Annotated in this window: 51 protein-coding genes and 1 riboswitch (1 of these 52 running past the window's edge); of the genes, 32 read left to right on the top strand and 19 right to left on the bottom strand. The window is 61.4% G+C overall.

What is annotated here, in order from left to right; genetic code table 11:
* The 3 genes from VGI36_14315 to VGI36_14305 form a co-directional block, all read left to right on the top strand.
* A protein-coding gene (locus VGI36_14315) for an NAD(P)/FAD-dependent oxidoreductase (protein ID HEY2486322.1) crosses the window boundary here: on the top strand, positions 1–284 show its 3' portion. Its footprint begins 1342 nt before the window's first position; 284 of the gene's 1626 nt are visible here — the last part of the coding sequence; its start codon lies off the left edge, out of view; its stop codon occupies positions 282–284.
* A 23-nt stretch (positions 285–307) separates the two neighbouring features.
* Positions 308–1165: an LLM class F420-dependent oxidoreductase gene (locus VGI36_14310; GenBank protein HEY2486321.1), complete on the top strand. Its 858-nt coding sequence runs from the start codon at positions 308–310 to the stop codon at positions 1163–1165.
* 90 nt (positions 1166–1255) lie between these two features.
* Positions 1256–2368, top strand: coding sequence for a hypothetical protein (locus VGI36_14305; GenBank protein HEY2486320.1), 1113 nt, complete (start codon positions 1256–1258; stop codon positions 2366–2368).
* A gap of 101 nt (positions 2369–2469) precedes the next feature.
* Here the strand turns inward: VGI36_14305 and VGI36_14300 are convergent, their stop codons facing one another.
* Both VGI36_14300 and VGI36_14295 read right to left on the bottom strand, forming a co-directional pair.
* The gene (locus tag VGI36_14300) at positions 2470–5895 is read right to left on the bottom strand and encodes a carboxyl transferase domain-containing protein (protein HEY2486319.1); all 3426 of its coding nucleotides are present in this window, start codon (positions 5893–5895) and stop codon (positions 2470–2472) included.
* Between the two features lie 128 nt (positions 5896–6023).
* Entirely contained in the window at positions 6024–6668 is a 645-nt protein-coding gene (locus VGI36_14295; protein ID HEY2486318.1) for a helix-turn-helix domain-containing protein, read from the bottom strand.
* A gap of 81 nt (positions 6669–6749) precedes the next feature.
* On the opposite strand from VGI36_14295, the gene VGI36_14290 reads away from it, so the two are divergent.
* The 4 genes from VGI36_14290 (at position 6750) to VGI36_14275 (ending at position 9866) form a co-directional block, all read left to right on the top strand.
* Complete coding sequence (locus tag VGI36_14290; protein HEY2486317.1) at positions 6750–7394, top strand: GNAT family N-acetyltransferase; 645 nt, start codon at positions 6750–6752, stop codon at positions 7392–7394.
* Positions 7395–7408: 14 nt separating this feature from the next.
* Positions 7409–7888 carry a DUF2147 domain-containing protein gene (locus VGI36_14285; GenBank protein ID HEY2486316.1) on the top strand — a complete coding sequence of 160 codons (480 nt, stop codon included), beginning with the start codon at positions 7409–7411 and terminating at the stop codon, positions 7886–7888.
* A 318-nt stretch (positions 7889–8206) separates the two neighbouring features.
* On the top strand, positions 8207–8968 hold the full coding sequence (locus VGI36_14280) for a class I SAM-dependent methyltransferase (GenBank protein ID HEY2486315.1): 762 nt from the start codon (positions 8207–8209) through the stop codon (positions 8966–8968).
* 34 nt (positions 8969–9002) lie between these two features.
* Positions 9003–9866 (top strand): alpha/beta hydrolase, encoded by an 864-nt coding sequence (locus VGI36_14275; protein HEY2486314.1) that lies wholly within the window; start codon positions 9003–9005, stop codon positions 9864–9866.
* Positions 9867–9936: 70 nt separating this feature from the next.
* On the opposite strand, the gene VGI36_14270 is transcribed toward VGI36_14275, so the two are convergent.
* On the bottom strand, positions 9937–11316 hold the full coding sequence (locus tag VGI36_14270) for an LLM class flavin-dependent oxidoreductase (protein HEY2486313.1): 1380 nt from the start codon (positions 11314–11316) through the stop codon (positions 9937–9939).
* Between the two features lie 27 nt (positions 11317–11343).
* Positions 11344–12144, bottom strand: coding sequence for an alpha/beta hydrolase (locus VGI36_14265; GenBank protein HEY2486312.1), 801 nt, complete (start codon positions 12142–12144; stop codon positions 11344–11346).
* Positions 12145–12314: 170 nt separating this feature from the next.
* Here VGI36_14265 and VGI36_14260 point away from each other — a divergent pair, with 170 nt between their 5' ends.
* The 7 genes from VGI36_14260 (at position 12315) to VGI36_14230 (ending at position 17586) form a co-directional block, all read left to right on the top strand.
* Positions 12315–12956, top strand: a complete 642-nt coding sequence (locus tag VGI36_14260; GenBank protein ID HEY2486311.1) for a protein-L-isoaspartate(D-aspartate) O-methyltransferase — start codon at positions 12315–12317, stop codon at positions 12954–12956.
* 141 nt (positions 12957–13097) lie between these two features.
* On the top strand, positions 13098–13862 hold the full coding sequence (locus VGI36_14255; protein HEY2486310.1) for a M23 family metallopeptidase: 765 nt from the start codon (positions 13098–13100) through the stop codon (positions 13860–13862).
* 176 nt (positions 13863–14038) lie between these two features.
* Positions 14039–14392 carry a metalloregulator ArsR/SmtB family transcription factor gene (locus VGI36_14250; protein ID HEY2486309.1) on the top strand — a complete coding sequence of 118 codons (354 nt, stop codon included), beginning with the start codon at positions 14039–14041 and terminating at the stop codon, positions 14390–14392.
* 126 nt (positions 14393–14518) lie between these two features.
* Positions 14519–15040, top strand: a complete 522-nt coding sequence (locus VGI36_14245; GenBank protein ID HEY2486308.1) for an adenine phosphoribosyltransferase — start codon at positions 14519–14521, stop codon at positions 15038–15040.
* Positions 15041–15082: 42 nt separating this feature from the next.
* Positions 15083–15991, top strand: coding sequence for a cation diffusion facilitator family transporter (locus tag VGI36_14240; GenBank protein ID HEY2486307.1), 909 nt, complete (start codon positions 15083–15085; stop codon positions 15989–15991).
* Positions 15992–16054: 63 nt separating this feature from the next.
* Positions 16055–16690: an isochorismatase family cysteine hydrolase gene (locus VGI36_14235; protein ID HEY2486306.1), complete on the top strand. Its 636-nt coding sequence runs from the start codon at positions 16055–16057 to the stop codon at positions 16688–16690.
* Positions 16690–17586 (top strand): redoxin domain-containing protein, encoded by an 897-nt coding sequence (locus VGI36_14230; protein ID HEY2486305.1) that lies wholly within the window; start codon positions 16690–16692, stop codon positions 17584–17586. Before VGI36_14235 ends, VGI36_14230 begins: the two co-directional genes overlap by 1 nt.
* Here the strand turns inward: VGI36_14230 and VGI36_14225 are convergent.
* From VGI36_14225 to thiS, 3 genes are read right to left on the bottom strand one after another with little or no spacing between them, the layout of a single operon-like run.
* Positions 17564–18247, bottom strand: a complete 684-nt coding sequence (locus VGI36_14225; GenBank protein HEY2486304.1) for a thiamine phosphate synthase — start codon at positions 18245–18247, stop codon at positions 17564–17566. The genes VGI36_14230 and VGI36_14225 overlap by 23 nt on opposite strands.
* Positions 18248–18254: 7 nt before the next feature.
* Positions 18255–19034, bottom strand: a complete 780-nt coding sequence (locus VGI36_14220; protein ID HEY2486303.1) for a thiazole synthase — start codon at positions 19032–19034, stop codon at positions 18255–18257.
* Positions 19035–19086: 52 nt separating this feature from the next.
* Complete coding sequence (gene thiS / locus VGI36_14215; protein ID HEY2486302.1) at positions 19087–19314, bottom strand: sulfur carrier protein ThiS; 228 nt, start codon at positions 19312–19314, stop codon at positions 19087–19089.
* A gap of 55 nt (positions 19315–19369) precedes the next feature.
* A riboswitch (TPP riboswitch) is annotated at positions 19370–19474 on the bottom strand.
* A gap of 374 nt (positions 19475–19848) precedes the next feature.
* Between thiS and alr the strand changes: the two genes are divergently transcribed.
* From alr to VGI36_14190, 5 genes are all read left to right on the top strand, one after another.
* Complete coding sequence (gene alr / locus VGI36_14210) at positions 19849–20964, top strand: alanine racemase (GenBank protein ID HEY2486301.1); 1116 nt, start codon at positions 19849–19851, stop codon at positions 20962–20964.
* Between the two features lie 6 nt (positions 20965–20970).
* Entirely contained in the window at positions 20971–22539 is a 1569-nt protein-coding gene (gene purH / locus VGI36_14205) for a bifunctional phosphoribosylaminoimidazolecarboxamide formyltransferase/IMP cyclohydrolase (GenBank protein ID HEY2486300.1), read from the top strand.
* 197 nt (positions 22540–22736) lie between these two features.
* Complete coding sequence (purD, locus tag VGI36_14200) at positions 22737–24065, top strand: phosphoribosylamine--glycine ligase (protein ID HEY2486299.1); 1329 nt, start codon at positions 22737–22739, stop codon at positions 24063–24065.
* A 29-nt stretch (positions 24066–24094) separates the two neighbouring features.
* Positions 24095–24748 (top strand): L-threonylcarbamoyladenylate synthase, encoded by a 654-nt coding sequence (locus tag VGI36_14195; GenBank protein ID HEY2486298.1) that lies wholly within the window; start codon positions 24095–24097, stop codon positions 24746–24748.
* Entirely contained in the window at positions 24745–26034 is a 1290-nt protein-coding gene (locus VGI36_14190) for a DUF1015 domain-containing protein (protein HEY2486297.1), read from the top strand. The genes VGI36_14195 and VGI36_14190 overlap by 4 nt, the downstream gene beginning before the upstream one ends.
* A gap of 48 nt (positions 26035–26082) precedes the next feature.
* Here VGI36_14190 and VGI36_14185 read toward each other — a convergent pair whose 3' ends face one another.
* Entirely contained in the window at positions 26083–26241 is a 159-nt protein-coding gene (locus VGI36_14185; protein HEY2486296.1) for a hypothetical protein, read from the bottom strand.
* A 264-nt stretch (positions 26242–26505) separates the two neighbouring features.
* Between VGI36_14185 and VGI36_14180 the strand changes: the two genes are divergently transcribed.
* Positions 26506–27126 (top strand): histidine phosphatase family protein, encoded by a 621-nt coding sequence (locus VGI36_14180; GenBank protein ID HEY2486295.1) that lies wholly within the window; start codon positions 26506–26508, stop codon positions 27124–27126.
* Positions 27127–27998: 872 nt separating this feature from the next.
* Positions 27999–28433, top strand: coding sequence for an antitoxin Xre/MbcA/ParS toxin-binding domain-containing protein (locus VGI36_14175; protein HEY2486294.1), 435 nt, complete (start codon positions 27999–28001; stop codon positions 28431–28433).
* Between the two features lie 188 nt (positions 28434–28621).
* On the opposite strand, the gene VGI36_14170 is transcribed toward VGI36_14175, so the two are convergent.
* Together VGI36_14170 and VGI36_14165 are read right to left on the bottom strand one after the other, a co-directional pair.
* Complete coding sequence (locus VGI36_14170; GenBank protein HEY2486293.1) at positions 28622–28822, bottom strand: hypothetical protein; 201 nt, start codon at positions 28820–28822, stop codon at positions 28622–28624.
* 557 nt (positions 28823–29379) lie between these two features.
* Positions 29380–29574, bottom strand: coding sequence for a hypothetical protein (locus VGI36_14165; GenBank protein HEY2486292.1), 195 nt, complete (start codon positions 29572–29574; stop codon positions 29380–29382).
* 151 nt (positions 29575–29725) lie between these two features.
* On the opposite strand from VGI36_14165, the gene VGI36_14160 reads away from it, so the two are divergent.
* Positions 29726–31156, top strand: a complete 1431-nt coding sequence (locus VGI36_14160) for a choice-of-anchor Q domain-containing protein (protein ID HEY2486291.1) — start codon at positions 29726–29728, stop codon at positions 31154–31156.
* A gap of 311 nt (positions 31157–31467) precedes the next feature.
* Here VGI36_14160 and VGI36_14155 read toward each other — a convergent pair whose 3' ends face one another.
* Positions 31468–32247: a methyltransferase domain-containing protein gene (locus VGI36_14155; GenBank protein ID HEY2486290.1), complete on the bottom strand. Its 780-nt coding sequence runs from the start codon at positions 32245–32247 to the stop codon at positions 31468–31470.
* A gap of 124 nt (positions 32248–32371) precedes the next feature.
* Between VGI36_14155 and VGI36_14150 the strand changes: the two genes are divergently transcribed.
* The 5 genes from VGI36_14150 (at position 32372) to VGI36_14130 (ending at position 38118) form a co-directional block, all read left to right on the top strand.
* A complete protein-coding gene (locus VGI36_14150; GenBank protein HEY2486289.1) occupies positions 32372–33583 on the top strand; it encodes a CoA transferase in 1212 nt (403 codons plus the stop codon).
* Between the two features lie 275 nt (positions 33584–33858).
* Positions 33859–34566, top strand: a complete 708-nt coding sequence (locus tag VGI36_14145) for a peptidase E (protein HEY2486288.1) — start codon at positions 33859–33861, stop codon at positions 34564–34566.
* Between the two features lie 120 nt (positions 34567–34686).
* Positions 34687–35985, top strand: a complete 1299-nt coding sequence (gene eno / locus VGI36_14140; GenBank protein HEY2486287.1) for a phosphopyruvate hydratase — start codon at positions 34687–34689, stop codon at positions 35983–35985.
* The gene (gene gpmI / locus VGI36_14135; protein ID HEY2486286.1) at positions 35982–37514 is read left to right on the top strand and encodes a 2,3-bisphosphoglycerate-independent phosphoglycerate mutase; all 1533 of its coding nucleotides are present in this window, start codon (positions 35982–35984) and stop codon (positions 37512–37514) included. The genes eno and gpmI overlap by 4 nt, the downstream gene beginning before the upstream one ends.
* Positions 37501–38118 (top strand): nucleotidyltransferase family protein, encoded by a 618-nt coding sequence (locus VGI36_14130; protein HEY2486285.1) that lies wholly within the window; start codon positions 37501–37503, stop codon positions 38116–38118. The genes gpmI and VGI36_14130 overlap by 14 nt, the downstream gene beginning before the upstream one ends.
* An 89-nt stretch (positions 38119–38207) precedes the next feature.
* Here VGI36_14130 and VGI36_14125 read toward each other — a convergent pair whose 3' ends face one another.
* Positions 38208–40289, bottom strand: a complete 2082-nt coding sequence (locus tag VGI36_14125; protein HEY2486284.1) for a VWA domain-containing protein — start codon at positions 40287–40289, stop codon at positions 38208–38210.
* A gap of 130 nt (positions 40290–40419) precedes the next feature.
* On the opposite strand from VGI36_14125, the gene VGI36_14120 reads away from it, so the two are divergent.
* The 3 genes from VGI36_14120 to VGI36_14110 all read left to right on the top strand — a co-directional run bounded on the left by VGI36_14120 (position 40420) and on the right by VGI36_14110 (position 43917).
* Complete coding sequence (locus VGI36_14120) at positions 40420–41847, top strand: pitrilysin family protein (protein HEY2486283.1); 1428 nt, start codon at positions 40420–40422, stop codon at positions 41845–41847.
* Positions 41844–43232, top strand: coding sequence for a pitrilysin family protein (locus VGI36_14115; GenBank protein HEY2486282.1), 1389 nt, complete (start codon positions 41844–41846; stop codon positions 43230–43232). The genes VGI36_14120 and VGI36_14115 overlap by 4 nt, the downstream gene beginning before the upstream one ends.
* Positions 43233–43374: 142 nt before the next feature.
* Positions 43375–43917, top strand: a complete 543-nt coding sequence (locus tag VGI36_14110) for a DUF488 domain-containing protein (GenBank protein HEY2486281.1) — start codon at positions 43375–43377, stop codon at positions 43915–43917.
* Here VGI36_14110 and VGI36_14105 read toward each other — a convergent pair.
* The 7 genes from VGI36_14105 to VGI36_14075 form a co-directional block, all read right to left on the bottom strand.
* Complete coding sequence (locus VGI36_14105) at positions 43896–44579, bottom strand: tetratricopeptide repeat protein (protein HEY2486280.1); 684 nt, start codon at positions 44577–44579, stop codon at positions 43896–43898. The genes VGI36_14110 and VGI36_14105 overlap by 22 nt on opposite strands.
* A gap of 28 nt (positions 44580–44607) precedes the next feature.
* Positions 44608–47442 carry an excinuclease ABC subunit UvrA gene (uvrA, locus tag VGI36_14100; protein ID HEY2486279.1) on the bottom strand — a complete coding sequence of 945 codons (2835 nt, stop codon included), beginning with the start codon at positions 47440–47442 and terminating at the stop codon, positions 44608–44610.
* 6 nt (positions 47443–47448) lie between these two features.
* The gene (pdxA, locus tag VGI36_14095; protein HEY2486278.1) at positions 47449–48483 is read right to left on the bottom strand and encodes a 4-hydroxythreonine-4-phosphate dehydrogenase PdxA; all 1035 of its coding nucleotides are present in this window, start codon (positions 48481–48483) and stop codon (positions 47449–47451) included.
* A gap of 4 nt (positions 48484–48487) precedes the next feature.
* Positions 48488–49630 (bottom strand): peptidylprolyl isomerase, encoded by a 1143-nt coding sequence (locus VGI36_14090; protein HEY2486277.1) that lies wholly within the window; start codon positions 49628–49630, stop codon positions 48488–48490.
* Positions 49631–49797: 167 nt separating this feature from the next.
* Positions 49798–53370 (bottom strand): transcription-repair coupling factor, encoded by a 3573-nt coding sequence (mfd, locus tag VGI36_14085; protein ID HEY2486276.1) that lies wholly within the window; start codon positions 53368–53370, stop codon positions 49798–49800.
* A 302-nt stretch (positions 53371–53672) separates the two neighbouring features.
* Positions 53673–54536, bottom strand: a complete 864-nt coding sequence (locus tag VGI36_14080; protein ID HEY2486275.1) for a YihY/virulence factor BrkB family protein — start codon at positions 54534–54536, stop codon at positions 53673–53675.
* A 267-nt stretch (positions 54537–54803) separates the two neighbouring features.
* Entirely contained in the window at positions 54804–55583 is a 780-nt protein-coding gene (locus tag VGI36_14075; protein ID HEY2486274.1) for a PDZ domain-containing protein, read from the bottom strand.
* 121 nt (positions 55584–55704) lie between these two features.
* Between VGI36_14075 and VGI36_14070 the strand changes: the two genes are divergently transcribed.
* Together VGI36_14070 and VGI36_14065 are read left to right on the top strand one after the other, a co-directional pair.
* Entirely contained in the window at positions 55705–56712 is a 1008-nt protein-coding gene (locus tag VGI36_14070) for a D-2-hydroxyacid dehydrogenase (protein ID HEY2486273.1), read from the top strand.
* Between the two features lie 25 nt (positions 56713–56737).
* The gene (locus VGI36_14065) at positions 56738–57427 is read left to right on the top strand and encodes a YqgE/AlgH family protein (protein HEY2486272.1); all 690 of its coding nucleotides are present in this window, start codon (positions 56738–56740) and stop codon (positions 57425–57427) included.
* Positions 57428–57671 lie beyond the last annotated feature (244 nt).

The following is a 57671-nucleotide window of genomic DNA, read 5'->3' as shown; positions in this document are numbered from 1 at the left end:
GCGCCGAGAGTATCGTCGAATGGATCACCGACGCTATCCGCCACGTTCGCGCGAACGGCTACTCGCGCATCGCACCCACGGTGAAGGCGGAAGACGCCTGGGTCGAGCACGCCAACGAGGTGGGGAGCCACACGCTATTGAGCGGCGCTAACTCGTGGTTTATCGGCGCGAATATTCCCGGAAAGGCTCGCGCGATTCTCCTGTACGCTAGTCCGGCACCCGTATACCGGGCCAAGTGTACGGAGGCAGCGGCCAACGGCTACAAGGATTTTGTCCTGCAGTAGGCAGGTCGGAGGATGGAACGCTCATGAAATTCGGTATCGGCTTCGCCACTTCCGGAAAATTCAGCGATCCGGGGCTGCTGGCCCATCTGGCGACTACCGCCGAGCGCTGCGGTTTCGAATCGCTGTGGAGCGTGGAGCACGTCGCGGTTCCCGTAAAACACCTGCCCTATCCGGGCAGCAAGGATGGCAGCATGCCCGGTGGCGACGATGTCGCGATTCCGGACCCGCTCATCCCGCTCGCGTATGTGGCGGCAGTGACCAAAACCATCAAGCTCGCCACCGGAATATTGATCCTGCCGCAGCGGCATCCCATCTACACGGCAAAAGAAGTCGCGACCGTGGACGTGCTCTCGGGCGGACGAGTAATTCTCGGAATCGGCAGCGGATGGATGAAAGAGGAATTCGAGGCGCTCGGAATCGACTTCCATCACCGCGGCGCGATGACCGACGAGGCGATCCGCGCACTGCGCGCGCTGTGGAAAGATGGAGCCGCATCGTTTGAGGGCAAGCATTTCAGGTTCGGTCCGCTCCATTCGAATCCAAAGCCGGTCAGGAGAGACGTTCCGATTCACGTGGGAGGACACTCGACGGCGGCCGCTCGGCGCGCCGGGCGCTACGGAGATGGATTCTTCCCCACCGTGATGAATCCGGAGAAACTCAAGGAGCTGTTCGCAACCGTGCGATCCGAAGCGCAAAAGGCGGGGCGCAATCCGGATGCGATAGAATTCTCCTGCCTGACGAGGTCCTTCAAGCCGGATGACCTGAAGATGCTCGCGGACATGGGAGTTTCGCGGGTGGTGGTAAATCCTCCGGGCACCAAGCCGGAGGTAGTAACCCGCGGGCTTGAAAAATTCCGCGAGGAAGTCATCTCCCGCGTGTAGCCGACTATCTGGCGCGCGAACCTCTGGCGCTCGGGAGAATCCCGAAATTGCCTGTCACCGTCCCCGTCCAGCACTCGGCAGGAGGAAGCGATGCCAAACCAGGAAAACACTTACGCCGGCCAACTAACCGCGCTCCAGAATGAAGTCTTGGAGTTTCTGCGCACCTTCGAGTCGATCCAGGAACAGCTCCGACCCGGATCGCTCGCCGATCACCAGGCGCGAATGGTCAGCGCGGTGCGCGACATCTTTCGCCGCTTCGAGTCAAGCTTCGTGTCATCGACGCCGCCGCCCGGCCAGGAGGAATTGCATCAGCGGCTCTGCGCCGCGGTCCGGGAATTGGGCAAGGCTTACGAGCTGTTCATGACCCAGCCGAGCCCGCAATGGACGCTCATCTACTTGTATAGCCGCGCTGCATTCTGCCGGGCCTTGTATCAACTTTATGCGTTGCGCGACCAGTTACCCCTGATCGCTGGGCATTTTCTGCTCGATGGCGCGCCGGCGCCCACCCCGGCCCCGGCGCCCACCCCGGCCCCGGCGGCCAGCGCAGCGACCACCGGTTTCATCCAGCGCAAGCGCAACCAGGAACGTTCGGACTACACGCTCTACATTCCGGAAGATTATTCTCACGATAAACCCCTGCCGCTGATCGTCGCCTTACACGGCGGCCACGGTCACGGCTCGGAATACATATGGACGTGGGTGAGGCCGGCGCGCAGCCGCGGTTACGCCATCCTCTCACCCAAGTCATGGGGCGACACCTGGGACATGAGCCTACCCAGTCCGGACACTCGGTCGTTCCAGCGCATGTTCAACGAGGTCACCAACGAATACTCAATCGACCTCGCCCGGGTGTATCTGACCGGCCTCTCGGACGGGGGCATCTTCACTTACATTTTAGGCCTCGAGCACAGCCACTTGTTCCGCGGCCTCGCCCCGGTAGCCGGGGCGCTCCATCCGGTCGTCGATCCGATGCTGCGCCAGGAGCGCGGCAAGGACACCCCGATGCTGGTGATTCACGGGGTCCACGATTTCATCTTTCCGGTCGCGTTCGCCCGCCAGACCTGCGAGCTGCTCGAGAGCATCGGCTACCAGGTGACCTACCACGAGCTCCCGGAATGGGGCCATGCATATCCCTACTCGATCAATGAGCAGTTGGTGCTGCCATGGTTCGAGTCGCTGCCTGCCAAGGGGCCAGAGTCATAACGCGCACTCCGGTTTCGTTCGGCCACGTTCAAATCGCTTCGCTCGCCAAACTGGATGGTCGCGGCGCTAGTGGCGTTTCCACCGTCCTGCAGGAGTCGGAATTACGGCCTGAATTGGATTGCTCGGGGGACCAGCAAGGACGGTTGCGACACGATGCGATAGGCGTTTTCTCCCCACTCACACACCCATGGGCGAGTGTCGCGCGGGTCGATCATTTCTTCCATCTGAAAACGGTTTAGCGGACCTATGGGGCCGCGCGCACTTTCGATGCGCGCATTGATCTCCGCACGCAGGGCGGCGGGGTCGGCGGCCTCGGCGAGCTGGCGTTTGTACGCGGCTTCGATCCCGCCCTCGGGCGGGATGCCGCCGACGTCGGCGGCGGGCCACGCGACGCGTGCGCTGGCGCCGCTGCGGGGCGATGCGAAGTTGTTGCCGGCCACCCCAAAGCTCCGGCGCATGATGACGGTGAAGATCGGAACCTCGACCTGTGCGAACGCGATCATCCACTCTCCGCCCTTGCGGATCGTTCCGGTCAACTCATGCTCCAGTCCTACCGCGAAACCCGGATTGTCGATCAGGTTGAGGATGGGAAGGTGAAACATGTCGCAGAGGTCGAGGTGGCGCTTGAGTTTGTCGCACCCGTCGGCCGTGAGTGCGCCGCCATTGACGTGCCTGCAGTCGGATGCGAGCAAGCCCATCGGATAGCCGTTGAAGCGGACGAAACCCACGATCTGATCGGTCCCCCACAATGGCCCGATCTCGAAGAAGGAGTCGCGATCCGCTATCAGGCGGATCGCCCGGCGCATGTCGAACGTCATGGTGCGTTTGCGGGGGATGATGGTAAACAACTCTTCCTCGCGGCGATCTGCCGGATCACTCGGGTCCGGAGGCAAGACCGGGGGCGCTTCGTAGACGCTGGAGGGAAGGTAGGAAAGGAACCGCTTCGTCATTGCGGTCGCCTCTTCCTCCGAGTCGGCGAGATTGTCGACGGAACCATTCCGACAGTGGATATGCCAGCCGCCCAACTCCTCCTTGCTGATGTCGTACCCCATCGCGTGGCTCACCACAGGAGGTCCGGCCACGAACAGCTGCGCGATGTCACGCACCATGACCGAGAAGTGGCCGAGGACCGCCTTCGCCGCGCCGATACCCACCACACTACCCAGCAACAGGTTGACCACCGGCACCTGGCTTAGCTGCGATACGTACATCGTGCTTCCGAGGTGGCCCGGCAGAAACGAACCACCCTCCCCCGACACGCGCGGGCGGCCGGCAACGATCGCGCCGGAGCTTTCTTGTGCCCTGCTTTCACCCGCCGTTTGCTGCTTGGGTACCATTGCTGCAATGCTGCCGCCGCCCGAAGAGCCGTCCAGCAAACGGATCGATGGGCAGCGTAGGTCGATCGACAGCCGGTCGAGGTGCGCGGCCTTGCCCCCGATCGCGCCGTCAGAGTGTCCGCCGCGCGAGGTAAAATCGTCGGCGCATACCACCGCCGTGCGGCCAGCAATCTTGCCCCAACCTCCCACGTGGTTGGCGGGCGTGAAGCCCGCTATGCGTCCCTCGTCGTCGTAATCCGCGAACCCCGCAAGGCTGCCAACCTCGCGGAAGGTGCCCGGATCAAGCAACAGGTCAATGCGTTCGCGGCAGGTCAGCTTCCCTCGGCGCCGCTGGCGGACGACGCCTGGATCGCTCGAATCGGGCGCGAAACGTCGATGAGCGATCTGTTGCAAGGCATGCACGTCGGCGAGCATCGGTGCCCAGCTGTCGTCGCCGTAGTGGCGCGGCTTCGCCGCAGCGCTAGGGCGACTGGATGGGGCTATCGTCGCGACGATCTGCCCTGCTGCGACTGTGGCGCCGATCTCGGCGGGGCTGATTGCGGTCACTACCCCGGCGCAGGGCGCCGTAATGGCGGTTTCCATCTTCATCGCGCTGATGACCAGCAGAATCGCGCCGGCCTCAACCGCGGCTCCGACCTCCAGGGGAAGCTCGATGATATTGCCGGCCATCGGGCTTTCGACACCCTCCTCTCCCGCCGGGACGACCAGGTTGACCGATGGGGGCTGCGTGGAGGATATGGTGAGCCCGTCTCTGCCGCCGCGGAGCACCATCGCCTGTTGTTCGAGCAGTGCCAGCGAACCCGACGCGGACGCTTTCGCGCCCGTCGAAGCGACAAGGTCGGGGTGCTCTGAGAAGAAGCTGGTGCGCGCATCACCCGCCCGCACCGCCGGATGTGAGAGGATCGCGCGGAGCAGGCGAAGATTGGTCGGCAGGCCGGAAATGTGGAACTCGTCGAGTGCGCGTAAGGTGCGATCGAGCGCTGAACTGAACGTGTGCGTCGAATTCGACTGGCAGATTAGCTTGGCGAACATCGGGTCGAACTGCGGCGGGGGCGCATAGCCGAGATAGCCGCAGGAATCGACCCGCACGCCCGGACCGGTCGGCTCCTTGTAGGCGGTCAACACGCCGGTACCGTTCGCTACGATGCGCGCCTGTATGGCAAACCCGCGAGGCCGTGCAACTGCGGCCTGGTCGGAGATGCCCAAGGATTGGAGGGATTCGCCGGCTGAGATACGAAACTGCGATTCGACCAGATCGATGCCGGTGACCTGCTCGGTTACGGTGTGCTCCACCTGGATGCGCGGATTGCACTCGATGAAAAAATGCTCGCCGCGCTCGGGGTTGACCAGAAACTCAACTGTGCCCGCATTCACATAACCTGCGGCACGGGCAAGGTGGATCGCGTCCTCAAGGATGCGCTGCCGCAGAGCGGCTTCCAACCCCGGTGCCGGGGCGATCTCGATGACTTTCTGGTTGCGAAGCTGGACCGAGCAGTCGCGCTCGTGGAGATGAACCAGATCGCCGGCGCGGTCGGCCAGAACCTGAACCTCGATATGGCGGGGGCGTGCGAGCAGTTTCTCGACGAATAGGGCGCCGTCGCCGAACGCTGCGAGTGCTTCACTCTGGCAGCGTACGAAAGCCGCTGCCATCTGATCGGCGGACGCGACGGCGCGCATCCCCCGCCCGCCTCCGCCCGCGGCCGCTTTCAGCATCACCGGATAGCCGACCGTTTCGGCGACCGCCGCGGCCTCCTCCGCGCTAGCCAGCGCTTGCGGGCTACCCGGAATGATGGGGATGCCCAGCGAGCCGGCCAGCTCGCGCGCTCTCAGCTTGTCGCCGAACAACGCCAGCGTCTCGGGATGCGGCCCGATAAATGCGATGCCCTCTTGGCGGCAGCGCGCTGCGAAATCGGCATTCTCAGACAGAAAGCCATATCCGGGATGCACGCAATCGCAGCCACCAGCCTTCGCGGCGTCGATCAGCGCTTCCACGTCCAGGTAGGCACGGACGGGATCGTTCGAGGGCGCCTCGGACCTGAGTGCGCGCGACTCGGTGGTTACGCGGATATGAAGCGAAAGCGCGTCCGCAGGCGCGTATACACTGACCGACTCGACACCAAGCGCCTCTGCGGCGCGCGCGACACGGATGGCGATTTCACCCCGGTTGGCAATCAATACCCGCTTGAACAAAGGTCGACCTCTCCGACGGCATTATGAAGGTTTCTTGCCCTGCTCAGGAGACGATTACCTTTCGCGGTCGTATCCTTGCAAGGCTGACCAGGCAGGGGGATTGAAATGTTCACGAGCTGGTTGGGTAGTCACTGCCGGCCGGCCGATGCACCGCGGCGCTTCGGTGCGCGCGGATGGCGATAGATTCCGCGCAGGTACAAGTCTTCGACGGCGGCATCCCAGCGGGCCAGGCCTTCCTCGCTGCGCAGCCGATGGTCCAGGTAACGGTTCAGCGCCGGTTCCAGCAACAAAGGACCGAGCACCAGAATCATCGTGTTGAGCGGCGCCCAGACCGGGTCGAGGTTGCGGCGCAGCAGATGATTCGCCTGCAGGCGGCGGTTTAAGGTACGACTCAGCTGCACTATTGAGTCGAGCAGGCGGCGGCCAATCCGATCATCCTCCAGAATGACGCGGCGCAGGTATGCAACCAGCTCTGGATTGCGCCGGATAAAGCCGATGACAGCCGCGCCCAGGGTCAGGGTCCGCGCGGTTCTTCCGGGTTCCAGACCGGCACCGGCCAACTCCGCCATCTTGCCTGCGACGTAGGCGCTGACCGCAGATTCAAGCGCCCACTTGCTTCGGAAATGGTGCTGCACCAGTCCGGGCGACACGCCGGCCACACTGGCGACCTCGCGAATCGAGGTGGCGGCCGTTCCTTTTTCACCGAACAACCTGAGCGCGGCATTGCGGATCCGCGCATACGCGGTCAGATCGGACGGCTGCTGTTTCATCATCGGCAAGGCGCGACAACCTTCGGTTTTGAGATTAGAATACACTTGTATGGCTGACAATACAATTGTATTGTCGAGAGCGCTATGAACCCGATCACCATTCGCCAGATACTGAACCACGAGCTGCCCATAGCCGCGCTGCTGCTCAGTCGTGCGATGTGCGACAATCCGATCGATGTGCGCGCGTTCGGCGGCGAAGCGGCGGGCCGCCGCCAAAAGCTGGAGCGTTTCTATTCTCCGGTGCTGCATGGCTTGTATCGGCGCGGACAGATTCTCGGCGGCTTCCGCGACGCGGAAATGATTGCGGTGTGCGCCTTCACCCCGCCAGGACATTGTCAGGCCACTCTCACGGAGAAGGTGCGAATTCTTCCCTCGGTAGTGCTAGCCAACCAAATCGCCACCGCCGGGCGCATCCTTCAGTGGGTCGGCGCGTGGTCGCGAAGGGATCCGTCGGCGCCGCACTGGCACCTGGGCCCGGTTGCGGTAGAGCCCACTGTTCAGGGTCAGGGGGTCGGCCGGGCGCTGATGGCTGATTTCTGCTTGCGGATGGACGAGTGCGCCGGGCTTGCGTATCTCGAAACCGACAAGCGCGAGAACGTCTGCTTCTATCGGCGCTTCGGCTTCTCGGTAGTCGCGGAGGCGGAGGTGTTGGGCGTGCGAAACTGGTTTATGTCACGTGTACTCACCGATACCTCCCAGTCAATTGGCCCGCTTCCTTGGCGGGAATAATCTGGACGCGACCTATGGACCGTGGCACAGCCAGGTGGCAGCTGATCGACCGGCAGGCATTCATCGCGATGTTGCTGTGTTGTCTCCTGACCGCCTCGGGAGCTCACGCTGTAAGCAGCGATCTGAATCCGTTGGGAACCTGGGCGACCCAGGGCGACGATTCTCACGTCAAGATCGAAAAGTGCGGGACGAGCCTGTGCGGCACCATCGTATGGCTCAAGGATCCGCTCGGTGACGATGGAAAAGATGCGGTCGATTCCAAAAATCCGGACCTCACTCTCCGCACCCAGAAACTGGTGGGCCTTTCGCTCCTTAACGGTTTCGAACCGACCGACGATCCCAGCGTCTGGAAGAACGGCCGGATTTACAATCCCGAGGACGGCCGCACCTATTCCTGCAATCTGACGGTGCAGGATGCCAACACCTTGCGTGTACGGGGCTACGTAGGCTTCTCGCTGTTGGGGGAAACTCAAATCTGGAATCGCGTTCGCTAGCTCCCATTTTGGTCGGAATTCCCCATTCATACGAAGCGGACATTGGCGATCCAATCGAACGAAGAGCACGGCCAAGCCGGCGCTCCCCGGCTCACTTCGTATTCTCGACCTCGCCTGCAGCCCGCTTCGATAATCGGCACCGTCGTGAGATCGAACCGCTGGACGCCATCTGAATTGAAATTTCGGGAGGGAACCGGGCTCAGATGACAATGGCGTGATCGCGTCATAAACCGCACCTGGGCAGCTGGTACGCTTTCTGCTTCTCCTGTACCGACGCGCAACCGACGGCGACGCCGATCCATCGAAGGGGAGGCCCGGGTGAACGCACGAGAAAGGCTCATCGAAAAGCTCACTGCTGAAGAGGCCCCGCAGCGAAACCTGGCGACCGCTATCAGGGAGGTAACGGTTCGCCGCCCAAGTCAGCGCGAGCAGTGGTTTGATCCGGGCTATCTGTTTCGCGTGCAGGCCGAAGAGCGTCTGTTCCTAAACGCGCTTCGGAAGCATGGCTTCCGAAATCTTGCCGGCCGCAAGATCCTCGATGTCGGCTGCGGCTTTGGATATTGGCTGCGCCGCTACGGGGAATGGGGCGCCTTACCGCACGATTTGCACGGCGTGGACATTCTGGAGGAACGAATTCAGGCGGCTCGGGAACATTCCCTGCCCGGTATTGATCTGCGTTGCTGCAACGCCGTGGATCTGGATTTCGAGGACGCCTCGTTCGACATGGTTTCCATGTTCCTGGTGCTCTCACTGGTTCCCGATGAGCAAACGCGAATGCAGGTTGCCGCCGAGGTCGCGCGAGTGCTGAGGCCGGGTGGGATCGTTCTGTGGTACGACTTCCGCTATCAGCCCCCGCGCGGCGGCGCCGAGATGATCGCGATGACCCGCGATCGGATTGCGCGCGCGTTCCCGGGTTTTGAGCTCCGTGTGCGCAGCGCTTCAGCGGTTCCTCCGATCACGCGCAGGCTGGGTCGCTATGCATGGGCGTTCTGCTCATGGCTGGACTTCATTGCGCCGCTGAACTCGCACTATGTGGGCGTCCTGATCAAGAAGACACCGGTAAAGAGCGCGTGGCGGTAGAGTTCGTGCACAAAATCGCGATAATGCATCGTCTATGAATCGCGAACAATTCTGGTTCACGAGCTCGGACCAACTGGAGATCGCTGCATATCGATGGCCCGCGCACGGCCCGGCTTCCGCGATCGTTCAAATCTCACATGGCATGGCCGAACACGCGCAACGCTACGATCACGTGGCTGCCTCACTGAATCGAGCGGGCTTCCACGTCTATGCCAACGATCATCGCGGTCATGGACTGAGCGGGACACGGTCGAATTCGATCGGAGATTTCGGGACGGCAGGATGGAACGGGCTGGTCGACGACATGTCGGTGCTGACCAGGATCGCGCGCGAGCGCGAGCACGCGCTGCCGGTGATATTGCTGGGTCACAGCATGGGTTCCGTTGCGGCCCAGCAATACATTATCGAGCACAGTCTGGACATTGTCGGTGTCGCTCTTTCCGGATCGGTCGCGACCGATTTGCTCGCGATGAATTCGACACCCGATGGTGACCTGACCGCATTCAACAAGGCCTTCGAACCGGCGCGGACCCACTTCGACTGGCTGTCGCGTGATACCGGCGCGGTTGACGCGTACGTTGCCGATCCGCTGTGCGGTTTTCAACTGACGCCGGCGTCGATGATGAGTCTGGGGATGTCGGCGCTGCGGCTGGCAGATCCCAAGGAACTCGCACGAATCCGCAAGGACCTGCCCATCTACCTCTTCGCCGGCGACGCGGACCCAGTGAATCACAAACTTGAATGGCTCAAGCCGGTCGCCGCACGTTATCGCGCAGCCGCAATCACGAACGTGTCAGAGCGCTACTACCCCGATGCGCGGCACGAGGTAATGAACGAGACCAATCGCGAGGAAGTGCTCGGCGATCTGCTGGCGTGGCTAAAGCTGACGATCGGATAAGAATCAGGGCGTCCGCGGGTGCGCAGCGTCGATTTCCGAGATCTGCGCAAGTCCGCGGATTTTCCTTTTTCTACGATGCCAGCGGCGCCAGTGAGCCGACCGATTCCGGAACACCCGAGGCCGGTAGCTTGCGCGAGCCTGGCTGCACGTCGAACGGCGACACCAGGCCCAACTCTTTGCCGATTTCCCGCGTCGCGGGAAGTACCTCCTCGGCGATCAGGCGGATATTGGTGGTGCGCGCCTCGGCCGAAATCGGTCCGTCGTTTTGCCAGAAGCCGAAGATTCCCGGCCGCAACACCTCGAGCACCTTACGAATCTTCGGGATGACACTCTTGGGCGTTCCGCAAATCACCTGCAGCGAACGTTCCACCTGGGGGAAGGTCTCGAGGATTTGCTTGCGGGTGGCTTCGACGTCGATCTTCTGCTCCTGCCAGACCCCGGTGCGAAAATCGATTTGCGATTCCGCCACGCTGGTGCCGTTGGAACTGCGGCCGGTAGTCGCGTCGGCAAACGGACTGCCCGCCGAAGAATTCGGATCCGAGAATTGCCGCGCGACGCGCCGGGTCGCTTCTTTGGAGTTGTAGCCCGGGGGGAACATCCATTGCGGCTTGCCGAACAGGCTGTAGCCAATTCCCGCGCCGCCGAACATGTCCCATTTGGCGAGGTCGCGCGCCTTCTCCTCGGTCTCCGCAACAAACACCTTCTGCAAATAGCCGAAGTTCTCGGAACCTACCTGGTAGCCCTCCTTTGCCGCCGCATCACGATAAATGTTCCACAGTTCGACGGTCGGCTCGAGGAAGGTCGCTAGCGCGATGTACGGATAGCGGTGCTGTGCGCACCAGACGACGGTTTCGGGGCTGAGCAGACCGGGAATCCAGATGGGAGGATGAGGTTTCTGAAGCGGCAGCGCCCACGGGTCGACGAAACGATAGTTGAAATGCTTGCCTTCGTAGCGCCACGGGCCCGGCCGAGTCCACGCCTGCACCACGAGCTCATGCGCCTCGTTGAAGTATTCGCGGTTGTAGCCGGGGTTGGCGTTGGTCGCAAATTGCTCGCTGCCCGCGCCGCGAACCCATCCCGCAACCAGACGGCCGTGCGAAATCATGTCGATCATCGACAGTTCTTCGGCGAGCCGCAGCGGATTGCCGACCACCGGCAGCGGGTTGCCCAGCAGCACGATCTTCACGCGCTCCGTGATACGCGCCAGAATGGCGGCCTCCACGTTCATCACCGAGCCCATGCAGAACGCGGTGTCGTGATGTTCATTCAACATCACGCCATCGAAGCCGAGCTGCTCCGCGAGGACCTTTTCGTCGAGATATTCGTTGAGCAGCTGCGAGCCCTTGGCGGAATCGAAATGCTTGTTCGGAATTCCAAAGAAGCCGTTCTTGATAACTTCATCGTTGGGAACGTGCCGATAGGGACGCTCGGTGAAATACATTATGTGCATGGCCGCATCTCCTCTGCGTTCCGGAGCCTATTCCCCGAGGAACGCTTCAACCTCGCGGACGAACTCCGCGGATTTCTCGATTTCCGGGCGATGACCACAGTTGTCGAACGTCACCACGCGCGCGCCTCCGATCGCCTGCCGATATGCTTCGGCCGTGCTCACCGGGACGATCGCATCCTGCTTGCCCCACACGATCAGTGTAGGCAGTCCAGCCGCAACTCCCAAGAGGCGCGGCAAGGTGGGGTTGTGCATATATGGGGTCCACGCGAGTCGCGCGGTTTGGGCGCGGGCTTCTTCGAACTTCTCGAATTGCTCGGGCAACATGGGTCCACCGTACAGCTCGCCGAACTCGGGAGTGTTGGCGGGACTATACACGCTGGCGATGACCTGCTGCGGCGCCATGACCTGAAAGATGTCGAGGATGTCGCCGGTGGGTGGTCGAATGCCGGTTGGTGCGACCAGGACCAGCTTGCGAAATTGGGTTGGATTCGACGCCGCCATGTCCGCGGCAATCCATCCGCCCATCGAAAACCCGATCGCATCGACCGGGCCGAGCCCGTTTTCCTTGACGTAACGCGAATAAAAGCCCGCGAGATCGCGAATCGAAAGCATCCATTCCGCGCGCTCGGTGCGGCCAAACCCGGGATGAAGGGGGATAAGGAGAGTTCGGCGCTTCGCGAGTGCGCGGGTCCACTTTAGCCATCCCGGATTACCCAGCTCGTCATGGAGAACCAGCAAGGGTCTGCCTGCGCCGCCTCTCTCGACGATTAGGCTGGTGCCGTCGACCGCGACCGTCTGTTCACGCCAAGCTTGTGCTTCGTCCGCCATCAGCGTGCCGCCTCCCAATTCAAGGTGCGGCCCCTTCGACGCACCTCATCAGTCGGCCTAACACAGCGGCCAAGGAAATTACAAACCGATCGGTATGTGAGGACCACGCGTCGTGCGTAAGTTGCCCTTAAACGCTTGCGGCGGCACGCGTATAATCGGGGTCAGCATCGATGGACTTGACTCAAGCACGGGCGCGGATGGTCCAGGAGCAGATCGAGGCGCGCGGGGTTCGCGATCCTCGAGTACTGGCCGCGATGCGCTCGGTGGAGCGCCATCGATTTATTCCTGCCGAATACGCGGAACATGCCTACGACGACGGCCCGCTGCCCATCGGTGATTCGCAGACCATCTCGCAGCCTTACATGGTCGCGCTCACGTGCGAAGCTGCCGCGCTCCTGGGCAGCGAGCGGGTGCTCGAGGTAGGAACCGGTTCCGGCTACCAGGCGGCGGTGCTTGCGCACCTGGTGCACGAGGTCTACTCGATCGAATGCATCGAACACCTTCATCAGCGGGCGCGAATTCTTCTGGGCGCGATGGGCCTGGCCAATGTACATCTGATTTTGGGGGATGGGTCCGAGGCCTATGCCACTGCCGCGCCGTATGACGCGATCATAGTCAGCGCGGCGATGCCCCATATCCCTAGGATGATGCTGCAGCAGCTCGCTCCTGGAGGACGTCTGGTCGCCCCGATCGGAGAGGATGAGTTACAGAGCCTGGTGAGGGTCAGCCTGAACAACGGTCACTGGCAGGAAGAATATTTCGGCGAATGCCGTTACGTGAAAATGACCGGCAAGCAGGGTTTCAGCGAGTAGCGCGCGACGCGCGCAGAATAGGGTCCGGGGCGCGTTCCGACCTTGACGGGCACGTGATCGAACTGTAGCTGGCAGTCAATGATATAATGCCGATGCCCGGCCCGGACGAATCAGGGCCACAGGAGGTTGGCGACAGGGGCGGTGAAGGTTGGCGGGTGGCGGACGTACGCGGGGGTGGCGGCTGCGCTCTGGCCGCTGATGAGCGTGCTCGTACTGATCGGGTGCGGTAGCAGTGCACCGCCTCCTCCCCCGGCGGTGGTTTCCTCATCGCAGACCAGCTACCTGGTGAAATCCGGCGATACGGTCTACCGCATCGCGGCGAAATTCGGCGTTAGCACCACCGCCCTGATGAACGCCAATGGCCTCACTAACCCGCGCGACCTGCGCGTGGGACAGATCCTAACCATTCCGAGCATCTACCGCGGGTCAGCTCCGGCTTACGCGGGAACCTCACACGCCTTCCCCTATCACGGCGAGCGCGCGTCGCGGCAATTCGGATGGCCGGTTTCCGATGGGATGGTGTCGTCGGGGTTCGGGATTCGCAACGGCGCGATGCACCAAGGAATCGACATCGCAGCTCCGGAAGGCACCCCGGTGCACGCGGCCGATGGCGGTACAGTGATTTTTTCCGGCGTGCTGCATGGCTACGGCAATGTCGTAATCATCGGTCACGACGACGACTACGCAACCGTGTATGGCCACAACGAAGTAAACCTGGTCAAAGAAGGCGCCCGCGTGGTGCGCGGGCAGACCATCGCTCGAATCGGCACCAGCGGCCGCACCACCGGCGCAAACCTGCACTTCGAAGTGCGCTACGAAAATGTCGCCCACAATCCCCTCGCCTACCTCCCCGAGCCGCCGGCGGCCCCGGGAATCACTTACGCCGAGCAGAGCGGGACGTGGTAGTCTTCGCGGGAATTACAATGATCTGCATCACGGTGATGCGTCTGTAAGGTGCGCGGTGAGGGTGCCGGCCCACCCCAAAGGGGGCGGGTCGGGGCGTGGTGATTTTCGCTGCCCATTGACAAGCGGGCGTACGATATTTAACCATTTAGTTATCTAGTGGTGAGGTTCGTGGCCTGATGACGCCTGACACTCTAAGCAACACTTTTTCCGCGCTCGCCGATCCCACCCGGCGCGCGATTCTTGCCCGTCTGGCGTTGGGCGAACTTTCGGTGACCGAACTCGCGCAGCCATTCGAGATGAGCATGCCGGCCATCTCCAAGCATCTTAAGGTGTTGGAACGAGCCGGGCTGATCACGCGGGGCCGCGAAGCGCAGTGGCGCCCGTGCAGTCTTAAAGCGACCCCGCTCAAGGATGCGGCCGAGTGGCTGGAGCGCTACCGCCGCTTCTGGGAGGAAAGCTTCGACCGCCTCGATGACTACCTGCGCGAGCTGCAAGCCGGGGAGAAAAAGCGCGACCGCAAACATAAGTGATGACCGCCCTTCGGCTGCGCTTTCGCATCTTCCAGACTGTGCAAATTGTTCTTTCACCTGGCCGCGGGTATTCTTACATGCTCCGTCGTACTTCCCCGCGACGCGGTACACGCAGAAGGCCAGGCAATGACCATCGAGGAGCTGAAAAACCTCGTCCGCGATATTCCCGACTTTCCCAAGCCCGGGATCATCTTCCGGGACATCACCCCATTACTAAGAAATGCCCGCGCGTTCGCGCAGGTTATCGACCTGATGGCCGAGCGGTATCTCGGAGCGGCCGATGTGGTGCTGGGAATCGAATCCCGCGGGTTCATCGTGGGCGCACCTGTCGCTTATCGCCTGGGGGTCGGATTCACCATCGCTCGCAAACCCGGGAAGCTGCCGTTTGACACTATCGATGAGTCATATGAGCTCGAGTACGGCAGCGCGTCATTGCAGATGCATCGCGACGGAATTACCAGCGGCTCGCGGGTGCTGATCGTTGACGATCTGCTCGCAACCGGCGGGACCGCCTCGGCCAGCATCAAGCTGGCTGAAAAAATGGGTGGTCGGGTCATCGGCTGTTCGTTTATTATCGAGTTGAAAGCCCTGGGCGGGCGCGCACGAGTCACGCCCGTCAACTGTTCTTCGCTAATCCAATATGATTGAGCGCGGCGCCGGTAACCACCCACCGGCTGAATTCGTGCTGCCATGGACGCGCCTGACTCACATTCGAGCGTAGCCGCTGATCGGCGCCGCCTGTACATCGTGCTCGCGGTCGCGTCACTCTATTTCATCGCCGAGGTGGTAGCGGGCTGGCTTACCAACAGCCTCGCCTTGCTCTCGGACGCGGTCCACATGATGACCGATATTGCGGCGATCTGCCTGAGCTTGTTGACGCTGTGGATTTCGGCCCGACCGGCGACGGTCGGGAAAACCTTCGGCTATCTTCGTGCCGAGATCCTGGGTGCGCTGCTCAACGGTTTGTTCCTGTGGCTGCTGGTCGTGTTCATCTGGATCGAAGCGGCCAGCCGCCTGCGTCATCCCGAACAGGTGCACGGCCTTGGCGTGATGGCAGTGGCGCTGGTCGGAATTGCTGTCAATACGTTTTCGGCGTGGTTGACGGCCGAGCACAAAGACGGTCCGCACGGTGGCCGCGGAATGGCGTTGCGGGCGGTGTTTGTCCACGTGCTCTCGGACCTTATCGGTTCGGGTGGCGTCCTGATCGCGGGTGCACTGGTCTACTTCACCGGGTTCGTGCAGGCAGACCCCGCGGTCAGCATACTGATCGGCGCGCTGGTGCTTTACAGCTCGTGGGGCCTGGTGCGCGAAGGGGTCGATATCCTGATGGAATCGGTTCCGGGGCACATAGATCTCGCCCAACTGCGTGAAGATCTGCTCGCGGTGGATGGGACCGAAGAGGTGCACGACCTTCACGTATGGTGTCTGACCACCCGCGAGGTTGCGCTCTCGGCGCATTGCGTGGTGACCGACGCGGTCGATCACGACCAGGTACTCTCAGAGATGTCGCAGTTGCTGCAGAGGAAATTCAACATCCATCACATGACCGTTCAGCTTGAATGTGACAATCGCCGCGAGCGGGAACCCGGTCACTTCTAATCCGCTTACCCACCACGCACGAATCGGAATACACTGAAGAGAGGCGCGGACCGAATTCCGATCGTGCAACCGGAATCTACAATATTCTACGACGTTGACACGCAGCGCGATTTCCTACTCCCGGGCGGCACGCTGTACGTCTCCGGCGCGGAGCGGATCATCCCGGCACTTGCAGCGCTTACCACGATGGCGCGGGACAATCGCATCCGCATCGTGTGCTCCGTGGATCGCCATTTTCCCAACGACCCGGAACTCAAACGCAACGGCGGCAAGCACGACGATCACTGCATGGACGGCAGCGAGGGACAGAAAAAAATCGCCGAGACCGAGCCGCTCCATCCGCTCTATATCCCCAACCATCCGCTCAGCCCCAAAGAGATCGAGACCGCGCTGAGTCACCAGGGGGAAATCGTGTTCGAGAAACAGGAGTTCGACGTGTTTATTGGCAACCGGCACGCGCGCGCGATCCTGCGGATGTTGCTGGAGCCGTTTCGCGACGTAGTGCTCTACGGCGTGTACACGGAAATCTGCGTCGCTCATGCGGTGGAGGGTCTCACCCAGCTTGGCCCAAAGCTCACGATCGTGAGCGACGCGATAGCCGATATCGGCGACGATGCCGATGCCATTCGGCATAAGTGGAGGCACGCGGGAATCGAATTCGCGACGGTTGCCGAGCTCAAAGAACTCATTCCAGCCTGATGCGCGCCGACCAAGAGCCCGCCGCCACAATCGTTCCCGCCCCGCAACCAGCGTCGGAACCCGCGCCCGAAGAAGTCGTCTGGGTCACCCCGCCCTTCCAACCGTTGCGCGCTCTGGCTGCGCTCGCGCTCACAGCGATCGGCTTCGGAACTTACGAATGGGTGTTGCTCAACTTCTGGTCGTCCGAGTCTCTCGGCATTCACGAACGCATCCCCTGGCCATCGTATGGTCTGATCGCCGCGGCCCTGGTAATCGCGCTGGCCGGCGTGCGAGAGGCCCTGCGGCTGTGGTCGCCCCACGCAAAGCTCGGTTTCTCGCTGCTGGCGATCTTCGCGAGCGCGGCGATCGGAGTCGGCGGCGGGCGATTCATAAGTTACACCTTGCGTGGCACCCTGAATCCGCCGTTTCATCTGGCGGTCGGGGTCGGCGGCAGGTTCCCGGCATTTGCGCTTCCCGACCAGCACGGTGTCATCCACCAGGGTCCTGCGACCCAAGGGTCGAGGGCTACCCTGGTGTACGTCTATCGCGGTGACTACTGTGCGTTTGCCCGCCACGAAATCGCGGATCTGAATTCGGTGCTGCCACAACTGCGGAAAAACGGCGTGGCGCTAATCGCGCTGAGCGCGGATCCAATCGATCGCTCAAAAATGCTGTCCGGCTTTTTGCATTCCGACGTGCCGCTCCTTAGCGATGAGCACGAAACCGTCCTGGGACCGCTCGGGCTGGTCCAGCATCACCGCAACGGTGAGCCCGACAACGCCATTCCGGCTTTTTTTGTGCTCGATCACACCGGCAAGGTGCGGTGGGTTTTTACCTCGCCATATTACCGGCAGCTGCCACGCTCTGGCGATCTGATCGCAGCGGTGCACGAGGTCACGAACTCGGCGCAACCTTGAGGGCTTCCAGCATCGCGCGCATCGCTTGACGGGGCGAGTCTGCCCCGATGATCGAGCCGATGGCCGCGACCCCGGCAAGATTCACGCTCTCCGGGTTGGCGTAGAGCTCGGCGACCCGCGCGGGGGTTATACCCCCCAGGGCGAAGACCGGAAGCGAACCTGCTTCGCAGGCCTGAAACAGGGCCGCGGCGCCCTGGACCGCACCGTACGATCCTTTGGACAACGGCTGGTACACGGGGCCGAACACCGCAAAGTCGGCCTGCCCTTCGCGCGAGGCCGCCATCAGGTCGGGTGCAGAATGCGTGGAAACTCCCACGAGGCGATGATTGCCTAGGAGCTTGCGCGCAGCACTCGCGCCGATTGATGCGACCGGCAGATGGACGCCGTCGGCACCGGAAGCGACCGCGATGTCAACTCGCTCATTGATGAATAGTGGTGCACCTAGGCGGGTGGTCATTTCGCGCAATCTGCAAGCGAGTGCGTACACTTCGCGTGCGTCGAGGTCCTTCTCCCGGAGCTGGAGTGCCACGCTTCCCGGCGGTGCAAGGTCCGCCGCGATCTGCAGGACGGCCTCGCACGCGTCGAGGAGACTTGCCGACTTGACCGCTCTGCGATCGGTAATGAGATAGAGGCGGAAGCTAACCCGGCGAGTTCCGCTCAAACGCCTGTCACCGAACGATTCCGGTTATGGGGCTCGATGCAGTCGCATAAAGCTTCTTCTCGATACGCCCCGACAAGTATGCAATGCGGCCGGCCTCGATCCCGAGCTTCATCGCGCGCGCCATTGCAAGCGGATCCTTCGCACCCGCGATCGCGGTGTTCATCAACACGCCATCACAGCCAAGTTCCATCGCCTCCGCAGCATCCGATGCGGTGCCGACACCCGCATCGACGATGACCGGCACCTTGGCCTGCTCCACGATGATCGCAAGATTGTAGGGATTGCGGATGCCGAGCCCCGATCCGATTGGCGCCGCCAGCGGCATAACCGCGACGCATCCGACTTCCTGCAGCTTCAGGCAGGTAACCGGATCGTCGGTGATGTAGGGCAGAACCTTGAAGCCTTCCTTGACCAGCACCTTGGCAGCCTCGATGGTGGCGGGCACGTCCGGGAACAGCGTCTTCTCATCACCGATCACTTCGAGCTTGACCATGTCGCCGACGCCGACTTCGCGCGCCAGCCGGCAGGTGCGAATAGCTTCCTCCGCCGTGTAGCATCCTGCGGTGTTGGGCAGAATCTGGTAGCGCCTGGGGTCGAGATAGTCGAGCAGGTTTTCCTTGCCGCGGTCGGTGATGTTGACGCGCCGCACCGCGACCGTGACGATTTCGGCGCCGCTTTCTTCCACCGCGCTGCGGGTCTCGGCGAAGTCCTTATATTTGCCGGTCCCGACTATGAGGCGCGACTTGAAGGTCTTGCCAGCCAGTTTGAAGGGAGAGTCTTGAGTCATATAACTTGCGACGCAAGCTTCGCGCCTGTGTTCCTTGCTTGAGCGTCGAAGCTCATCCGCCTCCGACGAAATTGATTATTTCCAGTTCGTCGCCCGTCTTGAGAGTGGTCTTATCGTAGTCGGCTTTGGGCACCACCTCACGGTTCAGTTCGACCGCGATTCGGGTGGGGCGCATCTTGAGAGCGGCGATCAGCGCACTGAGTCGCGCCTCGCCATCGAGGCGGTACGGCTCGCCATTGAGCGTGATGGTAAACGCGCTGGAGTCTTTGGCCGCACCCACGAAAAAAGCCGCCTCCCGGGCGCCCTGGGAAGCGGCTTTCGGCCGACCAACGATCGTTCGGCCGTCGTGGCTTCCCTACGCCGGCATGACCCGGATCAGGTTCGAGGGGTTCTCCCGTCTGAGAGTTCTCAGCGCCTAAGGCGCACCCCCAGCCTGATCTGTTTATATCACTCGGCGCGAATAAAGAAAGCGAAACGGCGACAGGCGCTGGCGCTTGGATCCAATTCGCAACCATCATTCGACCGGCTCGTGGGCCGACCTTGCGGTCGTAGAGAGGCAACCGACGAGAGAAGTTTTCGGCCACATCGACAATCCACAAACCCACAGCGCGTTTGATTGACTGTGCCTACTTGCGGTGGTTAGCTGAATTTCGCCCCTTGACGGGCGAAATTCGAAGTGGCTCAAGCCATATCGAAGCAAGTTGCGAATCGAGCACATAGCGCCCGAGCCATGAACGAGGCTCGGGCGTTTTAGTTGCGCCCAAGTCGCAGGACGGGTCCAGGCGGGAAGCACATCAGCACTACGACGGAAAATGTGGGACGCCCCACCTTCGCGGAGATAGATCTCGACGCGTTGCGCGCGAACTATCACGCGCTCAAAGCCACCGCATCGCACGGCGAGCTGATGGTGGTGGTCAAGGCCGATGCTTACGGGCACGGTGCGATCGTCGTATCGCGCACGTTGGCGGCAGAGGGATGCCACTACTTCGGCGTCGCCACCATCGATGAGGCCCGCGAGCTGCGCGACGCCGGCCTCAAGGCGCGCATCTTTCTACAGGCGGGCTTTTTCGCTTCGCAGGCGCGCGAAATTGTCGACCTCGACCTCACCCCGTTTGTGTTTCATACCTCGCTGATTGCACCGTTGGAAAAAGCGGCCGCCGAGGCCGGGCGAACGCAGTTTTCGATCCACCTGAAGGTCGACACCGGCGCTACCCGCCTCGGTGTCGTGCCGTCCGACCTGGGGGCGCTCATCGATCGACTCCGTGGCGCGCCGACCCTTCGGGTGGAGGGTCTGTGTACGCTCCTTGCCAACGCAAGCGATCCGACCAGCGAGGTTACCGATTCCCAGCTTGCAGTATTCCGCAGCGCGTTGTGCGCGCTTTCCGATGCGGGATTCGTCCCCACCATTTGCCACGTCGCGAATTCTGCGGCGCTGGTGCTGCGCGACGATTCTCATTTCGATCTGGCACGCCCGGGGCTAGCCATATACGGCCTCCCGCCGGTAGCCGCAGTGAGAGAGAAGGTTGACTTGCGCCCGGTGATGACTTTCAAGACCCGTCTGATGCAGGTCAAGCGGGTGAGCGCGGGAACCGGCATCGGCTACGGGCACACCTTTGTCACCGCACGGGAAAGCACCATTGGGGTCCTGCCGGTAGGTTATGCCGACGGGTACAAGCGCGGCCTGCAACATGGCGGCGAAGTCTTGATTCGAGGTAAACGCGCACCCGTGGTCGGCGCAGTCTCGATGGATGTGACGACTATCGACGTCACCGATATACCGGGCGCGTCGGTCGAGGACGAAGTTATTCTCTGGGGAGGGGCCGGCGAAGCGATGATCAGCGTCAACGATGTGGCTCGGCTGGTGCAGACCATCTCGTATGAGATGTTGTGCACGGTCGGGAAACGCGTACCGCGAATTTGCCGGGGCTAAAATCGTATGGACGCAGATCGCGTTAAAATTCACCGTGCGCTGCTTGGCGTGTCGAACAAGGACGGACTGGCGGAATTCGCCCAGGCTCTCGCCAACCATGGGGTGGAGTTGCTCTCCACCGGTGGCACGAAGGCTGCGCTCGAAGGCGCGGGCATCAGGGTAAAAGCGGTGGAAGAATTCACCGGATTCCCGGAAATGCTCGATGGTCGCGTTAAGACCCTTCATCCGAAGATCCACGGCGCCATTCTCGCCCGCCGCGACGAACCCAGCCATCAACGTCAGCTGCGAGATCACGGCATCGAGCCGATCGATCTCGTGGTAGTGAACTTCTATCCATTCGAAAACACCGTTGCGCGCGCGGACGTGAGTCTGGCCGAGGCGATCGAGAACATCGACATCGGCGGGCCCACCCTGGTGCGCGCCGCCGCGAAGAACTACCAAGACGTAGCGATCGTCGTAGATCCGGCCGATTACAGATCGTTCGTGGCGGAGCTGGACGGCAACGGCGGCACGGTAAGCGCCGCGACCCGCTGGCGCCTGATGCGCAAGGCGTTCGCGCGCGTCGCCGCGTACGATGCGGCAATTTCAAACTGGCTGGGAACTCACGGCGGCGAAGGCGAGCTGTCCGCACTAGGTGAGACCTACAGCCTCTCGCTGCCCCGCGAGCAGGGCCTCCGCTACGGCGAAAACCCGCATCAGCAGGGTGCGCTGTATGGCCATTTTCTCGAAGTGGCCGAGCAACTCCACGGCAAGGAGCTTTCCTTCAACAACGTGTTCGACATCAGCTCCGCGGTGAACCTGATGCTGGAGTTCCAGGACGAGCGCCAGGCCCTCGTCGCGATCTTGAAGCACAACACGCCCTGCGGAGTCGGTCTTGGGCCGACGCTTAAAGCCGCCTGGGACAAAGCGTTCGCGACCGACCCCGATTCGCCATTCGGCGGAATCATCATCTCGAATCGCCCCTGGGACATGGAGTTCGCGCGTGCGGTCGATGAGCTGTTCACGGAAGTTCTGATCGGACCGGCATTTCCCGACGACGTTCTCGCGTTCCTGCGCAAGAAGAAGAATCGCCGCGTAATGCGGTTTCACGCCGATAAGGTCCCGCGCGCTGAATTCGACCTGAAGAAAGTCGTGGGCGGGTTGCTGGTGCAGACACCCGACCTGGCCATCGAAAATCCTCGCGACGGCAAGGTGGTAAGCCGGCGCAGACCGACCGACGCGGAATTCCGTGCACTGGAATTCGGCATCAAGGTCTGCAAGCACATCAAGTCGAACGCCATCGCATTCGTTACCGACGATCGCACGCTCGCGGTGGGCGGCGGCGCAACCTCGCGCATCGATCCGGTTTACGCCGCCCGCGAGAAAGCCGCACGCCTCAAAGTCTCTTTGGCCGGCTCGGTGCTGGTTTCGGAGGCTTTGTTTCCGTTCCCCGACGGCCCGACCCTGGCGGCCGAGGCGGGCGCCACCGCGATCGCCCAACCGGGCGGCGCGGTCCGTGACGAGGAAGTGATCGCGGCCGCGGACAAATACGGTCTGGCCATGGTGTTCACCGGCATCCGGCACTTCCGCCACTAAGGGCGATTAGTGGTGCTGGTCCGATTGGTTCGAAATTCAGCCTCTGTTGACAAAACTTCGCGGGCCTCGGTGGCGAGGGACCTGATCGTGCGGTAAAGTTCGAACACGCCTGTTTTTGTGCGACCGCCCTTGTGATGTGGGTCCGGCGTCATCCGGGGGCAGGGTGCGCTCCACGGCGAGGCGGCCTTCCACGCGGCATGAAAGTCCTGGTAATCGGCAAAGGCGGACGCGAGCATGCGCTCTGCTGGCGGCTGCATCAGAGCCAAAGTGTGTGGGGGCTGTTTTGTGCGAGCGGCAGCCCCGGAATCAATCAGCTTGCCGAGCCGGCTCCCATCTCACCGTTGGATTTTCCCACGCTGGTTGCGTTTGCCGGCGACAAGAAGGTCGATCTGGTTGTGGTCGGGCCTGACGATCCCCTTGGCGCTGGAATCGTCGATGAGTTCAACGCGGCTGGAATAAAAATTTTCGGACCCACCGGGGCCGCCGCGCAGCTCGAGACCAGCAAGTCGTTTGCGAAATCCGTCATGCGCGCGGCCGGGGTTCGCACTGCACCCTACGAACTCTTCGACGATGCAGCCGCGGCACGGCGCTACGTCTCAAGTCACGACCTACCGCTGGTCGTGAAGGCCGACGGCCTCGCCCTCGGTAAGGGAGTCACGATTTGCACCGATCGCGAGGCCGCCCTCGGCGCGATCACTGACGCGATGGAGGGCGGCAAATTCGGCCCAGCCGGACGCCGCGTGCTCATCGAGGAATTCCTGGCCGGTGAGGAGTTATCTTTCTTTGCGCTGTGCGACGGCGAGTACGCGATCCCATTCGGGACCTGCCAGGACCACAAGCCCATCTTCGATGGGGACCGCGGACCAAATACGGGCGGAATGGGCGCGTACTCTCCGGTGCCGCAATTTTCCCCCCAACTTGAAGAGCGCATCATGCGCGAGATCATCCAGCCCACGCTCCGGGAAATGAATGCGCGGGGAACGCCCTTTAGGGGAGTGTTGTTTGCGGGGCTGATGGTGAACGAGCAGGCGATTTCAGTGATCGAGTTCAACGCGCGCTTCGGCGATCCGGAATGCCAGGCCCTGATGATGCGGTTTGAAGGTGACCTCGGCGCCCTGCTGCTCGCCGCAGCGGAAGGCAACCTCAAACAGGTTTCGGTTAACCTGTCGCCCAGAAGCGCGGCCTGCGTGGTACTTTCGTCCGCCGGCTACCCCGGCACCTACCGCAAGGGGCTTCCCATAACCGGCATCGAAAAAATCGAGGGCAATGCGCCTTCGGACGCGAAGGTTCGATGGGCAATGAAGAAGGTCCGCGTCAAGGTTTTCCACGCGGGCACCGCGCTCAAAGATGGCCAACTCGTAACCGATGGAGGTCGGGTGCTCGCCGTTACCGCGATGGCGCCCTCCCTGGAGCTTGCGGTTTCCAGCGCCTACGAGGCAGCGCAAATGATAGAATTTGAGGGCAGGTACATGCGGCGCGATATCGCTCATCGGGCGTTGTCGCGCAGCGATGCCGGCCGCCGCTAACCTAGAGGCGGTTGCCCAAGGAGCCTCGCTTGCCGGGTTCTTCTTCTGCCAAGGCCTCCGCATCGCATCCGACGATCAGCACGATCCAGGACGCGATAGACGTTCTGCGTGCCGGTGAGCTGGTCGTCTACCCGACCGAGACTTTTTACGGAGTCGCCGCAGACCCGTCGTCAAAGTCTGCTCTCAAACGACTATTCGCAATTAAGGGACGTGATGCGGCGAAGACCGTCGCTATGATAGCCGCGGATACCCGCTCGGCGTTTTCGCTGGCGCGGGAAGTATCGCCAATTGCACGGCGGCTCGCGGAATGTTTCTGGCCAGGACCGTTGACGCTCGTACTTCCCGCCGCGGCGCAGATTGCGCCGGAGCTGGTCGGTGTAAGTGGAGGGGTGGGAGTGCGGGTATCATCGCATCCGACCGCGCGGGCGCTAGCCGCAGGTTTCGAGAGACCTATCACGGCGACCAGCGCCAACCGCGCCGGCGAGTCCCCCGCAAAAACCCTGGCGGATGCGCGCAAAGCGCTCGGGAACAAAGTTAAAGTATACCTTGAAGGTGGGACTCTGAGGACCAGCGCACCCAGCACGGTTCTGGAGGTGGCAGGCGATCGGTGGCGGATTATTCGGGAAGGCGCCGTGTCGGGTCGCCAGATTGCGGCAGCGCTCGCCGGAGAAGCCTTAGAATGAATCGTCTGGGCGCGCGGATAGAGCCCCTGCGGGGCCTCCTCTATGACCAGCGCACCGTGGGCGACCTCACGCGGGTGCTCGCTCCACCCTACGACGTTATCAGCGAGGCCGAACAGCGCGATCTTTACGAACGCAGCCCCTACAACGTGGTTCGCCTCGAGCTCGGGCGTGATGCCGATCGGTACGCCACCGCTCAGGCGACCTTGCGGGAGTGGGTAGACCGGGGTGTGCTACGCCGCGCCGAGCGCCCGTCGCTCTTCCATTATACCCAGCGCTTTCAGGTTGAAGGGCGCAACTTCGTCCGGACAGGGTTTGTCGTGCGCTTTCGGCTGGAGGACTTCGCCCGCGGCCGAATCCTGCCGCATGAAAAGACCTTTCCCGCACCCAAGGAAGACCGTTTCAAGCTGCTCGCCGCGACCCGCACCAACATCAGCTCGATCTTTGGTCTTTATTCCGGCTCGCATCCCGAGCTTGATCGTCTGCGCGCCGAAATCATGTCGCGTACCCCCCTGATCGAGGCCGACGACTCGCTCGGAATCCGCAACGAGCTGCGGGCAATCGAGGCGCCCGATGAAATCGCGACCGTGCAAAGTGCGCTCGAATCGGCGCGGTTACTTATCGCCGACGGGCACCATCGCTACGAAACCGCGCTAAGCTATCGAAGAGAGCGGCGAGCGACGGAGCACCCCAGCGATCCGCAAGGCTTCGACTATACGATGATGACGCTGGTCGCCTGCGACGATCCGGGGCTCGTGGTTCTGCCGACCCATCGCATCGTGCGGCGTCTGCGCCCACAGGCGATGGCGTCGTTCGCCGCTCAGGCGCACGAAGTCTTTGAGGTAAGCGCGGTCAACGACCGCGCCGCGCTGCACAACGGTCTCGTCGACGGAGGAGACGGCACGATCGGAATCGCCCTGGCTGGCGCGCAACGCTTTTTCGTGGTTCGCGTTAAGAACCCCGACGCGACCGCGCGGGCGATTCCGGAAGCGCCAGCGGAAGTGCGGAGTCTCGATGTTACTGTTCTACACACGCTGATCTTCGATCAGATTTTTTCGCTAACAGCATCTGAAATCCGCAAAGGCGGCAACCTTGAGTACACCATCGACGCGAACGCGGCCCTCGACGCGGTCCGCGACGGCCGCGCTGATGGGGCATTCCTTGTGAACCCGCCGTCGATCAACGAGGTCGAGCGGGTGAGTGACGCCGGAGCCACCATGCCGGAAAAATCGACCTACTTTTTTCCGAAGCTGGCGACCGGGTTGGTACTGAATCCGTTGGATGACTGAAACGCTCGACCACCACTGAGCCGCGGCGCACAAGCGTGTGCCGCGATCCTAGTCAAGGAAGAGGAGGATTAGAGTCGCGAGCGGACCGAGCAGGATGGAAAGCAAAAACCAGTTGAGCCCGCTTCTCTGCTTGCCCTGTGCCAGGCCGCCATTGATGAGCGCCAGGGTACCCCAGCCGACGAAATACTGGCTGTCGCCAACCTGCATGGCAATGCGCTACTTATCCGAGCTTGCCTCTGCTGAATGCGAAATCTCTTGGGCCTCCTTTAATAGGACAGCGGACCTGCGGTCAACACCAGCTCGATGTTCGGTGGGTGAGATGAATGGAACAGCAGAGAAGATACCGGAAAGCTGCTTTGTACGCCGAATCGCGCGCGCCCAGTTCGGACTCGGAAACGCATCGAGTTCGGTGAGGAGCCCTCTTAACGTTGAACCCGGCGGCCGCCGCGGAAGGGTCTTCTTGTGAGGGCAATGAGACCGACGCTTATTCTCGTGCGCCATGGTGAAACCGAGGGTGAATCCAGTATTCGGTATCATGGGCGTACTGATGTGCCGCTGTCCGATCTCGGGCGCACGCAGATGCACGCAGTGCGGGCTGCGCTCCTGGAGCTGTGTTCTCCGCAATTGCGGTGGGTTTTCACCAGTCCGTTGGTCCGCGCCGCGGAAGGCGCGCGACTCATCGCTGGCGAGTCGGCCGAGCTTTGCGTTCTCGAGGAGTTTGTCGAAGTACACTTCGGCCTGTTCGAAGGGCTGACCGCCGAAGAAATTCGCGAACGCTATCCGGAGCATTATGCCCAGTGGAACACCGAGCGGCTTGCTCCCGGATATGCCTATCCAGACGGCGAAAGCCGCCGCGCCTTCGCCGAACGAGTAATTGGTGGTGTCAGAAAGATGCTGTCGCTGTGGCGACCCGAGTCACACCTCGCATCTGCGGCGCTCCTGGTCGCACATCGCGGCGTGATCCGCACGGCGGTACAACATCTGACGGGCAACCAGCCGAGTGTCGAGCTGGGATCGATCCAGGTCATTGAGCTGGACGGCGGCTGGCGCGCGACGATGCTGGACCATATCGGGCACCTCAAAGGCGTCTGATCTTCATTCCGACAACTCGTGGCACGCGATTCGGCAGAGCAACTTCCGCTAGCTGTGAATATTGCGTGCGAGCGCATTCCCTCGAGATAGCATTTCACTTGCTGATGGCATACGCCGACTCATCAATAGTCACCTGATAATTCCCCTGATGTACGAGTTCGGCTCACGCTTTTGCTGTTGATTCTGCGACGCCTACGTCGGACCTGAGGCGCCGCTTATTTTCAAAACTTAACGCTCATCGGGGACGCGGCGGCCTCGAGTGATCCCTCTTTTGAACAAGGTTTATCCCTGACAATGCGCGACATTCGCGTCTTACGGAACTCCCTCTTGAACTCACAGAATTGGGACAAGGCCGGTCACGCATACGCTGAAGCGCACGATCACTACTACCGTGTGATACACGAAACATCGGATTTGTTTGCCGCCATGTTCTGTGAGTCAGGCCCAGAAGCGGACCGCCGCCGCGCTACGCGCTTCCGAAAATCGCAGAGGATCCGACGCGTGTTATTGATCATCTGTTTAGCGGACCCGACCTGCCCTTGAACGAATCAGCTAAAAGAAGATTCTTTGGCGAGGATTGAGCCTGAAAGAACGCACGGCGTCTCTGCCGTTGGTGATTTCACCGTTTCCGTCTGGTTCCCCAGATAGCTTCCTTAAGGACTCCGCCGAACGCGTTGAAAGCGTACACGCCTCTGTACTCCATCGGAGTCCCGGAGCGCCACGAAGTCTCGCTCGTCAGCGACTTGGCTTAGGCCCTTGTGACACCAAGCTGAGCCAAGGGGACCAGCCTGAAGACGGGATGCTCAAGAGACATATCGACCGCTTTACAAGGGTAGCCAAATGGCCTACGCTAATTGGCCAAAAGGCTAACAATGGAAAGCGAAGCCATTGCCAACGTTCTGGGCGGCCGGAAGGTTCTTGGCAAGACCGTAAGGAAGCCAGATGACCTGGCAGATCTGATCCGCAAAGGTCTTCCCGCGAGTTCAGTAAGGACCCTGGCCGTAAAACTCTCGCTCGGCAACGCCGCGCTTTTGAAGAAGCTCGGAATTCCGCAACGGACGATGACTCGCCGTTTGAGCGAGCGGTCGCGGTTGACACCCGCCGAATCCGACCGCACCGTCCGTTTTGCTCGGGTATATGCTCATACAGTTGCGATGATTGGTGACGAGGAAAGGGCTGTTCAATGGCTTCTCACGTCCAACCGAGCGCTCGGCGGCGAAACGCCTCTGGACCGCCTCGATACCGATGTCGGCGCTCGCGAGGTAGAGGACGTCGCGGGCCGGATTGCATATGGCGTATATAGTTGATGCACTTTTGGCGAATCTGCCGACGCCGCTATGCTGCGGATGCCGCAACAGGCGAAGGAGCGCGCTTGTATGGCGGTCGCTGGAACAGCCGAGGAATCCGCGTCGTGTACGCCTCAACCTCTCTCGCGCTCGCAGCAGTTGAGACCTTTGTGAACTTAGAGCCGAATCTCCAACCAAGGGACCTCGTTTCAATCGAAGGCGAGATGTCCGAAGAGCTTGAAATTGGACGACTCGACCAAAAGACTCTGCCACGCGACTGGCGCAAAACGCGAGATGAATCTCCGCGTCACTTTGGAGATGAATGGATACGCGCCGGGCGGACGGTAGCCCTGTTGGTCCCATCGGCGGCAATTCGCGGCGAATGGAATGTCCTCCTCAACCCTGTTCACCTAGATTTCCAAAAAGTCAAATTCGGCGAACCTGTACCGTTTCATTTTGATACACGAATGTTCCGATAGTAGCGGCCCGATTGCGGCCATTCTCCAGGAGCTGTTGGGTATCGCAATTATTTTATTTTCCCCAAATCGCCTCGCGTTGCCGACAGTTTCGGATTGCTCAGAAGCTGACGGTTGGGTCCTCGTCCCGTACTGAGGTTGCCCATCCTCCACTCTGTTCTTCTAGGGCTCAGGATAACAAATCCCTCTGCGCGCCCGCCTGATGGACGAAAATGTCCTCGTCGGTAAATCACTCGTGTGTTGACAGGGTTGCGGTAGAGCCCAGGTTCCGAATCGTCTTCTCCTCTTAACGGAACAGAAGTCAAAAACCCGGGCCACCGAGTTCGAAGCTCGAAGACGCCAATGGTGTGGGGCAAGGTGCCGCTCCCCCGGTTCCTCAGCAACGGCAGCACCGCACGCGCCTTCCTCAACACGCAACGCCGCGCTCGCTTTTCCAACGGTCGACAGCCGGGATTCAGGCAAGTTTCTCTCAGATGGCGGAGGGACTGCCGTTAGGTATGGCCGCCCGTCTGCTCGGTAACCGCAAGGCTCACCCATCTGTTCCTGCTCGACGTGATCTGCGACAGGCTGACGCGATGGACCGCGCCGGGCCTGCTGGTGCCTGGGGAGGCGGCCCATCCGATGTCGCCGGTCGGCCGACAGGGATCAACATCGGGTACCCGATACTCACCCTGGTGCTCGCTCAACCCGCCAGCTCGTATCCGCTTTGAAAGGGCCCACTTCAAAGCGAGAGCTGCGAATGAGCGATTTCTCTAACCTCGCCGTTCTGCTACTTCCACGCCTCAAGGTTCGGTGTCTTTTCAGATTTAATGCTGCCTCGAAGGGAGGAACTCGGCAATGATTGGCAAGAGGAAGTGTTTACCACTGTGCGCTCTCACTGCGGCTTTGCTCGGTCTGTTCGTCGGCAGCACTGCATTCGCAGCGACCATAACTGTCAATTCGCTCGCCGACCCCGGCCAGGTCGGTGTCTGTGCCCTGCGCGACGCCATCACGGCCGCAAACACCAAGACCGCGACGAATGCCTGCGCTGCTGGGAGTGGCCACGACATCATCAAGTTCAGGGTCGCGGGGACAATCACGCTTGCGAGCACACTGCCGGAAGTCACCGACGGCCAACTGACCATTACCGGCCTCGCCTCACCTGGCATTACGATTGATGGCGGCAACAATCCGTTCCAGCAGGTGCAAGGCGTGCAGGTGATGCAGGTCGCGTCGAGGGTGACGCTCAACCTTAACCACCTGACAATTGCCGACGGCTTCAACGCCAGCCCCGGCGGCGGGATCAGCAATGACGGGACACTGAACGTCAGCAACAGCACTTTCTCCGGCCACCAGAGCGTCCCCGGCATTTTTACACTCAACGAGGGCGGAGCTATTTACAATGCCGGGAGCTTGACGGTCACCAACACCACGTTTTCCGGAAACAGAGCCACTACCGCCGGTCCCGGGCAAGCCGGTGCCGGCGGCGCAATTTTCAACGAAGGAACGATGAAGGTTACCAACAGCACTTTCTTCGACAATTTCGGATTGGCAGACGGCGGCGCCATTTCTAATGACGGGATCTTGACTGTCGTCAACAGCACCTTCTTCGAAAACACAACCTCAACCGCCCCGTTTCCTGGCCCCGGCGCCGGCATCCAGAACTGTGGAACGCTAACCGTCACCAACAGCACCTTCTCCGGCAACGGCGGAGGTCTGGGCGGGGGTATCTCTAACGGGGGTATCTGTAATGGGGGTTTCGCCAGCCTCAAGAACACCATCCTGGCGAATAGCAGCGGCGGTATCTTTACCCCTCCTAGTAATTGCTCCGGAACGATTAACGACGCCGGCTACAACATCTCCGACGACGCCTCATGCGGGTTCGCCAAGACCGGCTCCGCGAATAATGGCGATGGTGTGAATCCACTGCTTTCGGCTGCCGGATTGGCCAATAACGGCGGACCGACAGAGACCATCGCGCTTCAATCGGGGAGCCCGGCGATTGACGCGATTCCGCTGGCAGACTGCACTGATCAGGCCTCACCGCCCAATCCGATTACGACCGATCAGCGTGGGCTTCTCCGTCCAGATACCGGAGAACAGGTCTGCGATATCGGTGCGTACGAATTCCAGGACTTTGCGGGGGACCCTGGGCAGGCGAACTGTTATGACGAGAGCGTCCGCGCGCTCAACCGCCAGTTCGGCAGCCTTGACGCGGCGGCCTCAGCCAAGGGGTACTCCAGCTTGAGGGAGCTCCAAAACGCAATTGGGGCGTTCTGTAAAGGATAGCCGCAGCTGCTGCCAATCGGACGCGGACCCTTTGAGCTCAACTAGCGAGGGTGAAAAAAGTGGACACATGCAGTCCAATCAAGTACGGACCTTGATCGGTCACCAAGATAGCGGTCAACCGAGCGCAGGATAACAAAACCCACGTCCACGGAGCTGCGCGTTGCTCGACACGTTCGGAGAGCTAAGGAGGTCTAATTTCTGCGCACCGGATCGAACGCACTTTTCGTTCGGCGAGTTGCAGGACGCCAACTTCTTGACGGCACCTTCCCTCGGAATTTTCTTCTGCGATCGCGTACCGGTCACAGATTTGATTAGACCCGCCGCAACACCCCCCACCATCGCCGCTGACACCTCGACAGCGGTTTCGTAAATGACAGATCGGTGTAGGTTGCGATCATTTCAAACATCCGCGATGCCCGACCGAGCAACTCCAGCGTGCACGGCAGCGTGTAGCGAATCGGAACCACGTCGCGGGTATTGACCCGCCGCCCGGGGAATCGAATCGAACACGAGATTTCGAAATTGGAGTAGACGCCGGAATACCACGGCATCGGGCGATGCACCCCGCGCACCTCCACCCTAGCATCGTCGACCCGCAGTGATCGGTCCCACAACTTGTGCGCGCGCGTGGCCCGGATGCCGTCCTGCCGATCGACGTCGATGCAGTAAAGCGCGCCCCGTTTGAGCAACCGGCCCACGCTGCGCAGATGGGACACGATATCGTGGTTCTCGGTCATGACCGGAAAGGTTTCCGACATGAAGAATGCGGCATCGAAGCGCTGTTCGGGGAGGCGAAATCGCTCGATGGGCCGCCGATAGAAGCGGATACCTTCGAGGCCGGCGGATTCGCGGCATCCGGCGGCGATCATGGTCTTCGATCTATCGATGCCGACTACCTCGATACCGGCTCGTGCGAGGAGTTGCCCGTGAGGGGAGTTGCCACAGGCAAGGTCGAGGACCCGGTTCACGGGACGGTCTAGATGCTCGCGCCAAATGCGGCGCAGAAAGCCCACTTCCTGTGCGATTTCGCGCGGCTCCTCCATGTGTACCCGGCGAAAAATATTCGGGAACTCATAGATACTGTGTTCCATGGCGGATGAGCTTACCGGCGCCGCGGCGATGCGCAATCTGCCGCTTGAGATTTTTCCGACCACGGCGCGATAATGCGCCCGCAACAATCAATTATTTGAACGATCGGTCAGGAGGCATCGCACCATGGCGAAGCCGCTCGAGGGAATCAAAGTCATCGAGATTGGTCAGGAAATCCAGGGACCCTTTGCCGGCTTGTTTCTTGCCGACCAGGGTGCGGACGTGGTCAAGGTCGAAAACAAGGAGACCGGTGATCTCAGCCGCTGGATGGCAGCCTCGCTGATTGGCGGGCCCGGCGTGCGGAACGCCGCGGTGTCCCATTACTTCATCGCGATGAATCGCGGCAAACGCAGCATCACCGCCGACTTGAAGAAGCCGGCGGCTATCGAGATCGTGCGGCGAATGGTGAAAGCCTACGACGTGCTGCTTACCAACTATCGTCCCGGCGTGCTCGACAGGCTCGGACTCGGCTACGAGGAGGTGCGCAAGCTGAACCCGCGCATCGTGTATGCGCAGGGCAGTTCGTGGGGACCAAAGGGGCCATGGGTGATGCGGCCGAGTCGCGACACGCTGGCGCAGGCCGCCAGCGGGATCATGGCCAAGACGGGAATGCCCAACGATCCTCCGCTTGCCGCGGGAATCTTCGTCGCAGATCACACCGGTGCGCTGAGCCTGGCGGGAGGAATACTCGCGGCGCTGGTGGCGCGCGAGCGGACCGGAACGAGCCAAAAGGTCGATGTGTCGATCTACGGCACGATGATCGCGATGCAGGGGATGGAGATTAACTACACCTCGATAACGGGCCAGGAGCCGGAGCGCGCCGGCCGCGGTCATCAGTTCCTGCACGGCGTGTGGGGCGCCTTCCCGACCAAGGATGGCCATATCTGTATCGCCGGGGTCGACGACAAACGCTGGCCGGCGTTCTGCAGAATCATGGGAATCGAAGAGCTGGAAAAAGATCCCGAGTACGGCGACAACGTAACGCGCAACTTCCATGGCGAGAAAATCCAGTCGGTGCTCGATTTGATCTTCCCCAAGAAGACCAGCAAGGAATGGCTCGCGGCACTCAACGACGCGGATATTCTGGCCACCGAGGTGGTCGATTACCGCACCATGCTCCAGAGCGAACAGGCGCGGGTCAACGGGTACCTGAAGGAACTCGACCATCCAGTAGCGGGCAAGGTGCTGGTCACCGGAACCCCGGTGTCGATCAACGGAGAGGTCGAGACCGTCGCGCAGATGCCGCCCGAGCACGGCGCCAACACCGAGGAAGTCCTGCTCGAACTAGGGTATTCGTGGGAAGAGATTGGTTCGCTGCGCGAGTCCGGCGCGGTTTGAACTGGAACGCGTTCAGCAAAGAGACCTCCCACGGCCGGGAATGCAACCATCGCGGCTACGAAATTTAGAGACGGCTCCGTTTCCGGCCTGACGCTGGCGATTTTGACCGGCGCAGTGTGGTCGGTCGCCGAGGCAATCTAGAGCGCTGACCGGCACGCCGGAAATGGCTCGGATTTCCAACAAAGCATCAACTCAACCAGGGGGAACTCGAGCTGAATCGAACCGAAGTTCCTAATCGTTTCGACTGCTCCTCGCGATTCAGCTAAACCACCGAGATGCCTGAGCGTCATATCGTGGCGATGGGAGGCGGCGGCTTCTCCATGGACGGCGACAATCCGCTACTGGACGACTTCGTATTGTCGCTCGCACGGACCCGGACGCAACCGCGCATATGTTTTATCGCAACGGCGAGTGGCGATAACGACGGCTACATCGCACGCTTTCATGAAGTTTTCCCGCCCGCGCGGGCGCGAGCGACTCATCTCAAGTTCTTCGCACGCACGGTGGTGGACTTAAGGAACTTCGTCCTTGAACAGGATGTTATCTACGTCGGTGGCGGCAGTACCGCCAATCTGCTCGCCGTGTGGAGGCTGCACGGATTGGATCGAGCACTGCGCGCAGCGTGGAACCGCGGGACAGTGTTGGCCGGTCTGAGTGCCGGCGCAATCTGTTGGTTCGAGCATGGCGTTACTGATTCGTTTGGGCACCGTTTGCGGCGGCTGGATGGCGGGCTGGGTTTTCTGCACGGCGGATTCTGCCCGCACTACGACGGCGAAGCGGCGCGGCGTCCCGCGCTCCATGGTCTCATTCGCGGCGGATTTGTACCGACCTTCGCGCTCGACGACGGCGCCGGGGCGCATTTCGTCGGGACTCGCCTCAAGGAGATAGTTTCCTCGCGCCCCAAGGCGCGGGCATTTCGCGTGACGCGCAAACGGGGTTCAGTAGTTGAGACACCCCTTAAGGTTCGCTACCTAGGCGCTTGAGAGGGCCTGCAGATCACTTTCGATTTTGCTGCCCGCGAACGCCTCGGTAACATCGTGACAGGACGCGCGGACGTGACGACCCTGCGGACATTTCGCGACCAGGAGGGACTTTAAAGACCGATGGCGACAGCGACGGCGATCAGCGAAATCCGCGCCCGCGAGATTCTCGACTCGCGCGGCAACCCCACTATCGAAGTCGACGTGCGGCTGTCGGGAGGTGCATTTGGTCATGCCGCGGTGCCTTCTGGCGCATCTACCGGGGTGCATGAGGCGCTGGAGCTGCGCGACGGCGATCCCAGGCGCTACGCCGGCAAGGGCGTGCTCAAGGCAGTCACCAACGTGAATCAGACGATCGCCGCGAAGCTCAAGGGGGCGGATGCCGACGACCAGCAGACGATCGACGATAGCTTGATCGCGCTGGACGGGACGGAGAATAAATCCCGGCTCGGTGCCAATGCGATGCTTGGTATCTCACTCGCGGCGGCTCACGCGGCGGCGGCGGCCCACAATCTTCCGCTCTACCGCCATCTGAATCCCAACGCGCACGTCCTCCCGGTCCCGATGATGAACGTGCTTAATGGCGGGCGGCATGCCGACTCCAGCGTCGACATGCAGGAGTTCATGATCGTTCCGCAGGGTGCGCCGACCTTCGCCGAGGGTATCCGCGCCGGTGCGGAAGTCTTTCATGCGCTCGCCCGAGTTCTAAAAGGGCGTGGTCACTCGACCAACGTCGGGGATGAAGGCGGGTTCGCGCCAAGCCTTGGCAGCAACGAAGAGCCGATCGAGGTGATCCTGGAAGCCATCCGCCAGGCCGGCTACCAGCCCGGTGCAGATGTCGCGATCGCGCTCGACCCCGCATCGAGCGAGATCTACGAGAACGGAAAGTACGTGTTCGCGCGCTCGGACAAAAGTGAGCGCGACGCCTCTGCGATGGTGAGGTTTTATGCCCAGTGGCTGACCAAGTATCCGATCGTATCGATCGAGGACGGTTTAGCCGAGGAAGACTGGGAGGGCTGGAAGGTGCTGACTCGCGAGCTGGGCGCGCGTGTGCAACTGGTCGGCGATGACCTGTTCGTCACCAATCGGAAGTTTCTGGAGCGTGGCATTCGCGAGAAGGCGGCGAACTCGATTTTGATCAAGCTTAACCAGATTGGCACGCTCAGCGAGACGCTGAAGACCATCGAAATCGCGCGCGCTGCCGGATACACATCGGTCATCTCCCATCGCTCGGGCGAGACCGAGGACACCACCATCGCGGACCTGGTCGTAGCGACCGGCGTCGGGCAGATCAAGACCGGCTCCATGAGCCGGAGCGAGCGAACCGCCAAATACAATCGCCTTCTGCGGATCGCCGAAGAGCTGGGCCCACGCGCAGTCTATCCGGGCGCGAAAGCGTTTGAGCGGGGGGCTGCGCGATGAGTCCGCGGCCGCCGGTCGTCGCGCTGATCATCTTCGACGGATGGGGCATACGCGAGGCGCGCGAGGCAAATGCGATCGCGATGGCGCGCACTCCGATTATGGACCACTTGCTCAGGACCCAGGCGCACAGCGAAATCGATGCCTCGGGGGAGTCGGTCGGCCTCCCGCCCGGCGTCATGGGTAACTCCGAGGTCGGGCATCTGACCATCGGCTCTGGACGCGTCATCTACCAGGACGTGATGCGCATCACCAAGGCTATCGGGCAGAGTACGTTCGCGTCGAACCCTGTGTTGCTCGACACGATCAAGAACTCGCGCGGGCACTCGTTACACTTGTGGGGATTGCTCTCCGATGGAAGTGTTCACAGTCATATTGATCATCTGTTTGCGCTCCTTGATCTCGCGGCGCAAAACGGAGCCGAAGAGATCGCAGTTCATGCGGTACTCGATGGACGCGACAAACCGCCCCGCTCCGCCCTTCCCTTCATCGACGGGCTCGAAGCGAAGCTGAAGCAGATAGGGCGCGGCCGGATCGCCACCGTCAGCGGCCGATACTACGCGATGGATCGTGATCGGCGCTGGGAGCGGACCGAGCGCGCCTGGCGAGCCATGGTCTTGGGTGAAGCGCCCCGCGCGAAGTCAGCGCGCGCGGCCGCCGAGGCTTCCTATGCGAACGACAAGAGTGACGAATTCGTCGAGCCGGTGATCATTGGCACACCAGCGCCGATGGTCGATGGGGACCAGGTTGCGTGTTTCAACTTCCGCGCCGACCGCGCCCGTCAGTTGACCGCGGCGCTCGTTCGCCCGGACTTCAGCGGATTCCCGCGGCCGCGGACACCCGGCATCGGCTACGTGTGCATGACCGAATATGATCGGAGCTTTGGCTTGCCGCTCGCATTCGGGCCCGAGGATGTGCGCAACACCCTGGCCGAGGTGCTCGGCAAAGCCGGCATCGCAAATTTGCGGGTAGCGGAGACCGAAAAATACGCTCACGTCACGTATTTTCTCAACGGCGGTGTGGAGAAGCCGTTTCCTTACGAGGAGCGTGCACTGATTCCGTCAGCGAAAGTCGCGACCTATGACTTGGAGCCGGCAATGCGTGCGCAGGCGATCGCCGAGCGCGCCGCAAGCGAGATCGCCGGGGGCAAGTTCGGCGTCGTGGTAATGAACTTCGCCAATCCGGACATGGTGGGACATACCGGCAAACTGGAAGCGACGGTCAAAGCGGTGGAAACAACCGACGTCGCGTTGGGAATCGTAATTGATGCACTGACCCGCCGCGGCGGCGCCGCGCTGATCACCGCCGACCATGGCAACGCCGAGTTCATGGCCGACCCCCAGACCGGCCAGCCCCACACCGCTCACACGACCTATCCCGTGCCGTTGATCTTGTGCGACGATTCCTACCACGGAAGTCTGCGCGCGGGTGGAACGCTTTCCGACATCGCCCCGACGCTGTTGGGGATGCTGGGTCTGACAATCCCACCCGAGATGACCGGCCGCGATCTGCGCGATTTTGGGTCGCGATGAGCGACCGGCCGGCGGCCAGGATGGCGACCTCACCCGGCAGGTGGGGCGCCTGCGCGGGTATCTGAGCCACAACCAGGTCATCGCTGAGATTTTGCAGAAGGCGCCGTCCCTGGCGATGGCCAATTGGTACTTGGGCGCAGGATGCATCGCGCAGACGGTCTGGAATTTCCTGCATGGTTTCGAGCCCACCTTCGGCATCAAGGATTACGATCTGGTTTATCACTACGCCTCCGACCTCTCGCTCGAAGCGCAAACGCGCTACCAAGAGCGTGCAAACGAATTCTTCGCCCACCTGCATGCCACGGTAGAAATTCAAAACGAAGCGCGCGTGCATCTTTGGTACGCCGAGCACTTTGGCTACGAAATCGCGCCCTACGAATCCGTGGAAGCCGCGATCAACACCTGGCCGACGACCGCGACCTGCGTGGGCGTCAGAACCACAAGCGCTGGAGGCTTGCACGTCTGCGCCCCGTTTGGATTGACCGACCTGTTTAACATGATCGTTCGACCCAACAAGATGCAAATCACCAAGGAGCTTTACGAAGCCAAGACCGAGCGCTGGACCAGGTTGTGGCCCAAACTGCAACGACTGCCGTGGGATTAGTTACCGGTCGCTCGATCAGAGAAATCGGATGGCGATCCCGTTGCGCGGGAGGGGTACCGCCAGCGGGTTTTCGGTCGGGCCGCGAGCGTCTACCAGCGGACCACCTGCTCGTACACTTTGGGAAGTTGGCGCGGCAGGGAGGTTATGTCTTCGATCACCAGGTACCGCGAGGACTGGCACATCTGGCGCAGATAGTCGTGACCGGTTTTGTCGACCGTGATACAAAACGGCAGTACCCCGGCCAGCTCGAGTTCCTTGAGCGCGACCATGGTGTCCTGAATTCCGTACGCGTTGGACCTGCGGTCGTGTCCGTAGTCGAAGTCCTGGGGAAAGCCGTCACTCAGCAGGATCACGTGCTTGGCGCGCGAGTTCACGTCTTTGAACTTCTCGCGCACGTGACGAATCGCCGCGCCCATCCGGGTCGATCGCTTGGGTTCCACCGCGCCCACGCGCGCGCGGACCTCATCAGACAGTTCCTGGTCAAATTCCTTGATCACGTAGAATTCCACGTTGTCGCGGCCATGACCGGAAAAGCCCATGATCGCATACTGGTCACCCAACTCCTCCAGCGACTGGGCCATGATGACCAACGCTTCCTTGTTGACGTCGATGATGCGGCGCGGACGCTGGGCGGCCTGCGGCCTGCGCTGCCAGGCCTTCATCCAATCGTCAGGATCGTCATCCTCATTGTACTTGCGCGGCTCGCGATGAATCGGTTCGTCGGTCGAAGCCGACATGTCGAGCAGGAACAAGGTGGCGACATCGCGCGATTCCTTTTTACGCGCTTTGTAGACGCGGGGATCGGGAATTTCGCCCATCCGCCGCGACACCCGTGCCTCGATACTGCGGTCCAGGTCTATCTCTTCCCCGTCCTCGAGCCCGCGCACCATCCGATACGATGCGGGACGGATGCGCTGGAAGTTACGCCGAATTATCGGGAGCAGTTCCGAATAGCGACTTAGGGTACTGTTGTAAAAATCACCGTCGTCACCGGCCAGCGGGATCTCCCGCAACCGGCACCAGTTGCGCCGATAGTCGCCGAGCACATAGTCCCACTCGTCGTAGGCGTAGTACGAGTCCTGCCGATTGCGCGCAAGCATCAGGCGGCCCTGCCCCGTCATCGAACCTACTTCCGCGAGTTGCTCGCGCATCTGCTCGAGTTCGCTCATCTGCTTGCCGGTGAGCTGGGTCAGGTACATGCCCTCGCCGTCGACGTTGCCATCACCCTGTGACGGACGAATCTGCGCACCTTGTTCGATGAGCTTGCGCAGCTCCTCGGGAGACAAGGCGCGACCCTTGCTGCCTTTGCTCTGTTGGCCGGAGGTTTCCATGCTGAGCTTCTGGTCCGGCTCGCCCCCGCCGTCCGCCTCTTCGCCATCCTCGCCCATCGAACCGTCGGGGCCCTCGGCGGCCTTCATGCGGCTGCTGATCAGATCATTGCGCATGCGGTCCGCGTCACCGGACAGCGGCTCACCCTCGCCGGCTTCGCGGGCGCGCGCGATCAGGTCTTCGATCCACTTGTAGAGCGAGGTGGTCTGCTGAGCCGTGGTCAGCACATCGGCGTGGCGCTCGCGTAACGGCGCGAAAAAGGTCGCCGCCATCCGTGCGAAGCTCGGCACGATTTCGTCGTCACCACCGAGCAGATCCAGCGCGCCGCGCAAAAGCATGGTGCTGAGCGAGTCGGGGGGCATCGATTCGAGCAATGCCTCATTGACCTGGGCAATGCGCGGCGCCAAGCCGCGATAGCGTCGCGCCAGTTCCGCATCGATTCGGGCCGCTTCCCCAAGCCGCATGAGGGCGCCAGCTAAGGCGGGATCGTCGAACGAGGCGACAAAGCTGTCGATCGCTTCCACCCCAGTTTCCGCGCGTTCCTCGAATCCCGGTAAGTCTGCAAGCTTAAGCCTGAAGGTGCCAAAGTCGTGCCGCGCCGCGAGGTGGGCCGTGGTCACGAAATAATAGTTGTAAGCGCCGCCAGGCTTGCCCAAGGGCTCCACTTTCTCGGGCAGATAGATCATCTCGCCCGGGACGAGCGGATACTGAAACGGCAGCATCGGGCTGGTATTCGCGATCGAGTCGATTCGAAACTCGAGCGGAAACAGCATCCGCATGAATTTCGTCACGACCCCTTTGATCGCGTATAGTTCCTGAGTCTTTTCGCCGGCGTCACCCATCAGATCATACGGGCCTGATTGTTACAGAGACCGAAACAACGATGCAATTTGAACAGGATGCCTCTGCGGCCGCCGCGTCAGTTATTTCCTTGACTTGCAAGCAATCCGCATCATTAGATGGTTTGTTGCCATGAGTACCATCTTATCGCCTATTAGCTGTCGGGCGGCCGCAGCGATCGCGGCCGCTTTATTGTTTTCCACCCTGACTGCGAGCCTCGCCCGCGCCGGCATGGCCGACGCGGTCAAGTCCAAGACCCTATCCAACGGCCTTCGGGTGCTGGTGCTGGAAAATCACAAGGCTCCGGTTGCGACCTTCAGCGTCTTCTACCATGTGGGTTCTCGCAACGAGCAGTTCGGCAGGACCGGTATCTCGCATCTGCTTGAACATCTGATGTTCCGCGGCACCAAGAAATACGGGCCCGAGGAGTTCTCCAACATCATTCAGGAAAACGGCGGGATGGACAACGCCTTCACCACCTCCGACTACACCAACTATTTCGTGAACATCAACAAGGATCACCTCGATGTGCCCATCTCGCTGGAGGCGGATCGGATGGCGAATTTCGCGCCCCAGGGGTTCGAGTCCGAGCGCGCGGTGGTGATGGAAGAACGCCGGATGTCGACCGAGGACAAGCCCGAAGACGCGCTCGACGAACAGACCCGTGCGGCGGCTTTTGTCGAGCATCCCTACCACTGGCCGGTGATCGGATGGATGCAGGATATTCGGCGTCTAACCCTCGACGACGTTTATGCCTACCACAGCATCTACTACTCGCCGCAGAACGCGGTGATCGTGACGGTGGGTGATTTCAAGGCCGACCAGGTCATGAAGCAAATCGAAGAGGCCTTTTCCGCAATCAAGAATGGACCCAAGCCGCCGCCGATGCCAATCGTCGAGCCGGAGCAGCGAGGTGAGCGGAGGATTGAGCTGCTTCACGCCGCCGACCTGCCCGCATTTGAAGAAGGTTTTCATGTGCCTAACCTCAAAGTGGGCAGCGACGCCTTCGCGCTGGAAGTGGCGGGCGAAGTGCTCGCCGATGGCAAAAGCGCGCGGCTTTACCGGCGGCTGGTCATGGAAAAGCGCATGGTGATCGAAATCAACGCCGGTTTCGACATGACCTCCTTCGACCCCAACCTCTTCATGTTCGCCGCCCAGATGCGTCCCGGCGTCAAAACCGAGGACGCTTTGGCGGAAGTCGACAAGGAGATTGCCGAACTCCGCGACCACCCGGTGAGCGCCGATGAGCTGCAGAAGGCGAAGAATCTGGAAGCGGCGCAATTCGTTTTCGGACAGGATTCGGTTTTTCGTCAAGCGATGTTGCTTGGCATTTACGAGATGCTCGGTGACTACAGGCAGGTGGATGCCTACCTGCCCGGTATCGACAAGGTCACCGCGGCCGACGTGCAACGCGTAGCGCGCAAATACCTGGTCAGCGACAACCGTACGACTGGCGTGCTGGTTCCCACCGGGGTGCTTCCCAAGGGCGCCATGGGCGGCGGTCCGAGCGGCGGGCAGGTGCGCCACATCGATCTGACGGCGGACGAGGTGGCGCGATGATCCGGCGCAGGAACTGGATTCTCAAGAGCATCCTCGCAAGCTGCCTGATGCTGGCGGGAGCCGCGGGCACGAGGCCCGCGTACGCGCTCGAGATCAAGCGGATGACGCTCGCCAACGGCGCGACCCTGCTGGTTTCGGAAAACCATGAGCTTCCGATGGTCACCGTGGAAATCGCGCTCGATGCGGGTTCCCGGCATGATCCCTCGGGCAAAGCCGGGCTTGCCATGCTTACCGCGCGATGCGTGAACCAGGGAACGCGGGAGCTAAGCGCTACGGCCTTCGATGAGAAGGTCGATTTCATGGGCAGCTCGCTGTTCGTGGACGCCGAGCACGACTATGCCACCGCCGGGTTCACGGCACTGAAGAAGTACGAAAAGGACACCCTCGGACTGCTGGCCGCAATCCTATCCAGCCCCGGACTTCGTGATGCCGACATAGATCGCAAACGCGCCGAGCAGGTCGCGGGAATCAAAGCCGCCGAAGAAGAGCCCGGCTACATCGCCGCGGTTGCGTTCGCAAAGAGTCTGTTCGGCGACACGCCCTATGGCTATCCGACGACCGGGACGTCCGACTCGGTTGCCAAGCTGAATGGCGACGACGTGCGCAATTTTTACCGTGACTATTACAAGCTCGGGAGCGCGGTTATCGGGGTCGCGGGGGACGTCGACGCAAACGAAGTTAAAGCTTTGCTTGAGAAGAGTCTGCCGGGGCCCGGCGGCGCGGTTGAGGCCCAGCCGCAACCCACTGTCTCCGCGCTAGCCCCGGGGCTCGACATCAAGCTCATCGACCGCAACGTCCAGCAGGCAAACGTGATGCTCGGGTTCGTCGGGATCGCTCGCTCGAACCCCGACTACTACAAAATTCAAGTAATGAATTACATTCTCGGGGGTGGGGTGTTCGCCTCGCGCCTCATGAAAACCGTCCGGAGCAAGGCGGGCCTCGCCTACCATGTATCCAGCATTTTCGATGCGCGCAAATTTCCAGGGCCGTTCGCGGTGGTGCTGCAGACCAAAAACCAGAGTGCCAACGAGGCGATCAAGATGGTGTTGCAGCAGATGCGGCAAATGCAGGAGAGCCCGGTTTCCGACGCGGAGCTGGATAATGCGCGCAAATTCCTGGTCGGGAGCTTTCCTCTAAAGATCGATCGCCAGGAACAGATCGCGGGATTCATGCTGCAGGTGGAGCTGTACGGCCTGGGGCTCGATTACGCCGAGCACTACCCCAAGCTGATTGAGTCGGTTACCAAACAGGATGTGCTCGAGGTGGCGCGCAAATATCTGCACCCCGACGATGCTCTGCTGGTGGTGGTGGCGAACCAGCATGACGCGGCGATCAACACCGCGATGCTGAACCAGACCGCCGCGGGAGCCGGCGGCGGCAAGTAGGCGCTAAGCGCCGTCCGAAGCTTCGGGTCCGAGTGGCACTGCGGCCCGCTCAGTATCCTTTTTTCCCGGCGCGGAATTGGTGCGGCGGGTGGCTCGTCCGTTTCCGGAACCCCAACGACGATCCTGTGAGATAAGCTCCCGAGTGAACCAATCGCCGCTGCGCATCTTCACCGTCGGTCACTCGACCCATCCGATCGAGCGTTTCCTCGGGCTGCTCGGTGAACACCAGATCGTGCTGGTCGCAGACGTGCGATCCTTCCCCTCCTCTCGCAAATGGCCTCAGTTCAATCAGGCAGAGCTTTCTCAATCACTCCTGCGGGCGGGCATTCAATATCAATGGCTGAAACGGCTCGGCGGAAGGCGGCACGGCCGGCGGGAAGATTCGCCGCACACCGGGTGGACCCATCCGGCCTTTCGTTCGTACGCCGACTACACCGAATCTACAGAATTCGCCGCCGGTCTCGAGGAACTCACCGCCCCCACGGCCCGGGCCACGCGCACCGCCTACATGTGTTCGGAAGGATTGTGGTGGCGATGCCACCGGAGAATCGTCTCCGACTATCTGGTGCTACGCGGATGGCAGGTCGATCACATCATGCCCGATGGCAAATTGCGCCAACACGACATGACGCCGTTCGCCCGAATCGCCGATGGTCACATCGTTTATGACGGAGTCAGCGGATGATTCGGGGGAGCGGGACGCCATGGACGATGGTTCTGGTAGAGGGCGAGCCGTGCCTGCCGTTCGTTGAGAGTCACCAACAGCGTAGGTGAGGTGAGGTCCAACGCTTTCCGTTGCCACTTGATCGCGTCTGCGAAGTCACCGGTCTCCGCGTAGGCTGCGGCCAGCGTTCCGAGCATGTCGGGATCGTTCCAATTGGTCATTTCGCAGGCCCGGGTCGCAGACTCGACGGCCTTTTTTCCATCACGCATCTGTGGATCCGGCGCAGTCGCCATCAGCCACGCGCGAGCGTTGTAGCTTTCCGCAGAATCGGGCTCCATCGCCTCGGCGCGCGCAAAGTCCTGCTTGGCTGCCTGTTCGTCGCCCGCATAGGCATAGGCGATGCCGCGCAGATATCTATACTTCGCGCTGTCGGGGCGCAGCGTCATGGCTTCGCCGAGATCGGCCAGCGCGGTCTTGTACTGGCCGTTGGCCTCATATGCCTGCGCCCGTTCCACGTAGAACTTCGGATCGCGTGGCGAACGCGCGATGGCCATCGAGAGGTCCTGAATCCGCGCGGTCTTTGGAGCTGGGTCCAGCGGCGTGGAATTGAGCTGAACGCCGCTGCTGCACCCCGAAAGCAACCCCACCAGGGCGGTCAGCGCCACCAGCCCGACTTGCCTCATTGGAGTCCCCGCGCTCGCCGTGGATCGGTTATGCGGCCGCGCGCTGACGCAGGACTTCGCGTAGAAATTGACCGGTGTAAGAGGCAGTCGCCGCGGCGACTTCCTCCGGCGTGCCCTTGGCGACCAGGGTGCCGCCGCGGTCGCCCCCTTCGGGACCCAAGTCAATCACGTAGTCCGCGGTTTTGATCACATCGAGATTGTGCTCGATGACGACGATCGTGTTGCCGGAATCGGCCAGCCGTCCGAGCACCGCCAGCAGCCGCTTGATATCATCGAAGTGCAGCCCGGTGGTTGGCTCGTCCAAGATGTAAAGAGTCCTGCCCGTGGCACGCCGCGAAAGTTCCTTGGCCAATTTGATTCGCTGCGCTTCGCCGCCCGAGAGGGTGGTGGCCGACTGCCCGAGATGGATGTAGTCGAGGCCCACGTCGCGCAGCGTCTCCAGCTTCTGCCGAATCGGCGGGACCGAACCCATGAACTCGACTGCCTCCGCCACGGTCATATTGAGAACATCCGCGATGTTGCGTCCCTTGTACTGAATCTCGAGCGTGTCGCGATTGTAGCGCCGACCGCCGCAGACCTCGCAGGTCACATAAACGTCGGGCAGAAAATGCATCTCGATGCGGATGATGCCGTCGCCCTCGCAGGCCTCGCATCTTCCGCCCTTCACGTTGAAGGAAAACCGTCCGGGACCATAACCGCGCATGCGCGCGTCGGGCAGTTGCGCGAACAGCTCACGAATGTGCGTGAACAGGCCCGTATAGGTCGCGGGATTCGATCGCGGGGTCCGCCCGATCGGGCTCTGGTCGACATGGATCACCTTGTCGAGGTGCTCGACTCCATCCATGCTCTTGTAGGCCCCTGCGTGCTCGCGCGATCGATTAAGCTTCTGCGCCAGCGCGCGATAGACGGTGTCGAGAACCAGGGTTGATTTGCCGGACCCCGACACCCCGGTAATGCAGGTGAAGACGCCGAGCGGAAACTGCACGGTCAAGTCGCGCAGATTATTTGCCCGCGCACCCTTGACGGTCAGCCAGCGGCCCGGCATTTGACGTCGGCGCGCGGGAATTTCGAGCTCCATTTCGCCGGAAAGATATTTGCCGGTCAGCGAAGCCGAGTTCTTCATGATTTGCGCGGGCGTGCCCTGCGCAACCAGGTAGCCGCCTTGCGCCCCGGCACCCGGTCCCATGTCGACGATATGATCCGCTTCGAGCATGGTCTCGCGATCGTGCTCTACCACCAGGACCGTATTGCCCAAATCTCTCAGGCGTTTCAGCGTCGCGAGCAACCGCTGGTTGTCTCTTTGATGAAGCCCGATGGACGGCTCGTCGAGGATGTAGAGAACACCGACCAGGCTGGACCCGATCTGCGTGGCCAGGCGAATACGCTGCCCCTCACCGCCTGACAGCGTGCCGGCGGTGCGCTCGAGGGTCAGGTAGTCCAACCCAACATCGGCAAGAAAATTAAGCCGCTCGCGGATTTCCTTTAAGATCAGTCTTCCAATTTCGGTTTCCTGCGCGCTCAGTTTCGGCGCCGCAAAGAACTGCAGCGCTTGCTTTATCGACATCGCGGTCACTTCAGAGATCGATTTCGCGTTGAATCGGACGAAGAGACTCTCCTTCTTGAGGCGTGCGCCGGCACACGAGGGGCACGGCCGCATGTTCATGTACGCTTCGAGCCACTCGCGCACCCCTTCGGACTCGGTCTCCTTGTAGCGCCGATCGAGCCACTGCAGCACGCCTTCGAAGGTTTTCGCGTACTCGGCGCGATGGTGTCCGCGCTGGTACGCGAACTCGATTTCCTCTTCGCCCGAGCCGCTCAGAATCGCCTTGCGCACCTTCGCGGGAATCGTCTTCCAGGGCTGGTCGAGACTGAACTTGTAGTGCGCCGCGATGCCGTCGAGAACCGGCTGCATGTAGTTGATGGTCGCCCATGGCGCGATGGCGCCGTCCGAGATGCTCAGGTCTTCGTCTTGCACGACCAGCTCCGGATCGAAATACATGATCGAGCCGATGCCCGAGCACTCGGTGCAAGCGCCGTGCGGGCTGTTGAACGAGAACATTCGCGGCGTAATCTCAGGGTAGGAAATGCCGCACTCGACGCAGGCAAAGCGCTGGCTGAAGTAAATTGCCTCGTCTCCCTTCTTCTCATCGAGCCGCTCGATCTTGAGCAGGTCCTGGCCGTACTTGAACGCGACTTCGAGCGAGTCACTGAGCCGTTTTTCGATGCCCGGGCGAATCGCCAGCCGATCGACCAGCACTTCAATAGTATGGCGCTGGTTCTTGTTAAGGACCGGCTCCTCGCCCAACTCGTAGAGCTTGCCGTCGATTTTCGCGCGTACGAAGCCGGCTCGGCGCAGATCCGCCAGTTCCTTGCGATACTCGCCCTTGCGGTCGCGTACGATGGGTGCAAGCACGTGGAGGCGCGAACCCTCGGGCCACGACATGATGCGATCTCCGATCTGCTGCACGCTCTGCTGGGTGATTTCCCGTCCGCAGTTGTAGCAGAATGCATGCCCCACCCTGGCGAACAGCAACCGCAGGTAGTCGTAGATCTCGGTGATGGTGCCGACGGTCGAACGCGGGTTGTGCGAGGTGGTCTTCTGCTCGATCGAGATGGCCGGCGAGAGCCCCTCGATCGAGTCGACGTCGGGCTTCTCCATCTGCTCGAGGAACTGGCGTGCGTACGCGGACAGCGACTCGACATAGCGCCGCTGCCCTTCGGCGTAAATCGTGTCAAACGCGAGCGAGGACTTGCCCGAGCCGCTGAGACCCGTGATCACCACCAGACGGTCGCGCGGAATCTCCAGGTCGATATCCTTGAGATTGTGCTCGCGGGCGCCCTTGATGACGATCTTGTCCGCCATGACCCACTATGCTGCCCGCTGAGCGGCGCGCGAGTCTACCGCCCGCGACGCGTACTCGATGGCCGCTATCATGCTAGCCGGATTGGCGCGCCCGAGGCCCGCAATATCGAATGCGGTTCCGTGATCCGGGCAGGTCCGGATGAATGGCAGACCCAGCGTCACGTTCACCGCGCGATCAAACTCCAGAGTCTTCAGCGGAATCAAGCCCTGGTCGTGATACATTGCCACCACCGCATCGAAGTTGAAGCGGCCGTTGGTGCGGACGAATGCGGTGTCGGGTGCCAGCGGCCCGAAGGCATCGATTCCGGAGTGCCGCGCCGCCTTTATCGCGGGGCTGATCGCACGGATTTCCTCATCGCCGAAGAGTCCCTGCTCGCCCGCGTGTGGATTAAACCCAAGCACCCCGATTCGCGGCCGGGACCTGCTCCCGCCTTCGCGCAGGTGGTGGTGCAGGAGGCGAATTGTCTCGAGCACCGTGCCGCGGGTCAGTTTCGAACTGACCTCGCGAACACCGATGTGCACGGTTACCAGCACCAGCTTGAGCTGCGCGCCGGCGAACATCATGCGCCACGCCCGCGCCCGTCCAACTTCGGCGACCAGTTCCGAATGCCCGGGGTATTCGTGTCCGGCGCGGTGCCAGCCCTGCTTGCTGATGGGTGCGGTGACCAAAGCGTCGACCTCTCCACTCATCGCCATGCGCGCCCCGCGCATAACGTATTGAAACGATGCCTCCCCACCCGCGACGGTTGGATGCCCTGGGCGCCGCGCCAGCCGCGGAAGCTCGCTGGCTGCCAGCACGCTGAGCCCGCGTTCGAGTCCGACGGGCGGAGCCGCAGGCGTCCATGGCCTGGGTGTGGGCACTCGCTTGAGACAGCGCGCGGTCTCGAGCATGACCTTCAAGTCGCCTATTACGATCAGCGAGGGCGCACGGCGGCGGCGCGCGAGCACGGCCGCCGACTTGAGGATGACCTCGGCGCCAACGCCCGCCGGATCGCCCATGCTTATCGCAATCTGGGGCGGCGCCTTTCGGCGGTTTGCCATGCGTCTAGTAGAACGTCTCGACGTCGTGCTGCTTGGTGAGGTCGGTCTCGACCCAGTTCTCCAGCTCCACGTTCGCTCGCTGATTGATGAGCTGATTGCGGATTTGCTCCTTGACCTCGGCGAGCGGCTGCAGGCCGGCAACCTGATGTTCCTCGAGCTTCAGGATATGAAACCCATGGCTGGTGCGGACCAGCTGCGAGACGTCTCCGGGTTTGAGGTTTTTCACTGCTGCGTAGATCTGCTCGAGAATGTCCTGTGGTCCGAACCATCCGAGTTCGCCACCGTTGTTGCGGGACTCGTCGTCGGAATATTTTTTCGCCAGCACGGCGAAGTCCGCTCCCCCCGCCGCCGCAGCGCGAATCTTGTCGGCCTTTGCCTGCAGCGCGGCAATCTGTTGCGGGGTTGCATTTTGCGGGACCCCGATCAGAATTTGCGCGACCCTCAACTTCTCGCTGGCCACCGTAAAATCCGCCTTGTGCTCGTCGTAGTAGGCCTGGATGTCCGCGTTGGGAATCTCGACACGCTGGCGAACTTGTTGGCGGATCATCATCTCCTTCTCCAGCTCTTCGCGCGCGTGCTTGCGGAAATCCTCCATGCTCATGCCGCTCTGCGCCACTGCGGCCTTGAACTGTTCGGGAGTCATATGCTTATCGCGCCGCACCACCTCGATGTAGTTGTCGATCTGCTCCTCGTCGACCTTGCTGGAGTATTGGTCGATCTCTTTTTCCAACAGTTTCTGCGATATCAGCGCCTTGAGTGCGGCCTTCGCTGCTGGATCGTCAGCGATGTCCTCGGCGTTGACCGGATGTCCCACGGCAGTACTGAATTGCTCGACGTCGCGGGCGGTGATCGGTTCCCCGTCGACGCTCGCCACGATATGCGCCACGGTTTGGTGAGGTCCCTGTGGGCGTGGCGGCTGAGCGATGAGTGCATCTGGTGGAATCGCCGCCTCGGTTGCCAGGGCCGCCGGGGTGGCCTGCGTCGAGGGACTCGCCGCGCTGGCGGGGCTGGACTGGGTCGCCGGGCTGGACTGGGTCGCCGGGCTGGACTGGGCCGCCACGCTCGCCTGAGCCGCCGGCTTGCTCTTGCCCTGGAGCGAGGATAGCGCAGAGCATCCGGCTACCTGTGACAGGAGGATCGCGGCCACGGATGCGGCTCCAAGGAGGGGAATCGCGCGCATCGTTTTTGGGCTTTTGCTTGCGGGCTTCGCCATACCGTCGGACACTGCTCAATCAACGGCAGGCGGATTTCCTAAACCGAAAACGCGAAACTGCTGCATGGTTCAAACGGCACTCGCCCCAGACCGGAACGGCGCTAGTTAATTATAGGACTCGCCACACTCGTCATCGGATGCTCCAACTTTTCACAGGTGGCCAAGGCCTGCAAGATACCGTCGACCTGGGCAAATACCTGCGGGTACTCGCCTGCTTCAATCCTCGCGATAACCTGGTACGAGGGCGTTAATTTCATGGTGCGCCGGTTTTCCTTGGCCAGGGCGACAAGTTTCGCGGGTTCGACCGGGGCATCGGGATGAAACCTGACCTCAAGCTGCGTGCCCTTGACGATCGCAGTCAGGATCATCTGCTCCTTCATGCGGCGGCGCAGATTCATGGCCGCCACCAGGTTTTCAACCAGCGTCGGGACCGGACCGAAACGATCGCGGATCTCGTCGCGGAGGTCGAACAAATCCTGCTCGGTATTGGCACGGCCAAATCGTCGATAGAGCACCAGCCGCTCGTTCTCGTCCGGGACATACGCATCGGGGATGTACGCGGGAATGCCCAGTTTCAGTTCCGGTTCGAAGTCGGGCCGCCGCTCTTCCCCGCGCAACTGGGCAATCGCCTGCTCCATCATCTCGGTGTACAGCTCGAACCCCACCGCCGCGATCTCGCCCGATTGTTCGCGTCCTAGCAAATTGCCAGCGCCCCGATGCTCAAGATCGGCCATCGCCAGCTTGAAGCCGCTGCCAGCCTCCGCCTCGACGAGCTCGCGGAGCGCATCGATGCGCCGCTTGGCATCGCGAGTGATGATGTGTTCGCCCGGAATGAGGAGATAGGCGTAGGCCTTCTGGCGCGAGCGGCCGACGCGTCCGCGCAACTGGTAAAGCTGCGCCAGCCCGAAATGATCGGCGCGATTGACGATCATCGTATTGGCGTTCGGAATGTCCAGGCCGGACTCGATTATCGCCGAACAGACCAGCAGGTTTACCCGGTTGTCGACGAATTCGCGCATCACGTCTTCGAGCTGGCGCTCCTTCATCTGTCCGTGTGCCACCGCGATTTTCGCCTCCGGGATCAGGGTCCGCAGATGGCGCGCAATATAGTCGATATTTTCCACCCTATTGTGCACGAAGAAGACCTGTCCGCGCCGGTTTAATTCGCGCAACACCACTTCGCGAATCAGGGCGTCATCAAAGTGCGCAACGAAGGTTCGTATCTGCTGACGGTCGGGCGGCGCGGTCTGGATGACGGAAAGATCGCGCATCCCGAGCATCGCCATGTGCAGCGTCCGGGGTATCGGCGTCGCGGTCAGCGTCAGCACAGCAACCAGCTTGCGCAGTTTCTTAATGCGTTCCTTGTCCACCACTCCGAAGCGATGCTCTTCGTCGATGATGAGCAACCCCAGCCGCGGAAAATTCACCCCCTCCTGCAGCAGGCGATGCGTCCCAATCACAATGTCCACTTTGCCGGCAGCAAGGTCTTCGACCACCTGGCGATTTTCTTTGGGGCTGCGGAAACGCGACACCATCTCGATCCGCAACGGATACTCGACAAAGCGCTTGCGAAAGGTGTTCAAGTGCTGCTCCGCGAGCACCGTGGTCGGCACCAGCACCGCGATCTGCCGTGCATCCATCGCGGCGATAAACGCGGCGCGCAGCGCGACCTCAGTCTTGCCGAAACCCGCATCGCCGCAAATGAGCCGGTCCATCGGCTTAGTCCGAGTCAGGTCGTGGACCACATCGTCAATCGCGGACTGCTGATCGGCAGTCTCCTCGAATTCGAAGCGGTCGACGAACTCCTGGTATTCGCCGGGAATGGTGAAGGGACTTGCCTCTAGCACTTCACGCGCCGCATAGACCTCCAGCAGTTCCGAGGCCATTGCCAGCACCGCCTTGCGCGTCCGTTGCTTTACCTTGTCCCACGAACCGCTTCCCAGCCGATCCAGCTTGGGTGCTTCACCATCGCCGCCGATATACCGCTGCACGAGGTTGATGCGCTCGACCGGTACGTACATCGTGTCGTTCGCGGCATACTCCAGATTGAGAAAGTCGCCCTCGATGTCCGCGACTCGCAGGTGCTTGAGGCCACGAAAGCGTCCGATGCCGTGGTCGATGTGCACGACCAGGTCTTCGGGCTTGAGTTCTTCCAGATCCAGAATAGCGCCCTTCGCGGTCGGACGCGTGCGGCGGCGGACCCGGGGCTCTCCGAACAATTCCTCTTCGCTGTATAGATAGATTCCGTCGGCCTCCAGTGCCACCCCGGCCGAAATCTCCCCCTCCATGATCGCCGGCCTGAAATCCGGCCACTCGAGCAATTGGGCAAAACTTCTGCACTCGGTGTTGATTTCGAGATCGTACGCCTCCAGGTGCCGCTTGAGGCGCGCCACCTGATGGGGTCCCTCGACGATCATCAGGGCCCTGCCCTGCTGCCGCTGCACTTCCTTAAGCTGGTCGGCGAGCGGTTCGAAACTCGGCACCGCACGGGCGCCGGACAGCTCCGACGACGAGAGCCGCAGGCTCGCTTGCGACCGTACCTCAACTGGCTCGGCCCACCCCTCCCGGGGCGCGCTCACGGTGATGAGCGATCCGACTTCCACGGCCACCTGGTTGGCCAGCGCGTTCTCGAATTCGTCGGCGCCCACATACAAGGACGCCGGATCCGGATGGAATGAATGCTTTTCGGCGGAGGCGGCAGCTTCGGCTGCAATTTTCTCGCTATACTTCTGCGCTTCTGCGACGAGCCGTCCCGGATCGAGCAGCCACCAAATCGCGTCGTCTGGAACGTAGTTGAAGATCGGTTCCAGCGGCGCCTGGAACAGGTACGGCATCAGCAGTTCCACCCCTGGAAAGAGCAATCCGTTCGCCAATGTCTCTTCCAGTTCCGCGACCTCCTTGCGAACCATCCCCAGGTCGGCCGCGCGTACTGCGACGGCCGCACCGACGCGAGTAACCCTTAAAGACGACGAGGCGACAAACCGGGTACGCACGATTGCTGCTTCCTGGATCGCGCCGGCGGAACGCTGAGAGGCTGGTTCAAAGCGACGGATTGACGTCACCCGGTCGTCCTCCATTTCGATCCGCACCGGTGCGCTGAGCAGGGGAGAGAATACGTCGACGATTCCGCCGCGCACGCTGAAGTCTCCGGGTTCCTCGGCTTGCGGGATCCGTTGATAGCCGGCGGTCGTGAGCGCATCGATCAGAGTCTCGAGATCAAGCCGATCGCCGACCGACACCCGAACTATCGAATCGTTCAGAATCGCGCGCGGAATGGTGCGCATCATCAGCGCCTCGACCGAGGAGATCACAACCGGCGCGGGCTGGCGGAGCATCGAATAAAGGGCGGCGACCTGCGCTCCCTGGATGTCGGACGGCGGCGAGACGTGCGCAAACGGTCTAATCTCCCAGGCCGGCAGATGATGGATGCGGTTCGACCCGGCATCAGAGTCCTCTGACTGGCCCAAGAAATACTTGAGCTCGTGAGCCAGCGCCTCGGCCTCATTCGCACGCGGCGCAATCGCGACCAGCGGCCGTTCAAGCCTGAGCACGGTCTCGCGCAGCATCAAAGCTCCGGCTGCACCCTTGAGGCCCATTACCGGGAAACGACGGTCGCGCCCCGCACGGATCCGCGCATCAAGCTCGCTGGCTGCCTCTTTAATGCTCCTGTACACGATTTCTAACTCGGCAAACGCACCACGGCCTTCCCACTGCGCGCGAAGGAGCGCGTGATGGGCGGTCGACGCTGGAACACTAGCAAAGAATCAATCGCGAGTTGAAGGAAAGCTCATTTCGGTACTGCGGTTGGTAAGAAGCTTTGGCGCTTGCGAACCGCTCGCGCGAGCCGTACCGGAGAGGCGATTCTTGCTGCACAATGGAGATCTGTGCCGGTTGTTAAGCGGATTAGGCGAAGCGATATGGCGCGTTCGTCGAGCAGCTCAACGGACCAAGGTTTCTTTCAGAAGCCGGTGCTTGTTCAGGCCGACGCCGTGCGAACCGCGCCGAGTTTTGGTGGGACCTCGCGGCCGCCGCGGCGTACCCAGACCTGGGTCAACTCGACGCCGAGCAGAAAGATAAGCGCGGAATAGTAGGTCCACATCAGAATCAGCGCGAGCGACCCCGCGGCACCATACGCGCTGGCCTTCCCAGCGTGCGCCATGTAAATCGCGATCAAGAATTTCCCGATCACGAAGAGCAGCGCGATGAACAGTCCTCCCACCCACACATCACTCCACCGCAGTTGGACGTCTGGCATCACCTTGAGGATGGCGGCGAACATGATCGCAAACATCGCCATGGAGGTCAGCATCTCGCCGGCGTGAGTGGCGCCTGGAAACGGTAGCTCCCTGGTCAGCACCGCAATCGCGGAACTCGCTGCTAGCGAAACGATCGCCAGTATCCCGGCGCCCACGAGCAGAAGTCCGGAGCGCATACGTTGCATCGCAAAGTATCGCAGACCGGAACCGACCACCTTTACCTTCCAGGCTTTGTTGAGGCATTGCTGAAGCTGTATCAGCACTCCCGTTGCTGAAACTATCAGACCGACCAATCCGAGGACCGTTGCGATGATCCCCCCGGTTCGGTTCTGAGCCAGGCTGCTGACCATCGTCTGGATTTGCGCCGCCGCCTGAGGACCCATCGCACCGCTTAAGCTTTTCTCGATCTCGCCGTTCGCAGCCTTTGGACCAAGAACAAGTCCAGCTATGAAAATCACGATCAGCAACAGGGAAGGCAGCGCGAACAGCGTGGCATATGCAAGAGCCGCGGCCATCGATGGGCATTCGTCTTGCGAGAAATCGCGAAACACCTGCTGCAAGAACTCTTTGGCGGTCGTCAGCATCGGGGCTACCTCATAGGTCTGAAGCATTCGCGGTGAGGCCACTTGGCCGTTTTAGACTCCGTGAGCGAGTTTGTGTCGAAGTTAGGCACCACTCTCATTACGAGGGGAGTCCAGGTGGTCTGGTTTCCCTTGTGTTTAACGACACAGCTCTGCGCAGGGTGCGCGGAAGAGCCCGCCCAAACCTTCTGACCCCGCTGACTGAGTAAAAGCAGACTCCCGCGCAGCTTGGCGAGAGTTGACTGCCCGATTGTATGCTGCGCGGACTCTCTACTGCGGTGCGGCGCCGTTCGATGCAGGATCTGCGTTCGCGACTGGCTGGCCCCATTCGCCCACACGCACGGCGATCTTAAGGGTCTTATGGCTGCCATCTCCGTTCGGCCGGATCACGGTCATATAGAGCGTATCGCCAGGCTTGAGCTGAGCCATTTTGTCGTCAAGGTCCTGCTGATTGCGAATCCGTTGATCGTCCACCGCGATGATAAGGTCGCCGTCGTTCCCTATGGCCCCCGGCTTGTTGAGGAAATGGCCCAGGAGAGGGGTTGCCAACGGGATCAATCCAGTGAGGGTTATCGCCGCGGCGCCCGCCGGACTGATTTCATGTCCCGCCTGGAGCCCGGCTACTGCCGCGGGGCTTTGCGGATCTACCTTGGTTACTTTTAGCCCATACTCTTCGGCGCCCTTGAAGCACTCGCTCGCCCACTGGACTTCGACGCCAAGGTAGGGGCGTCCGTGACGGGAAAGGCGTGACGAATCGCCGTTCTCAGTGTTGGGATTGAAATTGGGGTTTAGCGACGAGGTATCGCTGTTCGGATGAAAGCTGCGGGGACCCGGAATTTCCTCGACCCCCGGCTTTTGCGCCCCAGGCTGTGGAGCCAGTTCCAGCGTGGAGTCGTTCTCTTCGCCTTGCGGCGCCGGTTGATTCAGCTCTTGACCCTGCGGCGGCGATTGAACCTGGGAATTTGAATTGATGCTTTGCGCTCCGGAGTAGGACGCGATCAACAAGGCTGCGGAAAACACGATCGCTGCAAAAATATTAAGCCGGTTCATCTATGCGCCTTTGCCGCTCTCGGAGCGCCACGATCATAAGCCTGCGGGCGCCTGTGCTCAATGGCCGCGTTAGCTGCTTGAAGCCAGCGCCACCGGCATGCGAGATTGCCTTGTAGCCGCTATGAAAATCATCGCCACCATCCCGCTCACGCCTGAACTGCGAGAAGTGGTTCAGCAGGCCGCCCCACGGGCCGAAATCTCCGACCGCGTCTGCCGGACCAACCAAGACGTTCGGGCGCTGGTGGCTGGCGGATGCGACGTGATGCTCGGTTTTCGCGTGCCGGACGACTTGCTGGAGCGCGCGCCCGGTCTCAGATGGATTCAGCTGCTAAGCGCGGGCGCGGACCACGTTTCGTCGTGGATCGGCAAGAACGGGAAAGTTCCCGTAACCACCTCAAGTGGCATTCACGCCACTGCCATCTCGGAATACACGATAGCCTCGATGCTCGCTTACGCGCACCAGCTTCATGTTATGATCAGAGCGCAGCTTCGCCACGAATGGCATCGCCGCACCGGTTTCATGGACACCATCGAGGAGATGCGCGGAAAGACCCTGGGCGTTATCGGCTACGGCTCGATCGGCCGCGAGACCGCGCGGCTCGCTGACGCGCTGGGAATGCAGGTGCTGGCGCTGAAGCGAAACCCGGGGGACCGCCGCGACCGGGGATGGTGCCCCGCAGGCCTCGGGGACCCTGAAGGAAAGCTTCCCCGCAAGTTCTTCGGACCCGACCAATGTCAGGCGATCATGGAGGAGAGCGACTACCTGACGGTGACCCTGCCGCTCACCCCCGCGACTCGCAAGTTTGTCGGGGCAAAGGAAATCGCCGCGATGAGGCCCGGCGCATACATTGTGAATATTGGACGCGGAGAAGTGATCGACGAGCAGGCCATGATCGAAGCCCTGCGCGGCGGAAAAATCGGCGGCGCCGGCCTTGACGTGTTCGAGCATGAGCCGCTGGAAGCCTCCAGTCCCCTGTGGGATTTGGAAAACGTCATCCTTACCCCCCATATGTCGGGAGCCAACCGCGGCTATATGGAGAAGGCGTGCGAATTGTTCGCCGAGAACCTGCGGCGCTTTACCGCGGGAACCCAACTGCTAAATGTGGTGGATCCGCTCCTCGGCTACTAGCTATGTGTCGGCCTCGGTTGTGCCGATGACTCAAGTCCAAAATATCGTGGCCTCCGTGAAACGGCCGAGAATCTTGCTGGCAATCGCGGTTATGGTGGTTGCCCTGTCGGCGGGGACCGCATCCGCCGATGAGCCCAACTTCCTGGTGGCCAGGCCCGAGTTGGGCGATCCCCTTTTCGACCAATCGGTCATTCTGATGCTCCCACCCGAGATAATGCCTCAGCTGGTAGAAGGGGTAATTATCAACAAACCGACCACGATAGGCGTCAAGAAAGCGTTCCCCAACTCGGTCGACCTCCCGAACGCGGCGGATGTGATTTATTTCGGCGGTCCCGTGGAGCTGGACGCGACGCTCATGGTGCGGCGCACTTCAAGCCCGAACCAGGACGACCACCACGTGTTCGGCAACCTATACCTGAGTGTCGATCCCAAGGACATCGCCGCGATTTTAAAGGACCCGCATCTAGACAAGGAGAGCGTCCGCGTCTTCCAGGGCTACTCGCAATGGAGCATCGACCAACTGCACGACGAAAAGGCGCGGGGTTCCTGGTTTGAGGTCCCGGTGAACGCAGACGCGGTCTTCAGCACCTCGCCGGCGCACCTCTGGGACGAACTGATCGCTAAAGGACGAATTCCGGAGGGCGGCCCACTACTAAAGATTCTTGAATTGCCACCAGATTCTATCGAGCAGAGCCTTCCGCCCTCGCCACGCTGACCCATCCTCGCCCGAAACACGGTTTCTCCCCAGGGGAGAAACTGGCCGCGCCAGGCGCTAATCAGGAACGGTGAAGAGGTCAGCTGCATCAGGATTGTTGTGGGCCGTGACAAACCCAGCTAGGAAGTGCCGCGGCCACGCAACGCTTCCAGAAAACGGTTTTTCAAGCCGTCGAACGGACCGTTGGACATGAAGATGGCGATGTCGCCGGCAGAGCAATCGGCGAGCATCCGCTCCAGAATCT

This window comes from Candidatus Binataceae bacterium (assembly GCA_036495685.1).
In the GTDB taxonomy this organism is placed as follows: Bacteria; Desulfobacterota; Binatia; order Binatales; family Binataceae; genus JAFAHS01.
The sequence above is the reverse complement of the archived record's forward strand: the minus strand, read 5'-3'. Positions and strand labels throughout refer to the sequence as shown.

Excerpts from the sequence above, each read along its gene's own strand:
- VGI36_14310 (HEY2486321.1), top strand. The coding sequence starts at position 308 with ATGAAATTCGGTATCGGCTTCGCCACTTCCGGAAAATTCAGCGATCCG.
- VGI36_14305 (HEY2486320.1), top strand. The coding sequence starts at position 1,256 with ATGCCAAACCAGGAAAACACTTACGCCGGCCAACTAACCGCGCTCCAG.
- VGI36_14295 (HEY2486318.1), bottom strand. The coding sequence starts at position 6,668 with ATGATGAAACAGCAGCCGTCCGATCTGACCGCGTATGCGCGGATCCGC.
- VGI36_14290 (HEY2486317.1), top strand. The coding sequence starts at position 6,750 with ATGAACCCGATCACCATTCGCCAGATACTGAACCACGAGCTGCCCATA.
- VGI36_14285 (HEY2486316.1), top strand. The coding sequence starts at position 7,409 with ATGGACCGTGGCACAGCCAGGTGGCAGCTGATCGACCGGCAGGCATTC.
- VGI36_14275 (HEY2486314.1), top strand. The coding sequence starts at position 9,003 with ATGAATCGCGAACAATTCTGGTTCACGAGCTCGGACCAACTGGAGATC.
- VGI36_14270 (HEY2486313.1), bottom strand. The coding sequence starts at position 11,316 with ATGCACATAATGTATTTCACCGAGCGTCCCTATCGGCACGTTCCCAAC.
- VGI36_14265 (HEY2486312.1), bottom strand. The coding sequence starts at position 12,144 with ATGGCGGACGAAGCACAAGCTTGGCGTGAACAGACGGTCGCGGTCGAC.
- VGI36_14260 (HEY2486311.1), top strand. The coding sequence starts at position 12,315 with ATGGACTTGACTCAAGCACGGGCGCGGATGGTCCAGGAGCAGATCGAG.
- VGI36_14250 (HEY2486309.1), top strand. The coding sequence starts at position 14,039 with ATGACGCCTGACACTCTAAGCAACACTTTTTCCGCGCTCGCCGATCCC.
- VGI36_14245 (HEY2486308.1), top strand. The coding sequence starts at position 14,519 with ATGACCATCGAGGAGCTGAAAAACCTCGTCCGCGATATTCCCGACTTT.
- VGI36_14240 (HEY2486307.1), top strand. The coding sequence starts at position 15,083 with ATGGACGCGCCTGACTCACATTCGAGCGTAGCCGCTGATCGGCGCCGC.
- VGI36_14230 (HEY2486305.1), top strand. The coding sequence starts at position 16,690 with ATGCGCGCCGACCAAGAGCCCGCCGCCACAATCGTTCCCGCCCCGCAA.
- VGI36_14220 (HEY2486303.1), bottom strand. The coding sequence starts at position 19,034 with ATGACTCAAGACTCTCCCTTCAAACTGGCTGGCAAGACCTTCAAGTCG.
- purH (HEY2486300.1), top strand. The coding sequence starts at position 20,971 with ATGGACGCAGATCGCGTTAAAATTCACCGTGCGCTGCTTGGCGTGTCG.
- purD (HEY2486299.1), top strand. The coding sequence starts at position 22,737 with ATGAAAGTCCTGGTAATCGGCAAAGGCGGACGCGAGCATGCGCTCTGC.
- VGI36_14190 (HEY2486297.1), top strand. The coding sequence starts at position 24,745 with ATGAATCGTCTGGGCGCGCGGATAGAGCCCCTGCGGGGCCTCCTCTAT.
- VGI36_14185 (HEY2486296.1), bottom strand. The coding sequence starts at position 26,241 with ATGCAGGTTGGCGACAGCCAGTATTTCGTCGGCTGGGGTACCCTGGCG.
- VGI36_14180 (HEY2486295.1), top strand. The coding sequence starts at position 26,506 with ATGAGACCGACGCTTATTCTCGTGCGCCATGGTGAAACCGAGGGTGAA.
- VGI36_14175 (HEY2486294.1), top strand. The coding sequence starts at position 27,999 with ATGGAAAGCGAAGCCATTGCCAACGTTCTGGGCGGCCGGAAGGTTCTT.
- VGI36_14160 (HEY2486291.1), top strand. The coding sequence starts at position 29,726 with ATGATTGGCAAGAGGAAGTGTTTACCACTGTGCGCTCTCACTGCGGCT.
- VGI36_14155 (HEY2486290.1), bottom strand. The coding sequence starts at position 32,247 with ATGGAACACAGTATCTATGAGTTCCCGAATATTTTTCGCCGGGTACAC.
- VGI36_14150 (HEY2486289.1), top strand. The coding sequence starts at position 32,372 with ATGGCGAAGCCGCTCGAGGGAATCAAAGTCATCGAGATTGGTCAGGAA.
- VGI36_14145 (HEY2486288.1), top strand. The coding sequence starts at position 33,859 with ATGCCTGAGCGTCATATCGTGGCGATGGGAGGCGGCGGCTTCTCCATG.
- eno (HEY2486287.1), top strand. The coding sequence starts at position 34,687 with ATGGCGACAGCGACGGCGATCAGCGAAATCCGCGCCCGCGAGATTCTC.
- gpmI (HEY2486286.1), top strand. The coding sequence starts at position 35,982 with ATGAGTCCGCGGCCGCCGGTCGTCGCGCTGATCATCTTCGACGGATGG.
- VGI36_14125 (HEY2486284.1), bottom strand. The coding sequence starts at position 40,289 with ATGGGTGACGCCGGCGAAAAGACTCAGGAACTATACGCGATCAAAGGG.
- VGI36_14120 (HEY2486283.1), top strand. The coding sequence starts at position 40,420 with ATGAGTACCATCTTATCGCCTATTAGCTGTCGGGCGGCCGCAGCGATC.
- VGI36_14115 (HEY2486282.1), top strand. The coding sequence starts at position 41,844 with ATGATCCGGCGCAGGAACTGGATTCTCAAGAGCATCCTCGCAAGCTGC.
- VGI36_14105 (HEY2486280.1), bottom strand. The coding sequence starts at position 44,579 with ATGAGGCAAGTCGGGCTGGTGGCGCTGACCGCCCTGGTGGGGTTGCTT.
- uvrA (HEY2486279.1), bottom strand. The coding sequence starts at position 47,442 with ATGGCGGACAAGATCGTCATCAAGGGCGCCCGCGAGCACAATCTCAAG.
- pdxA (HEY2486278.1), bottom strand. The coding sequence starts at position 48,483 with ATGGCAAACCGCCGAAAGGCGCCGCCCCAGATTGCGATAAGCATGGGC.
- VGI36_14080 (HEY2486275.1), bottom strand. The coding sequence starts at position 54,536 with ATGCTGACGACCGCCAAAGAGTTCTTGCAGCAGGTGTTTCGCGATTTC.
- VGI36_14075 (HEY2486274.1), bottom strand. The coding sequence starts at position 55,583 with ATGAACCGGCTTAATATTTTTGCAGCGATCGTGTTTTCCGCAGCCTTG.
- VGI36_14070 (HEY2486273.1), top strand. The coding sequence starts at position 55,705 with ATGAAAATCATCGCCACCATCCCGCTCACGCCTGAACTGCGAGAAGTG.
- VGI36_14065 (HEY2486272.1), top strand. The coding sequence starts at position 56,738 with ATGACTCAAGTCCAAAATATCGTGGCCTCCGTGAAACGGCCGAGAATC.